Source organism: Aeromonas popoffii (assembly GCF_000820025.1).
GTDB lineage: Bacteria > Pseudomonadota > Gammaproteobacteria > Enterobacterales > Aeromonadaceae > Aeromonas > Aeromonas popoffii.
Genome location: NZ_CDBI01000092.1, coordinates 48,839 through 96,924, shown reverse-complemented (window position 1 = coordinate 96,924; position 48,086 = coordinate 48,839). Strand labels below are relative to the sequence as shown.

44 protein-coding genes and 1 other RNA gene are annotated in these 48,086 nt (G+C 59.3%); 32 read left to right on the top strand and 13 right to left on the bottom strand.

Annotated elements, in window-relative coordinates:
- The 5 genes from petA to BN1129_RS20490 all read left to right on the top strand — a co-directional run.
- A partial coding sequence (petA, locus tag BN1129_RS20510) for a ubiquinol-cytochrome c reductase iron-sulfur subunit (RefSeq protein WP_042039070.1) occupies window positions 1-449 on the top strand: 449 nt, incomplete at its 5' end.
- A gap of 2 nt (window positions 450-451) precedes the next feature.
- Window positions 452-1,669 carry a cytochrome b gene (locus BN1129_RS20505; protein ID WP_042039069.1) on the top strand — a complete coding sequence of 406 codons (1,218 nt, stop codon included), beginning with the start codon at window positions 452-454 and terminating at the stop codon, window positions 1,667-1,669.
- Window positions 1,666-2,400, top strand: coding sequence for a cytochrome c1 (locus BN1129_RS20500; RefSeq protein WP_042039068.1), 735 nt, complete (start codon window positions 1,666-1,668; stop codon window positions 2,398-2,400). Before BN1129_RS20505 ends, BN1129_RS20500 begins: the two co-directional genes overlap by 4 nt.
- Before the next feature lie 87 nt (window positions 2,401-2,487).
- Window positions 2,488-3,117, top strand: a complete 630-nt coding sequence (gene sspA / locus BN1129_RS20495) for a stringent starvation protein SspA (RefSeq protein ID WP_005314352.1) — start codon at window positions 2,488-2,490, stop codon at window positions 3,115-3,117.
- Window positions 3,114-3,539 (top strand): ClpXP protease specificity-enhancing factor, encoded by a 426-nt coding sequence (locus BN1129_RS20490; RefSeq protein ID WP_042039067.1) that lies wholly within the window; start codon window positions 3,114-3,116, stop codon window positions 3,537-3,539. The genes sspA and BN1129_RS20490 overlap by 4 nt, the downstream gene beginning before the upstream one ends.
- Before the next feature lie 48 nt (window positions 3,540-3,587).
- On the opposite strand, the gene dolP is transcribed toward BN1129_RS20490, so the two are convergent.
- The 4 genes from dolP to BN1129_RS20470 are packed head-to-tail and all read right to left on the bottom strand — an operon-like array spanning window position 3,588 to window position 6,871.
- On the bottom strand, window positions 3,588-4,166 hold the full coding sequence (gene dolP / locus BN1129_RS20485) for a division/outer membrane stress-associated lipid-binding lipoprotein (RefSeq protein WP_042039066.1): 579 nt from the start codon (window positions 4,164-4,166) through the stop codon (window positions 3,588-3,590).
- Window positions 4,167-4,170: 4 nt separating this feature from the next.
- On the bottom strand, window positions 4,171-4,761 hold the full coding sequence (locus BN1129_RS20480; protein ID WP_005305871.1) for a D-sedoheptulose-7-phosphate isomerase: 591 nt from the start codon (window positions 4,759-4,761) through the stop codon (window positions 4,171-4,173).
- 9 nt (window positions 4,762-4,770) lie between these two features.
- Window positions 4,771-5,142, bottom strand: a complete 372-nt coding sequence (locus BN1129_RS20475) for a YraN family protein (RefSeq protein ID WP_084204715.1) — start codon at window positions 5,140-5,142, stop codon at window positions 4,771-4,773.
- The gene (locus BN1129_RS20470; RefSeq protein WP_042039065.1) at window positions 5,084-6,871 is read right to left on the bottom strand and encodes a penicillin-binding protein activator; all 1,788 of its coding nucleotides are present in this window, start codon (window positions 6,869-6,871) and stop codon (window positions 5,084-5,086) included. Before BN1129_RS20470 ends, BN1129_RS20475 begins: the two co-directional genes overlap by 59 nt.
- Before the next feature lie 199 nt (window positions 6,872-7,070).
- On the opposite strand from BN1129_RS20470, the gene rsmI reads away from it, so the two are divergent.
- From rsmI to mutT, 21 genes are all read left to right on the top strand, one after another.
- The gene (gene rsmI / locus BN1129_RS20465) at window positions 7,071-7,904 is read left to right on the top strand and encodes a 16S rRNA (cytidine(1402)-2'-O)-methyltransferase (protein WP_042039064.1); all 834 of its coding nucleotides are present in this window, start codon (window positions 7,071-7,073) and stop codon (window positions 7,902-7,904) included.
- A gap of 61 nt (window positions 7,905-7,965) precedes the next feature.
- Window positions 7,966-8,351, top strand: an RNA gene (rnpB, locus tag BN1129_RS21920) — RNase P RNA component class A.
- A gap of 447 nt (window positions 8,352-8,798) precedes the next feature.
- Complete coding sequence (gene mraZ, locus BN1129_RS20460) at window positions 8,799-9,257, top strand: division/cell wall cluster transcriptional repressor MraZ (RefSeq protein ID WP_042039062.1); 459 nt, start codon at window positions 8,799-8,801, stop codon at window positions 9,255-9,257.
- On the top strand, window positions 9,258-10,196 hold the full coding sequence (rsmH, locus tag BN1129_RS20455; RefSeq protein WP_042039060.1) for a 16S rRNA (cytosine(1402)-N(4))-methyltransferase RsmH: 939 nt from the start codon (window positions 9,258-9,260) through the stop codon (window positions 10,194-10,196).
- A gap of 3 nt (window positions 10,197-10,199) precedes the next feature.
- Entirely contained in the window at window positions 10,200-10,514 is a 315-nt protein-coding gene (gene ftsL, locus BN1129_RS20450) for a cell division protein FtsL (protein WP_042039059.1), read from the top strand.
- Window positions 10,511-12,262: a penicillin-binding transpeptidase domain-containing protein gene (locus BN1129_RS20445; protein ID WP_042039057.1), complete on the top strand. Its 1,752-nt coding sequence runs from the start codon at window positions 10,511-10,513 to the stop codon at window positions 12,260-12,262. Before ftsL ends, BN1129_RS20445 begins: the two co-directional genes overlap by 4 nt.
- 89 nt (window positions 12,263-12,351) lie before the next feature.
- Entirely contained in the window at window positions 12,352-13,836 is a 1,485-nt protein-coding gene (gene murE, locus BN1129_RS20440) for a UDP-N-acetylmuramoyl-L-alanyl-D-glutamate--2,6-diaminopimelate ligase (protein WP_042039055.1), read from the top strand.
- The gene (locus BN1129_RS20435) at window positions 13,833-15,188 is read left to right on the top strand and encodes a UDP-N-acetylmuramoyl-tripeptide--D-alanyl-D-alanine ligase (RefSeq protein ID WP_042039054.1); all 1,356 of its coding nucleotides are present in this window, start codon (window positions 13,833-13,835) and stop codon (window positions 15,186-15,188) included. Before murE ends, BN1129_RS20435 begins: the two co-directional genes overlap by 4 nt.
- Window positions 15,182-16,264, top strand: a complete 1,083-nt coding sequence (mraY, locus tag BN1129_RS20430) for a phospho-N-acetylmuramoyl-pentapeptide-transferase (protein WP_042039051.1) — start codon at window positions 15,182-15,184, stop codon at window positions 16,262-16,264. The genes BN1129_RS20435 and mraY overlap by 7 nt, the downstream gene beginning before the upstream one ends.
- Window positions 16,265-16,267: 3 nt before the next feature.
- Window positions 16,268-17,551 (top strand): UDP-N-acetylmuramoyl-L-alanine--D-glutamate ligase, encoded by a 1,284-nt coding sequence (murD, locus tag BN1129_RS20425; RefSeq protein WP_042039049.1) that lies wholly within the window; start codon window positions 16,268-16,270, stop codon window positions 17,549-17,551.
- Window positions 17,548-18,732, top strand: a complete 1,185-nt coding sequence (gene ftsW, locus BN1129_RS20420; RefSeq protein WP_042039047.1) for a cell division protein FtsW — start codon at window positions 17,548-17,550, stop codon at window positions 18,730-18,732. Before murD ends, ftsW begins: the two co-directional genes overlap by 4 nt.
- Window positions 18,729-19,814, top strand: a complete 1,086-nt coding sequence (gene murG, locus BN1129_RS20415; protein WP_042039046.1) for an undecaprenyldiphospho-muramoylpentapeptide beta-N-acetylglucosaminyltransferase — start codon at window positions 18,729-18,731, stop codon at window positions 19,812-19,814. The genes ftsW and murG overlap by 4 nt, the downstream gene beginning before the upstream one ends.
- Entirely contained in the window at window positions 19,811-21,265 is a 1,455-nt protein-coding gene (gene murC / locus BN1129_RS20410) for a UDP-N-acetylmuramate--L-alanine ligase (protein ID WP_042039045.1), read from the top strand. Before murG ends, murC begins: the two co-directional genes overlap by 4 nt.
- Before the next feature lie 97 nt (window positions 21,266-21,362).
- Window positions 21,363-22,115: a cell division protein FtsQ/DivIB gene (locus BN1129_RS20405; RefSeq protein ID WP_042039042.1), complete on the top strand. Its 753-nt coding sequence runs from the start codon at window positions 21,363-21,365 to the stop codon at window positions 22,113-22,115.
- Window positions 22,096-23,355, top strand: a complete 1,260-nt coding sequence (gene ftsA, locus BN1129_RS20400) for a cell division protein FtsA (protein ID WP_042039041.1) — start codon at window positions 22,096-22,098, stop codon at window positions 23,353-23,355. Before BN1129_RS20405 ends, ftsA begins: the two co-directional genes overlap by 20 nt.
- A gap of 39 nt (window positions 23,356-23,394) precedes the next feature.
- Window positions 23,395-24,546: a cell division protein FtsZ gene (gene ftsZ / locus BN1129_RS20395; protein WP_042039038.1), complete on the top strand. Its 1,152-nt coding sequence runs from the start codon at window positions 23,395-23,397 to the stop codon at window positions 24,544-24,546.
- Between the two features lie 100 nt (window positions 24,547-24,646).
- Window positions 24,647-25,570, top strand: a complete 924-nt coding sequence (lpxC, locus tag BN1129_RS20390) for a UDP-3-O-acyl-N-acetylglucosamine deacetylase (protein ID WP_042039037.1) — start codon at window positions 24,647-24,649, stop codon at window positions 25,568-25,570.
- Between the two features lie 140 nt (window positions 25,571-25,710).
- The gene (locus tag BN1129_RS20385; RefSeq protein WP_042039036.1) at window positions 25,711-26,616 is read left to right on the top strand and encodes a M23 family metallopeptidase; all 906 of its coding nucleotides are present in this window, start codon (window positions 25,711-25,713) and stop codon (window positions 26,614-26,616) included.
- A gap of 59 nt (window positions 26,617-26,675) precedes the next feature.
- On the top strand, window positions 26,676-29,396 hold the full coding sequence (secA, locus tag BN1129_RS20380) for a preprotein translocase subunit SecA (protein ID WP_042039035.1): 2,721 nt from the start codon (window positions 26,676-26,678) through the stop codon (window positions 29,394-29,396).
- A 74-nt stretch (window positions 29,397-29,470) separates the two neighbouring features.
- The gene (locus BN1129_RS20375; RefSeq protein WP_042039033.1) at window positions 29,471-30,655 is read left to right on the top strand and encodes a tetratricopeptide repeat protein; all 1,185 of its coding nucleotides are present in this window, start codon (window positions 29,471-29,473) and stop codon (window positions 30,653-30,655) included.
- 8 nt (window positions 30,656-30,663) lie between these two features.
- Window positions 30,664-31,071 carry an 8-oxo-dGTP diphosphatase MutT gene (mutT, locus tag BN1129_RS20370; protein ID WP_209418538.1) on the top strand — a complete coding sequence of 136 codons (408 nt, stop codon included), beginning with the start codon at window positions 30,664-30,666 and terminating at the stop codon, window positions 31,069-31,071.
- A gap of 72 nt (window positions 31,072-31,143) precedes the next feature.
- Here mutT and yacG read toward each other — a convergent pair whose 3' ends face one another.
- The 9 genes from yacG to BN1129_RS20325 all read right to left on the bottom strand — a co-directional run bounded on the left by yacG (window position 31,144) and on the right by BN1129_RS20325 (window position 38,867).
- Window positions 31,144-31,338 carry a DNA gyrase inhibitor YacG gene (gene yacG / locus BN1129_RS20365; protein WP_042039030.1) on the bottom strand — a complete coding sequence of 65 codons (195 nt, stop codon included), beginning with the start codon at window positions 31,336-31,338 and terminating at the stop codon, window positions 31,144-31,146.
- A gap of 9 nt (window positions 31,339-31,347) precedes the next feature.
- Window positions 31,348-32,070: a cell division protein ZapD gene (gene zapD / locus BN1129_RS20360; RefSeq protein ID WP_042039029.1), complete on the bottom strand. Its 723-nt coding sequence runs from the start codon at window positions 32,068-32,070 to the stop codon at window positions 31,348-31,350.
- Window positions 32,071-32,107: 37 nt separating this feature from the next.
- On the bottom strand, window positions 32,108-32,722 hold the full coding sequence (gene coaE, locus BN1129_RS20355; protein WP_042039028.1) for a dephospho-CoA kinase: 615 nt from the start codon (window positions 32,720-32,722) through the stop codon (window positions 32,108-32,110).
- 17 nt (window positions 32,723-32,739) lie between these two features.
- The gene (tapD, locus tag BN1129_RS20350; protein ID WP_042039027.1) at window positions 32,740-33,612 is read right to left on the bottom strand and encodes a type IVa prepilin peptidase/methyltransferase TapD; all 873 of its coding nucleotides are present in this window, start codon (window positions 33,610-33,612) and stop codon (window positions 32,740-32,742) included.
- Window positions 33,613-33,676: 64 nt separating this feature from the next.
- Window positions 33,677-34,918 (bottom strand): type II secretion system F family protein, encoded by a 1,242-nt coding sequence (locus BN1129_RS20345; protein ID WP_042039025.1) that lies wholly within the window; start codon window positions 34,916-34,918, stop codon window positions 33,677-33,679.
- 132 nt (window positions 34,919-35,050) lie between these two features.
- Window positions 35,051-36,757 carry a PilB family type IVa pilus assembly ATPase TapB gene (gene tapB / locus BN1129_RS20340; RefSeq protein ID WP_042039024.1) on the bottom strand — a complete coding sequence of 569 codons (1,707 nt, stop codon included), beginning with the start codon at window positions 36,755-36,757 and terminating at the stop codon, window positions 35,051-35,053.
- 6 nt (window positions 36,758-36,763) lie between these two features.
- The gene (gene tapA / locus BN1129_RS22895; protein WP_042039022.1) at window positions 36,764-37,216 is read right to left on the bottom strand and encodes a type IVa pilus major pilin TapA; all 453 of its coding nucleotides are present in this window, start codon (window positions 37,214-37,216) and stop codon (window positions 36,764-36,766) included.
- Window positions 37,217-37,533: 317 nt separating this feature from the next.
- Window positions 37,534-38,391 (bottom strand): carboxylating nicotinate-nucleotide diphosphorylase, encoded by an 858-nt coding sequence (gene nadC / locus BN1129_RS20330; protein WP_042039021.1) that lies wholly within the window; start codon window positions 38,389-38,391, stop codon window positions 37,534-37,536.
- 5 nt (window positions 38,392-38,396) lie between these two features.
- On the bottom strand, window positions 38,397-38,867 hold the full coding sequence (locus tag BN1129_RS20325) for a retropepsin-like aspartic protease family protein (protein ID WP_042039020.1): 471 nt from the start codon (window positions 38,865-38,867) through the stop codon (window positions 38,397-38,399).
- A 148-nt stretch (window positions 38,868-39,015) separates the two neighbouring features.
- Between BN1129_RS20325 and ampD the strand changes: the two genes are divergently transcribed.
- The 6 genes from ampD to BN1129_RS20295 all read left to right on the top strand — a co-directional run bounded on the left by ampD (window position 39,016) and on the right by BN1129_RS20295 (window position 48,044).
- Window positions 39,016-39,588 carry a 1,6-anhydro-N-acetylmuramyl-L-alanine amidase AmpD gene (gene ampD / locus BN1129_RS20320; protein WP_042039019.1) on the top strand — a complete coding sequence of 191 codons (573 nt, stop codon included), beginning with the start codon at window positions 39,016-39,018 and terminating at the stop codon, window positions 39,586-39,588.
- 276 nt (window positions 39,589-39,864) lie between these two features.
- Window positions 39,865-40,629 (top strand): pyruvate dehydrogenase complex transcriptional repressor PdhR, encoded by a 765-nt coding sequence (pdhR, locus tag BN1129_RS20315; RefSeq protein WP_042039018.1) that lies wholly within the window; start codon window positions 39,865-39,867, stop codon window positions 40,627-40,629.
- Window positions 40,630-40,697: 68 nt separating this feature from the next.
- A complete protein-coding gene (gene aceE / locus BN1129_RS20310; RefSeq protein WP_042039017.1) occupies window positions 40,698-43,358 on the top strand; it encodes a pyruvate dehydrogenase (acetyl-transferring), homodimeric type in 2,661 nt (886 codons plus the stop codon).
- 117 nt (window positions 43,359-43,475) lie between these two features.
- Window positions 43,476-45,368 carry a pyruvate dehydrogenase complex dihydrolipoyllysine-residue acetyltransferase gene (gene aceF, locus BN1129_RS20305; RefSeq protein ID WP_042039014.1) on the top strand — a complete coding sequence of 631 codons (1,893 nt, stop codon included), beginning with the start codon at window positions 43,476-43,478 and terminating at the stop codon, window positions 45,366-45,368.
- Between the two features lie 160 nt (window positions 45,369-45,528).
- Entirely contained in the window at window positions 45,529-46,956 is a 1,428-nt protein-coding gene (gene lpdA / locus BN1129_RS20300; protein ID WP_042039012.1) for a dihydrolipoyl dehydrogenase, read from the top strand.
- 125 nt (window positions 46,957-47,081) lie between these two features.
- Window positions 47,082-48,044, top strand: coding sequence for a GGDEF domain-containing protein (locus tag BN1129_RS20295; RefSeq protein ID WP_042039011.1), 963 nt, complete (start codon window positions 47,082-47,084; stop codon window positions 48,042-48,044).
- Window positions 48,045-48,086: the final 42 nt, after the last annotated feature.

Sequence of the window (48,086 nt, the reverse complement as noted above, 5' to 3'; positions counted from 1 at the left end):
CTCCGGTAGAAGTGGATATCAGTAAGTTGGAACCAGGTCAGCTCATTCGCGTTGAGTGGCGAGGCAAACCGGTCTGGGTGGTAAAACGTACCGAGCAGACGCTGGATGCCTTGGCTGCTCATAATGACAAGCTGCGCGACCCAGCCTCCGACGAACCCCAGCAGCCCGACTATGCCCACAACGAGCACAGGTCCATCAAGCCGGAAATCTTCGTTGCCGTCGGTATTTGCACCCATCTGGGATGCTCTCCCTCCTATCTGCCGGACAGCTTCGGTGAACAGGTTCAGGGCGTGACCTCCGGATTCTTCTGCCCGTGCCATGGCTCCAAGTTCGACATGGCTGGTCGAGTGTTCCAGGGGGTGCCTGCACCTTTGAACCTGGTCATTCCGCCGTACCAATATCTTAGCGACACCACCATCCTGGTCGGTGCCGACGGCAAGGAGGCTTGACCATGTTTGCCAAACTGATGGGCTGGATCGACGATCGCTTCCCGCTCACTGCCATGTACAACGACCATATGGCCAAGTACCCGGCGCCAAAGAACCTGAACTTCTGGTACATCTTCGGCTCGCTGGCCATGCTGGTGCTGGTCAACCAGATTATCACCGGCATCTGGCTAACCATGAACTACAACCCCTCTGCAGAAGGCGCCTTTGCCTCCGTGGAGTACATCATGCGGGATGTGGACTATGGCTGGTTATTGCGTTACATGCACTCCACCGGCGCGTCTGCGTTCTTTGTGGTGGTGTATTTGCACATGTTCCGCGGCATGATCTACGGCTCCTACCAGAAGCCGCGCGAGCTGCTGTGGATCTTCGGCATGCTGATCTTCCTCTGCCTGATGGCCGAAGCGTTCATGGGCTATTTGCTGCCCTGGGGCCAGATGTCATTCTGGGGGGCCCAGGTTATCATCTCACTGTTTGGCGCCATCCCGGTGATTGGCGACGATCTGACCCTGTGGATCCGTGGTGATTATGTCATCTCGGGGGCGACCCTTAACCGCTTCTTCGCCCTGCATGTCATCGCACTGCCGCTGGTACTTGTGATGCTGGTGGTCATGCACATTCTGGCGCTGCACGAGGTGGGCTCCAACAACCCGGACGGCATCGACATCAAGAAGCACAAGGACGAGAAAGGCTGGCCGCTGGATGCGGTGGCATTCCACCCTTACTTTACCGTGAAGGACATGATCGGGGTGGCAGGCTTCCTCTTCCTGTTCTGCGCCGTCATCTTCTTCAAGCCGGACATGTGGGGCTATTTCCTCGAAAAGCCGAACTTTGAAGTGGCCAACGGCCTGAAGACCCCGGCGCACATTGCCCCCGTGTGGTACTTCACACCCTTCTACGCCATTTTGCGTGCGGTGCCGGACAAGCTGCTGGGCGTCATCATGATGGGTCTCTCTATCCTAGTGCTGTTCCTGCTGCCCTGGCTGGATCGCTGCAAGGTGCGCTCAGTGCGTTACCGCAGCACTCTGCACAGGCTGAACATCGCCCAGTTCGTGGTCTGCTTCGTCATTCTCGGTGTTCTCGGCGTGTTGCCATCGACCCCGACCCTGACGCTGATTGCCCAGATCTGTACCTTGGGTTATTTCGGGTTCTTCGTCCTGCTGTTCTTCTACAGCAAGAACGAACGCACCAAGCCGCTGCCGGAGAGGGTGACATTTAAATGAAAAGAATAATTTTTGCAGTGCTGACCCTGCTACCGGCGCTGGTGTTTGCCAATACCGGTGCCGTGCAGTTGGACAAGGCCAACTATGACCTGAACGACAAGGCGTCCCTGCAGCGTGGTGCCACCACCTTCATGAACTACTGCTTTGGCTGCCATAGCACCCAGTACCAGCGTTACAACCGGGTTGCGGCAGACATAGGTATTCCGGAAGACCTGATGGCTGCCAACCTGATCGTCAACGGTGCCAAGATCGGTGATCTGATGGAAAACTCGGTTTCAGAGCAGGATGCGGCCAAGTGGTTTGGTGCGCCGCCCCCCGATCTGACACTGGTGGCGCGGGTGCGTGGTGCAGACTGGATCTACACCTATCTGCGCTCCTTCTACGTGGACGAGACTCGTCCGTTTGGTGTGAACAACGTGGTGTTCCCGTCGGTGGGTATGCCCCACGTACTGGAGCCGCTGCAAGGCACGCCGCGTGCCGAGTTTGCCACTCATATGGTCGATGGGGTGGAAACCCAGCAGGTTGTCAGTGTCAAATCTGACGGCAACGGTGAAATGAATAACGAAGAGTATGATCAGATGGTACTGGATCTGGTAAACTTCTTGGTCTACTCGGCTGAACCGGTACAACAGGAGCGCGAACGCATGGGCTTCTGGGTACTCGGATTCATCGTGATCTTCTTCATCTTCACTGTGCTGTTGAAGAAGGAATTCTGGCGCGACGTTCACTAAGCGACCAGATCCGGGTAATATAATGCACGGCAATGAAGACCAAGATGCTTCATTGCCGTTTCTGCTTTTTAATGACGGGAGGGTTCAATGGCTGTAGCTGCCAATAAGCGTTCGGTAATGACGCTGTTTTCCGGTGCCAACGATATGTTCAGCCATCAGGTGCGCATTGTCCTGGCGGAGAAGGGTGTTAGCGTAGATATTTGCCAGGTTGACCCAAGCAACCTGCCGGATGAGCTGGCCGAGCTGAACCCGTACAACACAGTACCGACTCTGGTCGATCGTGAGCTGGCACTGTACACCTCACGCATCATCATGGAGTATCTGGACGAGCGCTTCCCGCACCCGCCCCTGATGCCCGTTTACCCGGTAGCCCGTGGTAACAGCCGTTTGATGATGCATCGCATCGAGCTGGACTGGTACTCCCTGGCTGACAAGATCATGGCGGGTACTGACGTGGATGCGGCACGCGCCGAGCTGCGAGACAACCTGCTGGCTATTGCGCCCATCTTCGGTGAAATGCCCTATTTCATGAGCGAAGAGTTCGGTCTGGTCGATTGCTATATGGCCCCGCTGCTGTGGCGTCTGCCGAGTCTCGGCATTGACTTCGCCGGCCGTGGAGCCAAGGAGCTGAAGGCTTACATGGTGCGTCTGTTCGAGCGTGAATCCTTCCAGGCTTCCCTGACTGAAGCCGAGCGCGAGATCCGTGCTGGCGTATGAGCATGGAACCGACAATGACACCCAGTCGCCCGTATCTGTTACGGGCGTTCTTTGACTGGTTACTGGATAACGAGCTGACCCCGCATCTGGTGGTCAACGTCAATATCCCTCATGTGATGGTGCCGATGCAGTTTGTCCAGGATGGACAAATTGTGTTGAACATAGCGCCGCGTGCGGTGGGGCAGTTCCACATGGATAATGAAGCCATCAGCTTCAGCGCCCGTTTTGGTGGTGTCTCCCAGCAGGTTTATATCCCGATGGCGGCCGTGCTGGCCATTCATGCCCGGGAAAATGGCGTGGGTACCCTGTTCCCGCCCGAGCCGGGTTACGACCTTTGGCTGGAGCAGGCCGAAGCACCGGCGGAGCCTGAGCCGGAACCACCGCGTCCGACTGGTCGTCCGACGCTGAAAGTCATCAAATAAAAACGCAGCCAGTTGGCTGCGTTTTTTTTATAGCGGTTTGCTCGTCGCTCAGTTCTGGGCGAACTCGAAAGCCTTGATAACGCGCTTCACGCCGCTGACGTGGCGGGCTATCTCAACGGCTCGATCCCCTTCCTGACGAGTGACCAGGCCAATCAGGAACACCTCGCCATTCTCGGTGACCACCTTGACCTTGGCGCTGTCGAAGTTCTTGGCTCCCAGCATGTCTGCACGGACTTTGGAGGTGATCCAGGAGTCATTGCTGCGAACCCCTATGCTGACCGGCTGGCCGAGGCGCAGTTCGTTGTAGACGTGGCGTACCCCGTCGATACGGGCCACTATCTTGCCTGCTTCGAGTTTGTAAGCGTCAGAAGGTGTCTGACCGACCAGCAGCACACGGCCGTTGTTGCTGTAGACGCTGATCTTGCTGGCCGCGCTCAGCGGCTTGTTGTCGGCCAGCAGGTTGGCCGCTTTCAGCTCTATGGCCTGATCGCTCCACTGGGCCCCCAGGGTGCGGCGATCGCCGGAAGCCTTGGCAGTACCGGCGGCACCGCCCACCACCACGGCCGCGCAGCCTTGCAGCAGCAGGGTGCCGGCCAGCAGGCCGAGCAGGAGAGTTTGCTTCTTCATGGTTTCAATCTTCCTGTTGCGGGAAAAGAGTCTGGTCGATGAGGTCACACAGGCAGTGCAGGGTCAACAGGTTTACTTCCAGAATGCGGGGGCGACGGGCGGATGGCACCCGGATCTCCACATCGTTGGGGCCGAGCAAGCCGGCGATCTCGCCGCCGTCACCGCCACCCAGCACGACTATCGTCATGTCGCGGGAGAGCGCGGCTTCGGCTGCCTTGATCAGGCTGCGGCTGTTACCCGTGGTGGTGATGACCACCAGGATGTCGCCGGGCTGACCCAGAGCCCGGATCTGCTTGGCATAGACTTCCTCGAAGCCATGGTCGGTGGCGATGGCGCTGATGGTGGCCATGTCGGGGGTCAGTGCCATGCCGGGCAGGGAGGGGCGCTCTGTCTCGTAGCAGTTGACCAGCTCCGAGATGAACAGCTGGGCCAGCGCCGCAGAAGGACCATTACCGCACGCCATCACCTTGTGGCCATTGAGCAGACAGATGGTCAGCATCTGGGCCGCAGTATGGATAGCGTCCGGCAGCGCCTCGGCGGCGGCAATCTTGGTCTGGATGCTTTCGGTGTAGTTCTCTTTGATGCGGTCAGTCATAGGGTCCTCTTAAAATGCGTTCTGGATCCAGTCTGGCTGGTCTCCCTCGAACGCAATCACATCGAATCGGCAGGCCTGGCTGGCCTCGTTGATGGCATGTTGCTTGAAATAGTGGCGCGCTGCCAGCACGATCTTGTGCTGCTTGCGCCGGGTGACTGAGCCGGCTGCTCCGCCATGGCTGGTGTTGGCGCGGTAGCGGACCTCAACAAACACCAGGGTTTCCCCCTGGCGCATGATGAGATCGATTTCGCCCCCTCGACAGCGGTAGTTGCGGGTCACGGGTTGCAGACCTCGGGCCTGCAACCAGCGTTCCGCTACCTGCTCAAAGTGCGATCCCTTGCTCGTCGGTGACGGGAACAGGTTCTGCCACTGCTGGCTCATCCGTGCCAATAGACCCTTCATCGGAGGCTCCCTCTAGCTGGGGCATGGCACTGTCACTGACCAGCTTGCCGTTCTGGTAGGTGGCCCAGTCCAGTACCCGCACTATGTTGCCACTGGCGTCCACGCTCAGCTGGCCACTCATGCCAGGTTGCTGCATGGCATTGACCTTGCGCATCTGCTGCAGGTTTTCCGCCAGGCTGACGGCATCGTAACCGAGCGCGAAGAGGCGTAGCAGGTCACCCTGGGTCTGTGGCCAGAGCAGGGCAATTTGCTCCCGTTGCTTCTCGTAGCCACCCAGCAGCAGTGGCATGTCGGAGATATGCATGCTATTGAGCTCGGAGGCAACCTCTGTGGTGGCGCTGTCGTAGCCACGTGAGCTGCTGTAGATGGGCAGACTGCCCATGGGATTGACCGAGATGTCCACATAGGGCTTGATCATCCGGGTCTCCAGGCTGTTGGCGACGACATAGACCACATCTATGCTGCGCGGGGCTGCGGCTGAGAGTTGCACCACTTCCCCGGCCCGGGCGGTCGAGCGGCCGCTCAGGGCATTTTTGACCATCCCCTGCACCTCGTTGCGGGCACCGAAGGTGGCCACGACCGGCGGGTCCTGGCTCACGGCGGCCCATGCCTGCTCAAACGCCTTGATGCTGCTGTAGCCGATCCGCCCCTGGGCGGCGATCAGCAACGGCTTGCGATAACCCTGACCGTAGAGATATTGCGCGGCCTGGGCCGCATCGGCGGCAGCCGAGAGGGAAAAGTAGAAGGTGTTGTCGTTGACGATCGGCTGGTCCAGCTCGTTGAGCGCCAGCACGGGGACGGTCGGATTGGACTTGAGCAGCTCCTCGACCCGGTCCTTGAGCAGCGGGCCTATGATCATGTCGGCCCCTTCCTGAATGGCCTGCTTGTAGAGCTCGCCCATCGTCTTGGACTGGGTGTCGTAGAAGTTCAGGGTGAATTGGCCCTGATTCTCCTTGTAAGACATCAACATGCCGTTGCGAATGGCGGCGCCTTGAGGCTCCAGGTTACCGGAGAGCGGCAGGAACACGGCGATCTGTTGCAGTGTATTGAGGTTGCTGGTTGCCAGATCACCCAGACCCGCCGGCATGTCTTTCTGGGCCGGGTGGTGCGGGAAGGCTTGCTTCCAGCCCGCCAGCTGGCGGGCCATCTGATTGGGCTGGGCACCAAACTCGTTCACCAGTGCTGCCAGTCGCAGCCAGCCAGTGGTCACATCGGGGGCGGGGGCTTCTTCCAGCGCCTGCAGGGTGGACGGGGTCATGCTTTTCAGCAGTGACCAGATCTGCTGATGGTTGGTCGCCAGCTCATTCTGGGCCAGATAGGGCTCCAGCAGGATCAGCGACTTGGCGGCTCCAAACTTGTTGTTGATGTCCAGTTGCAGTACTACCCGCTGGCGATACCAATTCTTCTGGGTATCGGCATCCAGCGCCACCTCCGGCTTGCCCTCCAGCAGGATCAGCGCCTGGTTGGCGTTGCCCTGGGCGAGCAACAGATGTGCCTGCAACAGTTGCAACTGCGCATTCTGCTCCGCGCTCTGGGCCTGCTTCTGCAGTTGCTGGTACAGGGCCGAGGCCGGTTTGGCCTGGCCGAGTGCCAGATAGCTGCGCGCCGCCATCACCTGCCAGGTGAAGGCGTCGGCCGGTTTGGCTTGGTCCACCTGCTCCAGATACCACTGGGCATTCTTGGTCAGATTGGAGAACGCAGACGGCATGCCTGGTTGCACGGAAGGTTGGTTGGGCTCCGACGCACAGGCGGCGAGCAGTACTGCCGCGAGTAGGATGCCGAAGAGTCGTGATACACTTAGCTGCTTTGTAACCCGGTTCAAGTTCATTCCCCGACCAGTGTTGAAGTTCTCCATAGTGTAAACGGGCCAATATGGCGACACAATTGTCGGGACACTCGGAGATCCCATGAGTGACATCCCAACCCTGTATATAGTCCCCACTCCGATCGGTAATCTGGCGGACATCACCCAGCGTGCATTGGACATTTTACGCAGTGTCGATCTGGTGGCTGCCGAGGATACGCGTCATACCGGTATCCTGCTCAGCCATTACCAAATCTCGGTGCCGACCTTCGCGCTGCACGATCACAACGAGCAGCAGAAAGCCGATGTGCTGATCGGCAGGATCAGGGAGGGCAAGAACGTCGCCCTGGTCTCGGATGCGGGCACCCCGCTCATCAGCGACCCCGGTTACCACTTGGTCACCCGCTGTCGTGAGGCCGGGGTCAAGGTGGTGCCGCTGCCCGGTCCCTGTGCCGCCATCACGGCGTTGAGCGCCGCTGGCCTGCCGACCGACCGTTTCGCCTTCGAAGGGTTCTTGCCCGCGAAGGCCAAGGGGCGTGATGATAGGTTACAGGCGGTAATCGAAGACACCCGCTCGCTGGTGTTCTATGAATCCCCGCGCCGGGTGCAGGATACGGTGGAAGCGATCGCTCGCATTCTGGGGGAGCGTAAGGTGGTGGTATGCCGCGAGCTGACCAAGACCTTTGAGTCCATCCATGGTCTGCCAGCCTCCGAGATGCTGACTTGGCTCGGTCAGGACGATAACCGCTGCCGTGGTGAGATCGTGCTGGTGGTCGCCGGTGCCAGCAAGGTGGATGAAGAGCTGCCCGCCGAGGCTATCCGCACACTGGGGCTGCTGGTCGCCGAATTGCCGCTGAAAAAAGCGGCAGCCCTGACTGCAGAGATCCATGGCGTCAAGAAGAATGCCCTCTACAAATACGGTCTCGATCACTATTAATCCGGGGAAAGGCCAATTGCAGGTTTACCCGGGCCGGCGGACAAGGCTATAATCCGCGCCCGGAGTCGGCTGGGCAATCGCTGCTTCGTCGTTGTGTCCTTCGGGACAGACGGGCGAAGGGGAGGAAAGTCCGGGCTTCATAGGGCAGGGTGCCAGGTAACGCCTGGGGGGCGCGAGCCCACGACCAGTGCAACAGAGAGCAAACCGCCGATGGCCCGCAAGGGATCAGGTAAGGGTGAAAGGGTGCGGTAAGAGCGCACCGCGCGACTGGCAACAGTTCGTGGCACGGTAAACTCCACCCGAAGCAAGACCAAATAGGCCCCTATTGGCGCGGCCCGCGTTGGGGGCGGGTAGGTTGCTTGAGCCAGTGAGCGATTGCTGGCCTAGAGGAATGATTGCTACCGGGGCAACCCGGAACAGAACCCGGCTTACAGGCCGACTCCGAACTCTTCCTGAAGAGCCTTGCGATTTATCGCGAGGCTCTTTTTTTATTATCTGGAAAAATATTGTCACCGTTTGGGCTGTGATGTTTTCTGTTGAGTGTTTTTTTGATATTTCATATTTAAAATCAAATGCTTATTATTTTTTATGCATGGTTGAAGTGCTGATCGAGTACCAAGAAAAGAGGGGTGCCTCCAATGTGTCTTTTTTGTCCGCTTTGTTTATTTTTTAGTTGATTTCAATTAATCAGATTGCCGTTAACTCAAATAACTCGTGGAAAATCAACTCATTTAATCAGCGCTGCCCAAACACTGCGTCAATATGTTCCCTATGCCCGATATCCTCGCTTGAAAAGCCCTCAGCACGTCCTTAAACTTCAAGGTGGGGAAAAGTGGATCAAAGTGGTTTTTATCGGGCGATTTGCCCCCTTAACTCATTTTCAGGGACTGCAATTTGTTGCGTGGTGCTCACGCCATCAGCCTGGACAGCAAAGGGCGATTGGCAATTCCGACCAAGTACCGTGATTGGCTGCGCGACGAAAGCGAGGGCCAGCTGGTCTGCACCATAGATATTGCTCATCCCTGCTTGCTGCTTTACCCCCTGAACGAATGGGAAGAGATAGAGCGCAAGCTCAAGATGCTCTCCAGCATGAACCCCGTAGAGCGCCGCTTGCAGCGGTTGTTGCTCGGCCATGCGACCGAATGCGAGCTGGATGGCAATGGCCGTCTGCTGCTGAGCCAGCCACTGCGTAACCACGCCGGGCTGGACAAGAAGATCATGCTGGTGGGCCAGCTCAACAAGTTTGAGCTGTGGGATGAAGCCCGCTGGCAACAACAGGTCAATGATGACATTCAGGGTCTGCCCGAGGACGACTGGGCAAGCTCGCCACGACTACAGGATTTTTCTTTATAAATGACCCAAGCCGCTGAACACATCACAGTGCTGTTGCACGAAGCCGTTGAAGGGCTGGCCATCAAGCCGGACGGCATCTACGTCGACGGTACTTTTGGCCGGGGTGGTCACTCTCGTCTCATTCTCCAGCACCTTGGCCCGAACGGCCGGCTGATCGCCATTGACCGGGATCCCCAGGCCATTGCCGAGGCTGCCAAGATCCAGGATCCCCGTTTCGAAATCGTGCACGGCCCCTTCTCCGGCATTACCACCTATCTGGCCGAGCGCGATCTGCTGGGCAAGGTAGACGGCTTTCTGCTGGATTTGGGTGTTTCCTCCCCCCAGCTGGACGATGCCGAACGTGGTTTCAGTTTTATGAAAGACGGCCCGCTCGACATGCGGATGGACCCCACCTCCGGCCAGAGTGCCGCACAGTGGCTGGCTCGCGCCGATGTGGATGACATTGCCTGGGTATTGAAGACCTTCGGCGAGGAGCGTTTTGCCAAGAAAATAGCCCGCGCCATCGTCCACGATCGGGTCACCGAGCCCTATGTGCGAACCCGCCAGTTGGCGGAGATGATTGCCAGGGTCAATCCGAGCAAGGAGAAGGGCAAACACGCCGCCACCCGCAGCTTCCAGGCCATCCGTATCTATATCAACAGTGAGCTGGACGAGATCGAGACCGCGCTGGACGGTGCCCTGCAGGCGCTCGCACCCGAGGGGCGTCTTTCCGTCATCAGTTTCCACTCGCTGGAAGACAGGCTGGTGAAGCACTTCATCCGCAAGCACGAGAAAGGCCCCGAGGTGCCGCGCGGCATTCCATTGACCGAGGCCCAGCTGGCCGGTGGCCGCAAATTGAAGGCGGTCGGCAAGGCGCTCAAACCTTCCGAGCATGAAGTCACCGAAAACAGCCGATCGCGCAGCTCTGTGCTGCGGGTCGCCCAGCGACTGGCGGAGTAAGTCATGAGCGAGGTGCGTGTTCATCTGGCCAGGGAGATCCTCGGCGATCTCTGGCGGCACAAGCTGCAGGTCGTGCTGGCCGTTGCCGTGCTGATCACCGCCTTTGCTGTGATCCTAGTGACCAACATGACTCGTGGCATGACCGCCCAGCAGAACGATCTGATGGCGGAAGAGGATCGGCTCAACATCGAATGGCGCCACCTCCTGCTGGAGCAGGGGACGTTGGCCGAGCACTCTCGCGTAGCGAGCCTGGCCATGGATAAATTGCATATGGCTCGCCCGCTGGTGACCACCGAGAAGGTAATCACACAACCATGAAACGCAAGGCATCTGCCAAGGCCCCACCCAAGACGAAAGCACCGTCACTCTATCCGTGGCGCTTTCGCACGTTGGTGTTCTTCATCGGCATTGCGTTTGCTGGCTTGATCCTGCGGCTGGCCTGGATCCAGGTGATAGACCCGGATCGGCTGCGCCAGGAAGGGGACATGCGTTCATTGCGGACCACCGCCACCCAGGCGGTGCGCGGCATGATCACCGATCGCAATGGCGAACAGCTTGCCGTATCTGTGCCGGTGGAGGCCGTCTGGGCCGACCCCAAGACGGTGCACGAATCTGGCGCTATTCATAACGAACGCGCCTGGCTGGCGCTTTCCGCTGTGCTCAAGCTCGACATCAATACCCTCAAACACCGCATCTCCAACCCGAGCAAGCGCTTCGTCTACCTGCAGCGGCAAGTGACGCCAGCGGTGGCGGAGTACATCAAGGGCCTCAAGCTGGGTGGCATCTATCTGCGCCCAGAGGCGCGCCGTTTCTATCCCACCGGTGAGATCAGTGCCCATCTGGTGGGGGTGACCAACATAGATGGCAGCGGGATAGAAGGGATAGAGCGCAGCTACAACGAGTGGCTGACCGCGACCCCGGGTGAGATGCGGGTGCGCAAGGACAGGCAGGGCCGGGTCATCGAACGGCTTGGCCTTGTCAAGGAGGGCAAGAACGCGAACGATCTGCAGCTGAGTATCGACCAGCGGGTACAGGCATTGGCCTACCGTGCTCTCAAGCGTGCCACTGACGAGAACAAGGCAACCTCCGGTTCCATGGTGATGCTGGATATCAAGACCGGCGAAGTGCTCGCCATGGTCAACACCCCCTCCTACAACCCGAATAACCGCGGTCAGTACCAGAGTTTCCGGGTGCGCAACCGGGTCGTGACCGATACCTATGAGCCGGGTTCGACCATCAAACCCTTGATTTTGTTGAGTGCCCTGCAGGCAGGCGTCACCAGCTGGAAAGACACCATCCCGGGCGGACCGCTGTATATCGGGGCCAAGCAGATTCGTGATGTGAGCATCCACAAGGCGACCAACCTGTACGACATACTGCGCTACTCCTCCAACATTGGCATGTCGCGCATCGCGCTGCGTATGCCGGCGCAGGAGATGATCAATACCCTCAGCATGGTCGGTTTCGGCATGGATACCGGCAGCGGACTGATGGGTGAGAGCAGCGGCATGCTGCCCCAGCGTCGTCGCTGGTCCGATATCGAGCGGGCCACCCTTTCGTTCGGTTACGGCCTGCGGGTCACTCCGTTGCAGTTGGCTTCCGCCTACGCCACCCTGGCCAACAAGGGCAAGCGGGTGCCGCTCTCCATCGTCAAGGTGACGGAGCCGCCCAAGGGCGAGCAGGTCATCGACCACAACAACGCCACCGCCATGTTGCAGGCGCTGGAGTACGTGGTGAGCAATGCCATTCCGAGAGCGCAGATCCCCGGTTACCGGGTCGGCGGCAAGAGTGGTACCGCCAAGGTCGCCGTCGCTGGCGGCTACGGCAAGGATTACATGGCCTGGTTTGCCGGTTTTGCCCCGGCCAGCAACCCCCGTTTCGTCATGGTGGTGGTGATCAACGAGCCCAAGGGCGATGCCTACTACGGTGGTGCTGTTGCGACGCCGCCCTTTGCCGAAGCCATGGGCGGGGTGTTGCAGCTCTTCAATATTCGTCCCGATGCGTTACCGCCTGCAGTACCTGCCAAACTCGCCCGTACGGAGGCCCCCCTTGCACCGCGCACTTGACCTGGCCCTCCATCCCATCTGTTCTGGGGCGTATTCCATGCTGTTTCGCGGTGTGAGCGTCTGCATTCCTGCCCATACGGAGGCTTCCCATGTTGCACCGCGCACTTGATGCATTACTGCGCCCCTTCGGCATCCGTGCCCCGGCGCTTGCCCTGACCGATATCCAGCTGGACAGTCGGCGGGTCGGGCCCGGTTGTCTTTTCGTGGCCATTCGTGGTCATCAGGTGGATGGCAGACGGTTTATCGAACAGGCGGTGGCTCAGGGGGCGACCGCTGTTGTATTTGAGGAGGATGGTGAATTTATCGCGCCTCAGCTGGCCGTGCCTTGCATCGGTATTCCCAGTCTGCCAGCCAGACTCTCCGAACTGGCCGGTTACTTCTACCAACAGCCTGCCAACAGGCTGGAACTGGTGGGCATCACGGGCACCAATGGCAAAAGCACCACGGCGCTGCTGGTTGCCAACTGGCGTACTCTGCTCGGTGGCAAGGCTGGCGTGATGGGCACCATAGGCAATGGCTTGTTTGGCAAGCTGATCGAAGCGGAAAATACCACCGGCAGTGCCGTGCAGGTGCAGGCCAATCTGGCTGAGCTGCAGTTGCAGGGGGCGGATCTGGTGGCGATGGAGGTTTCAAGCCACGGTCTGGTGCAGCATCGTGTGGCGGCTTTGCCTTTCGCGGCGGCCGTGTTCACCAACCTGAGCCGGGATCATCTCGACTATCACGGCACCATGGAAGCGTATGGCGCAGCCAAGGAGCTGTTGCTGCAACGGGTCGATGCACCGAATGCGGTGATCAACCGGGATGACGAGCTTGGCGCCAAGTGGCTCGAAAAATACCCGACTGCAGTAGCCTTCAGTGTTGATGGTCCGATTGAAAATCATGTTGGCCGTCAGTTAACGGCGCAGCAACTCGATTTTCACCAGCAAGGTTTTCGCGCACAGATTAACTCCAGTTGGGGGAATGGTGTATTATCCGCCCCCTTGCTCGGCCGCTTCAACGTCAGCAATGTGCTGGCGGCAATGGGCGTCATGCTGGTGCTCGGTTACGACTTCAACGAGTTGCTGGCGACCGCCCCCCAATTGCAGCCGGTGACCGGCCGCATGGAGTGTTTCGGTGGCGGCAATGCGCCGCTCGCCGTGGTCGATTACGCCCATACCCCGGATGCGCTGGAGAAGGCATTGCAGGCCCTGCGAGTGCACTGCAAAGGTCAGCTCTGGTGTCTGGTGGGTTGTGGTGGCGACCGGGATCGCGGCAAGCGCCCCATGATGGCGGCCATGGCTGAACGGTATGCGGATCGCGTGATCCTGACCGACGACAATCCCCGTACCGAGGAGCCGGCCCGGATCATGGCCGACATGGTGGCGGGTCTTCGCGATCCTGCTGCGGTGCAGGTGGAGCACGACCGGGTCAAGGCGATTGCGCTGGCCATCGGTCAGGCGAGCAAACAGGACATCATCCTGGTGGCCGGTAAGGGTCATGAGGATTATCAGATCATTGGAACCGACAAGCGGCACTACAGCGACCGGGAAACCGTCGTGGTCGCCTTGCACACATTATTGGAGTCATTCACATGATGACCCTCAGGCTTGCCGAGCTGGCGCAGGTACTCGATGCCCGTCTGATCGGTGGCGACGGCGAGATCACGGCTGTGAGTACCGACACCCGCACCCTGGGAAAGGGCGCCCTGTTTGTTGCGCTGCGTGGTGAGCGCTTCGATGCCCACGATTTTTGCGATCAGGCCGTTGCCGAAGGGGCCTCTGCCCTGCTGGTGGAGCGGGAATTGCCACTGACCATTCCCCAGCTGGTTGTCAGCGACAGCCTCAAGGGGCTGGGCCGCCTTGGCAAGCTGGTGCGCGAGCGCATCAATCCTAAAGTGCTGGCCATCACCGGCAGCTGCGGCAAGACCACGGTCAAGGAGATGGCTACCGCTATCCTGCGTCATGAAGGAGAGGTGTTGGCCACCGCCGGCAACTTCAACAATGAAGTGGGTGTACCGCTGACACTGCTGCGGCTCGAGCCGCAGCACAAGTTTGCGGTGATGGAGCTGGGCGCCAACCACAAGGGTGAGATTTCCTGGACCACGTCACTGGCCAAACCTGATGCCGCCATCATCAACAACGTGGCGGCCGCCCATCTGGAGGGATTTGGCTCTCTTGAAGGGATTTTCCACGCCAAGAGCGAAATTTTTGAAGGCCTGAGCGAGGGCGGTAGCGCCATTGTCAACGCTGATAACGAATTCTGGCCGAAGTGGCGGGAGCGCGGCATCCATAACGCCTTCTCCATCGAAGACCAGAGCCAGCCATACCACGCTCGAAACGTGGTGCTTAACAATGAAGGCTGCGCCGAATTTGTGCTGGTGACCCCACAGGGCGAGTTGCAACTGACCCTGGCGATCCCCGGTCGCCACAATGTGGCCAATGCGCTGGCTGCCGCTGCGGGCTGTCTGGCCCTCGGTGCATCCCTCGACTCCGTCAAGGCGGGGCTGGAGCAGATGGCGCCGGTCAAGGGACGCTTCTGCGTTCAGCGCTGGGGCGGTCTGACACTGGTAGATGATACCTATAACGCCAGCGTGGAATCCGTGCTGGCGGGCATTGATGCCCTGACCGCCATGAGCGGCTTCAAGGTACTGGTGTTTGGTGACATGCGGGAACTGGGTGATGAGTCTGCCGAGCAACATGCCCGGGTGGGCCGTCATGCCCGCGAGTGCGGTCTGGATGCCGTGCTGACAGTAGGAGAACATAGTCGCCAGACCGCAGATGCCGCGGTTGGCCGACATTTCGATAACAAGGCGTCGTTGTTTGAAGTGCTTGCGCAAATGATAAATACACATCAAGAAATTTCGATTCTGGTCAAGGGCGCCCGCGGCTCCCGCATGGAAGATATCGTCAAGATGGTCGTTGACCGTCAGGAGTCAGCCACATGCTAGTCTGGCTGGCGGAACTGCTCACCCCGCATTTCACCTTCTTCAACGTCTTCTCCTACCTGACGTTTCGCGCCATCCTGTCGATCATCACCGGCCTGGTGGTGGCGCTCTGGATGGGGCCACACCTCATCCGCCGTCTGCAGATCATGAAGTTCGGCCAGGTGATCCGCAACGACGGTCCCGAGTCCCACCTGAGCAAGAAAGGCACCCCGACCATGGGCGGCCTGATGATCATTGCGGCCATCTTCATCTCCGTGCTGCTCTGGAGCCGTCTCGACAACCCCTATGTCTGGCTGGTGCTGTTCGTGCTCGGTGCCTACGGTGCCATCGGCTTTGCCGACGACTACCTCAAGGTGGTGCGCAAGAATACCGACGGTCTGATCGCCCGTTGGAAGTACTTCTGGCAGTCGGCGGTCGCGCTGGGCGTGGCTGTGTTTCTCTACGCCACGGCCACCCACGATGGTCAGACCCAGCTGGTGGTGCCCTTCCTCAAGGATGTGATGCCGCAGCTCGGTCTGATGTTCATTGTGCTGACCTATTTTGTCATCGTCGGTACCTCCAACGCGGTCAACCTGACCGACGGACTGGACGGCTTGGCCATCATGCCGACCGTGATGGTGGCTGGGGGGTTCGCGCTGATCGCCTGGGCCACCGGCAACGTCAACTTCGCCAACTACTTGCACATTCCCTACGTGCCCTATACCTCCGAGCTGGTGATCGTCTGTACCGCCATTGTCGGGGCGGGTCTGGGTTTTCTCTGGTTTAACACCTACCCGGCCCAGGTCTTCATGGGGGACGTAGGTTCCCTGGCTCTTGGCGGCGCGCTCGGCACCATAGCCGTGCTGGTGCGCCAGGAGTTTCTGCTGGTGATCATGGGGGGCGTCTTCGTGATGGAGACTGTCTCCGTGATCCTGCAGGTGGGCTCCTACAAGCTGCGTGGCGTGCGGATCTTCCGCATGGCTCCGATCCATCACCATTATGAGAAGAAGGGCTGGCCGGAGCCGCGCGTCATCGTGCGCTTCTGGATCATCACCCTCATGCTGGTGCTGCTCGGTCTCGCCACCCTGAAGGTGAGGTAAGCCATGGTCATCATCATAGGACTCGGCAAAACCGGACTCTCCTGCGTCGATTACTTCCTCGGCCGTGGTGTCACGCCTTTGGTGATGGATACCCGCGCCAACCCGCCGGGCAAGGATCAACTGCCCGCAGAGGTAGCACTGATCCAGGGACTTGACGGCGATCTGCTCAGGCAGGCGCACATGATAGTCGCGAGCCCGGGCATCGCCCTGGCGACCCCCGAGCTGAAAGCCGCGGCCGAGTTCGGGGTGAGCATCGTCGGCGATATCGAGTTGTTCGTGCGCGAGGTCCAGGTGCCAGTCATCGCCATCACGGGTTCCAACGGCAAGAGCACTGTCACCACGCTAGTGGGCGAGATGATTGCCGAGGCGGGCCTCAAGGTCGGCGTAGGTGGCAACATAGGGATCCCGGCGCTGGAGCTGCTCAAGCAGCCGATGGATCTCTGTGTGCTGGAGCTCTCCAGCTTCCAGCTGGAGACAACTCACAGCCTGCGTGCCGCCGCTTCCGTGGTGCTCAACCTCTCCGAGGACCACATGGATCGCTATCAGGGCATGGCCGACTACCGCGCCGCCAAGATGGAGATCCATCAGCATTCCCAGCACATCCTGATCAACCGCGACGATGCCCAGACCCTGCCCGATGTGGGTCAGGTGTGGCAGAGCTTCGGCCTCGACTGCAACGGCTATGGCCGCTGCCTGCTGGAGGGACGCCCTTGGTTGACCCTGCACGGGGAGCCACTGCTCGCGGTGGACGACATGAAGATCGTCGGTGCCCACAATCAGGCGAATGCCCTGGCCGCCATGGCTCTGTGCGATGCGGTCGGCATTCCCCGCGAACCACAACTGGCCGTGCTGCGCCGCTTCGAAGGCCTGCCCCACCGCGCCCGCTTCGTGCGGGAGGTGAACGGGGTGCGCTGGATCAATGATTCCAAGGCCACCAATGTGGGGGCGACCCTGGCCGCCGTGGCCGGTGTGCGTGAATCGGTGAAGGGCCGCCTGCTGCTGCTGGCCGGTGGTCAGGGCAAGGGCCAGGACTTTGGTCCCGTGCAGGCGCTGCTCGGCAGCCAGATCGATCACATGTACTGCTTCGGTCAGGATGCCGAGGTGCTGCTGGCTCTGGGCGAGCAGACCGAGCAGGTCGCCTCCCTCGAGGCCGCCGTTGCCAAGGCTGCCGCCGATGCCAGACCTGGTGACTGGGTGCTGCTTGCGCCTGCTTGCGCCAGCCTGGATCAATTCACGTCTTTTGAAGCGCGCGGTGATCGTTTCACCGAGCTGGTACGAACCTTATGAACGCCCTTAGCGCCGTCGCAGGTGTGCTGAAACGCTGGTTGTTACCTGCGCGCCCGGCAGGCCTCTACGATCGGCAACTGGTGGTGCTGGCACTGGCATTGATGGCGGTGGGTCTGGTGATAGTGGCCTCGGCTTCGATCCCGGAGGGGATCGCCATCAACAACGATCCCTTCATGTTCGTGAAGCGCCACGGCCTCTTCCTGGTGATGGCGCTCGGCATCTCCTGGTTCGTGCTGCAAGTGCCCATGGCCCGCTGGCAACACTACAACGGCCCCATGCTGGTGCTTGCCATCATCATGCTGGTGCTGGTGCTGCTGGTGGGGCGCAGCGTCAACGGTTCCATCCGTTGGCTGCCGCTCGGCCCCTTCAACCTGCAGCCGGCCGAGTTCGGCAAGCTGGCCCTGTTTGTCTATTTGGCGGGCTACCTGGTGCGCCGCCAGAACGAGGTGCGCGAGCGCTTCATCGGCTTCATGAAGCCGATGGCTGTGTTGTTCGTGGTGGCCATACTGCTGCTGGCTCAGCCCGACCTGGGATCCGTGGTGGTGATGTTTGTCACTTCGCTGGGTATGTTGTTCTTGGCGGGGGCGCGGCTGGTGCAGTTCATCGGCCTCATCCTGGTGGGGGTGGGAGCCGTGGTGACCCTGATCATCGTCGAGCCTTACCGGATGCGACGGGTAACCTCCTTCCTCGACCCTTGGGCCGATCCGTTCGGCAGCGGCTACCAGCTGACCCAGTCACTGATGGCGTTCGGTCGTGGCAGCTGGTTTGGCGAGGGACTTGGCAACTCCATTCAGAAGATGGAGTACCTGCCGGAGGCGCATACCGACTTCGTGTTTGCGATCCTGGGCGAAGAGCTGGGCTATGTGGGCGTGCTGGGCGCGCTCTTCCTCATTTTCGCGCTGGCGTTCAAGGCACTCAAGCTGGGGCACCAGGCACTGGTGGCCGAGCGCTTGTATGAAGGCTACCTGGCCATCGGTATTGGCATCTGGTTCAGCTTCCAGACCTTCGTCAACGTCGGTGCTGCCAGCGGCATGATGCCCACCAAGGGGCTGACCCTGCCGCTGGTCAGTTACGGTGGTTCCAGTCTCATCATCATGATGGTGGCGGTGAGTATGTTGATTCGTATCGATTTCGAGCTGCGTCAGGCCAGTGCTCAGGCGCGCGTGCGGGAGGTTTCGTGAGCAAGACTCTGTTGGTGATGGCGGGCGGAACCGGGGGCCATGTATTCCCCGGCTTGGCCGTGGCAGATCGCCTCAAGGCCCAGGGCTGGACCATCCACTGGCTCGGCACCGCCGACCGGATGGAGGCCGAACTGGTGCCTGCCCACGGTTATCCCATCTCCTTCATCGACATTCAGGGGGTGCGTGGCAATGGCATCAAGCGTCTGCTTGCAGCCCCCTATCGCATCGTCAAATCCGTGCTGCAGGCGCGCCGAGTGCTCAAGACCATACGGCCTGACGTAGTGCTCGGCATGGGGGGCTTTGCCTCCGGCCCGGGTGGCGTGGCAGCCTGGCTGTCCGGCATCCCCTTGCTGCTGCACGAGCAGAATGCGGCGGCCGGCCTGACCAACAAGCTGCTGGCTCGCCTTGCCCAGCGGGTGCTGATGGCGTTCCCGGGGGCGTTTGCGCCTAGCCGTCGTACCGCTGTAGTGGGCAATCCGGTACGCCCTGAGGTGGTTGCCTTGCCGGATCCGCAGCTACGCAGCGGCGCAGAGCCACTGCACCTGCTGATCGTCGGTGGCAGCCTGGGGGCCCGAGTGCTCAACGAACAGGTTCCGCCAGCCGTTGCCGCTGCCGGTGTCCCCATCGCGGTGCGCCATCAGTGCGGCAAGGGCAACCGGGAGGCTGTCGCGCAGGAGTATGCCAATCAGGGCGTTGAGGCCGAGGTGAGCGAATTCATCAAAGACATGGCTGATGCCTATGCCTGGGCCGATCTGGTGGTATGCCGCGCGGGGGCCCTGACCGTCTCCGAAGTGGCTGCAGCCGGAGTGGCCGCCATTTTTGTGCCACTGCCCCATGCGGTGGATGATCACCAGACCCGCAACGCCCTGACCCTGGTCGATGGCGGCGGTGCTGAATTCCTGCCCCAATCCGAGCTGACCACGGCCTCGCTGGCCGCACGCCTCAGCTGGCTTGCCGGACGCAGAGAAACCCTATTGAACATGGCCCAAGCTGCCCGTCGCGTCGCGATTACCGATGCCGCCGAGCGGGTAGCCGATGAGTGTAAACGACTCGCCACTGGGCAGACTGAGAGAACATTATGACCAAGGTTGAACTGGCAAAACTGCGTACTGTGATCCCCGAAATGCGTCGCGTGCGTCGCATCCACTTTATCGGCATAGGTGGCGCCGGTATGGGCGGGATCGCCGAGGTGCTTGCCAACGAAGGGTATCAGGTAACAGGCTCGGATCTGGCCCGCAATGCGGTGACCGAGCGGCTGGCGTCGCTGGGGGCTCATATCTTCGTCGGCCACAGCGCCGAGCATGTGAGCGAGGCGAGTGTGGTGGTGGTCTCTACCGCCATCAAGCAGGACAACCCGGAGCTGCTGGCCGCCCGCGAGCTGCGTATCCCGGTGGTGCGCCGCGCCGAGATGCTGGCCGAGCTGATGCGTTTCCGCCATGGCATCGCCATCGCCGGCACCCACGGCAAGACCACCACCACCAGTCTGGTGGCGAGCATCTATGCCGAGGCTGAGCGTGATCCAACCTTCGTCATCGGCGGCCTGCTCAACAGCGCCGGCACCAATGCCCGCCTGGGCAGCAGCCGTTATCTGATCGCCGAAGCGGACGAGAGTGACGCCTCTTTCCTGCATCTGCAGCCGATGGTATCCATAGTGACCAACATCGAAGCGGATCACATGGATACCTACGGCGGTGACTTCTCCCGGTTGAAAGCCACCTTCATCGACTTTTTGCACAACCTGCCCTTCTACGGTCTGGCCGTGGTGTGTGTGGATGATCCCGTGATCCGTGGCCTGCTACCCGAGATCGCCCGCCCGACCATTACCTATGGTCTCTGCGATGATGCTGACGTACAGGTGCTGGACTTTGTGCAGACCAGCAATCGCAGCCGTTTCCGGGTCCGTCGAGCAGGCGCTGGTGAGCTGGAAGTGACCCTGAACCTGCCGGGTATCCACAATGCGCTCAATGCCGCCGCAGCGATTGCGGTCGCTACCGAAGACGGGATCGGCGATGATGCCATCATCCGTGCGCTGGCCAAGTTTGAAGGCGTGGGTCGCCGCTTCCAGCAATATGGTGAATTCGAGACTGGCCGCGGCAAGGCCATGCTGGTGGACGATTACGGTCATCACCCGAGCGAAGTGAAGGTCACCATCAATGCCGCTCGCGCCGGTTGGCCCGAGAAGCGCCTGGTCATGGTATTCCAGCCGCACCGTTATACCCGCACCCGCGACCTCTACGAGGACTTCGCCGATGTGCTCTCCAAGGTAGACGTGCTGGTGATGCTGGAGGTCTATGCCGCCGGTGAAGAGCCCATACCGGGGGCTGATGGCCGCGCCCTGTGCCGTTCCATCCGCTCCCGTGGCAACCTGGAGCCCATCTTTGTCGCGACTCCGGACGACGTACCCTCAGTGCTGGCAGGACTGGTCGGAGAGGGGGACCTGGTGTTGACCCAGGGGGCGGGGAACGTCGGTGCGCTGGCACGCCGTCTCGGCGAGATGAAATTGAGCATTGAGAGCATGAAATCCGGCGCCTGAGGGCCCAATCAGTATTTTGACCGCCAAGCCGGGGCCTATATAATGGCGGACCGGTCTGTAAAGGGCCGGCATGGCGCGTTAAACGGGGAAAGATCGGGTGGAGGCAAGGGCACAAGGGCGCACCAAGGGTGGCTTCATCGCAGGGGTGGCATTTTTCATCCTGGTCATGTGGGGCTTCTACCAGACAGCGCTGGATGTTAAAGGTTGGCTGACGGATGCCAATCGGTTGCCCATGAGCGAGTTGTTGCTGCAGGGGCAGCACCAGTATTTGCAGACCGACGAGTTGCGTAACGCCGTGCTGGATGGTGCCGAGCTGCGTAACTTCTTCGAGTTGGATGTAAACGAATTACAGGCGCGATTGAATGCCTTGCCTTGGGTGGCCCAGGTCTCTGTACGCAAGAAGTGGCCAAACAAGATCAAGGTCTATCTCACCGAGCAGGCGGTAGCGGCACGCTGGAATGGCAACCGCTTCGTCAATACCAAGGGTGAGGTGTTCAGTGCGCCGGACAGGGTGAAGACCCCCCTGATGCAGCTATCCGGGCCGGAAGATCAGGCCGTTAAGGTACTGGAAGCCAGCCGTCAGTACGAGGCGCAGCTGGCAGCCAAGGGATACAAGCTGCTGGGAGTGAATCTGACTCCCCGCCATGCCTGGGAACTGACCCTGGATGGCAACATTCAGCTGTTTTTGGGGCGCTCGGATATAGCGCTTCGATTGCAGCGGTTTATCGATGCTTTTCCGATCATCGAACCCCGTGAGCAGGTTGCTTATGTGGATCTTCGATACGACACCGGAATGGCAGTTGGCTGGAAGAAGAACGAAGAGAAAGTGAATGACCAAAACCGCAGATAGAAATCTGATTGTCGGACTGGATATCGGCACAACCAAGGTGGCGGTTCTGGTTGGCGAAGTGCTGCCAGACGGTGAGCTCAATGTCATCGGCATGGGCAGTCACGCCTCTCGTGGCATGGATAAGGGCGGGGTCAACGATCTTGATTCCGTGGTCAAGTCCCTGCGTCGTGCGGTGGAAGAGGCCGAGATGATGGCCGACTGCCAGATCAGCTCCGTGTATCTGGGGCTGTCCGGCAAGCACATCGATTGCCGCAACGAAACCGGTATGGTGCCCATCTCCGATGAGGAGGTGACCCAGGAGGACGTGGATAACGTCATCCACACCGCCAAGTCGGTGCGTTTGTCCGATGAGCTGCGGGTGCTGCATGTGCTGCCCCAGGAGTTTGCCATCGACTATCAGGAAGGCATCAAGAACCCGGTCGGTCTGTCCGGGGTCCGTATGGCAGCTAAGGTGCACCTGATCACCTGCCACAACGACATGGCCCGCAACATCGAGAAATGTGTGGAGAAGGTCGGTCTGCGGGTGGATCAGCTGATTTTCTCCGCGCTGGCTTCCAGCTATGCCGTGCTGACCGAAGACGAGAAGGAGCTGGGGGTCTGCGTGGTGGACATAGGTGGCGGTACCATGGACATGTCGCTGTTTACCGGCGGTGCCCTGCGCCATACCAAGGTGATCCCCTACGCTGGCAGCACTGTGACCAGCGACATCGCCTACGCCTTCGGCACGCCGCCGCTGGACGCAGAAGCGATCAAGGTGCGCTACGGCTGCGCCCTCGGCCGTCTGGTCAGCAAGGAAGACAATATTGAAGTACCCAGTGTCGGCGGTCGTCCGGCGCGTAGCCTGCAACGGCAGACACTGGCCGAAGTGATTGAACCCCGTTACACCGAGTTGCTCTCCATGGTGAATGATGAGCTGGTGCGGGTACAAAGCGAATTGAAAGCGCAGGGGGTCAAGCATCAGTTGGCCGCCGGTGTGGTTTTGACTGGCGGCGCTGCCCAGATCGAAGGCATTGTGGAGTGTGCAGAGCAGATCTTCCAGAGCCAGGTCCGGGTAGGGGAGCCCATGAATATACGGGGATTGAGTGATTATGTGCAGGCGCCTGTGTACTCGACCGCGGTCGGGCTATTGCAGTACGGCCGCACCCATCAATCTTCAGGCAGTAACAAGGAATATGCCGCCAAAGCAAGCGTCGGTGGGCTGGTCAAACGGGTCAGCAACTGGTTGCGTGGCGAGTTTTAAGAATTTTGCTGAGTCAGGCAAATAAAGCGGAGAGACAACATGTTTGAATTTATGGATAGCCACACTGACGAAGCCGTCATTAAAGTGATCGGTGTAGGTGGCGGCGGCGGTAACGCGGTCGAGCACATGGTTCGTCAAAACATCGAAGGTGTCGAGTTCATTACCGTCAACACCGACGCCCAGGCTCTGCGTAACTCCAGTGCCAACACCACTCTGCAGATCGGCGGTGGCATCACCAAGGGTCTGGGCGCCGGAGCCAATCCGGAAGTGGGTCGTGATGCGGCCATGGAAGACAGGGAAGCGTTGCGTGAGCTGCTGACCGGTGCTGACATGGTGTTCATCGCCGCCGGCATGGGTGGTGGTACCGGGACAGGCGCAGCGCCGATCGTGGCCGAAGTAGCCCGCGAGATGGGCATACTGACAGTTGCTGTCGTAACCAAGCCGTTCTCCTTCGAAGGGAAGAAGCGGATGGGCTTCGCCGCCCACGGCATCGAAGAGCTTTCCAAGAATGTCGATTCCCTGATCACCATCCCCAACGACAAGTTGCTGAAGGTGCTGGGTCGCGGTATTTCCCTGCTGGACGCCTTCAAGGCTGCCAACGATGTACTGCTGGGCGCGGTACAGGGCATTGCCGAGTTGATTACCCGTCCGGGCTTGATCAACGTCGACTTCGCGGACGTGCGTACCGTGATGCGTGAAATGGGTACCGCCATGATGGGTACCGGTTCCGCCACCGGCGATGACCGTGCCGAAGAAGCGGCTGAGAAAGCCATCTCCAGCCCGCTGCTGGAAGACGTGGATCTGGCCGGTGCCCGTGGCATCCTGGTCAACATCACCGCAGGCATGGACATGACCATTGAAGAGTTCGAAACCGTGGGTAACGCGGTCAAGGCCTTCGCATCCGAGAACGCCACCGTTGTGGTGGGTACCGTTATCGATCCGGAAATGCACGACGAACTGCGTGTGACCGTGGTTGCCACCGGTATCGGTGCCGAGCGCAAGCCCGACATCACGCTGGTGAAGAACAACATGGTACAAGAGCGTCCGGCCCGTCAGCCCCTGATCAGCGAAGCCCTGCAGTCTCGCGTGATGGAAGAGGCCCCGGCCAAGGTGGTCAACGCCGAGCCGCAAGCTCGTCGCGAACCGGATTATCTCGATATTCCTGCGTTCCTGCGCAAGCAAGCTGACTAAGCCCCTAATGGCACTAGTTTGTTTGTTGTTTAAGGAATGTGCTAAGATGGCCTGCCACGACCATCTGGTCCGGAATATGAGCTGTTAAGCGGATACGCCCATGATTAGACAAAGAACCTTGAAAACGAGTGTCCAGGCCACTGGTGTGGGCCTGCATTCGGGCCGGAAAGTCACAATGACGTTCCGTCCGGCGCCTGTTAACACAGGGATCGTTTACTTGCGTACCGATCTTGATCCTGTGGTGGCGCTGCCAGCCAATGCCGATCAGGTGCGCGATACCGTGCTTTGTACCGCGTTGGTCAACGAAGCCGGTGTCCGTGTCTCTACCATTGAGCACCTCTCTGCCGCGCTGGCCGGAATGGGGATCGACAACCTCTATGTCGAGGTTGACGCACCCGAGATCCCGGTGATGGACGGCAGTGCGCACCCCTTTATCTACCTGCTGCAAGAAGTCGGTATCCGTGAGCAAAATGCGGCCAAGCAGTTTGTGCGGATCAAGCAGAGCATCCGGGTTGAAGACGGCGACAAGTGGGCGGAATTCCACCCTTATCGCAATGGCTTCAAGATGGATCTCGAGATCGATTTCCAGCATCCGGTATTTGAAGGACGCAACCAGCGTTGCGTGCTGGATTTCTCCGGTGCTTCTTTCGTGAAAGAGATCAGTCGTGCCCGTACTTTCGGTTTCATGCGTGACATCGAGTACCTGCGTTCCCAGAACCTGGCGCTGGGCGGAAGCCTGGAAAACGCCGTGGTGCTGGATGACTATCGGGTACTGAACGAAGATGGTCTGCGCTATGAAGACGAATTCGTCAAACACAAGATGTTGGATGCGATCGGTGACCTGTACATGTGTAACCGCAGCATCATTGGCGAATTCCGTGCCTACAAGACGGGTCATGCCCTGAACAACATGCTGCTGCGTGCCTTGCTGGCCAAGCAGGAGGCCTGGGAACTGGTGACCTTCGAGGGTGAGGGCGATAAAGCGCCCATCGCTTACTACGATAACGGTCTGGTTCTGGCCTGATAGCTGTGCAACGGAACGTCGGTCCTCTCTCCGCACCGACGTTCCGTCATTTATTGACTCCATCCTTTAATACCGATTATCTCCCGGTTTTATTCCCCGTGCTGGCTCCTGGCCTCACCTGACCGAGCAGACAGATTTCTATGAGCATTACCCTGATCCTCAACGGCAAGCAGCGACGCAAGTTGCACTTACCCAAACAACGTCTGGCCTGGGTCGGCGGTATCCTCTTCACTGTATTGGCCCTGAGCGGTGGTTGGCTCTGGCAGAGCTGGCACCAGAAAATGGAGGCGCTGACAGTCGCGCTGGCCATGGCCGAACAGCAAAAAAACACGCAAGGGGCCGATGAAGCCCGCGAACAGCTTGCCATGCTGGCCGCCCAGGTGGGCACCATGCAGGGGCAGCTGGGTCGTCTCAATGCGCTCGGCGAGCGGCTGACCGAGCAGGCAGACCTCGATCCCGAGGAGTTCAATTTCAAGGAGCTGCCCCCCATGGGCGGCCCTTCCTATGATGCGGATCTGGAAGTCAACCTCAATGAGTTGCAGGATTCCATGAAGCATCTCAGCCAGCAGCTCGGCAGTCGTGAAGAGCAGCTGTCGGTACTTGAATCTTTCATCATGAATCACCATATAACCGATGCCGGTTTTATTTCCGGATCGCCGGTCAAGCAGGAGCGGGTTTGGGTCTCCTCTGGCTTCGGTGGTCGGGTCGATCCGTTCAACGGTCGCGCCAAGATGCATAAAGGGGTGGATTTCCGTGGCAAGCCCGGTACTCCTATCCTGGCCACAGGCCAGGGCGTCGTCAGCTGGGCAGGCCGCCATCCGGAATTTGGCAACATGGTGGAGATCAACCATGGCAATGGTCTGGTGACCCGCTATGCCCACAACTCCAAGTTGCTGGTCGAAGTGGGCACCCTGGTCGATCAGGGCCAGAAGATTGCCTTGATGGGACGCACCGGTCGCGCGACCGGGGTCCATTTGCATTACGAAGTGTTGAAAGACGGTCGTCAGGTCAACCCCGCACGCTTTCTTAATGCCAGACGGGGTTAGGTTTTTTTCTCCAGGTTCCAGTGACGGAACATGTATATAACCAGAAATAGTTGGTACCCATGATTAGCACACTGCTCACCAAGATTATCGGCAGCCGGAACGACAGAACGCTCAAGGCTTTGCGCAAAATTGTAAAACAGATCAATGCGATGGAGCCTCAGTACGAGGCCCTGTCCGATAGCGAGTTGCAGGCCAAGACAGCTGAATATCGTCAGCGTCTGGAGCAGGGTGAGACGCTGGAGCAGCTGCTGCCGGAAGCGTTCGCCACCGTGCGTGAAGCCTCCCGCCGGGTGTTTGGCATGCGTCACTTCGACGTGCAGCTGATCGGTGGCATGGTGCTTGACTCCAACCGCATCGCCGAGATGAAAACCGGTGAAGGCAAGACGCTGACGGCGACATTGCCGGCGTATCTGAACGCCCTGAGCGGTCGCGGTGTGCACGTGGTGACGGTCAACGACTACCTGGCCAGGCGCGATGCCGAGGCGAACCGCCCCCTGTTCACCTTCCTCGGCATGACGGTCGATTGCAACGTGCCAGGCATGGATGCGTCCCAGAAGCGTGACGCCTACGCCGCCGACATCACCTATGGTACCAACAACGAATTCGGTTTCGATTACCTGCGCGACAACATGGCGTTTTCGCCGGAGCAGCGCGTGCAGCGTCCGCTCAACTACGCGCTGGTGGATGAGGTGGATTCCGTGCTCATCGATGAAGCTCGTACCCCGCTCATCATCTCTGGTCCGGCCGAAGACAGCTCAGCCCTCTATATCCAGGTTAACAAGCTGATCCCTGAGCTGATCAAGCAGGACAAGGAAGACACCGAGGAGTACACGGGTGAAGGTCACTACACGGTGGACGAGAAGAACCGTCAGGCCCTGTTGACCGAAAATGGCCAGATCTTCGTGGAAGAGCTGCTCAAGCGAGAGGGTTTGCTGGCAGAAGAGGACTCCCTGTTCTCCGCCACCAACATCAGCCTGCTGCACCATGTCAATGCCGGTCTGCGTGCTCACACCCTGTTTGAGCGCAACGTCGACTACATAGTGCAAAAAGGCGAGATCGTCATCGTCGACGAACACACGGGTCGCACCATGCCGGGCCGTCGCTGGTCCGATGGCCTGCATCAGGCCGTCGAGGCGAAGGAAGGGGTCAAGATCCAGAACGAGAACCAGACGCTGGCCTCCATCACCTTCCAGAACTACTTCCGTCTCTATGACAAGCTGGCGGGGATGACGGGTACTGCGGATACCGAAGCCTTTGAATTCCAGCAGATCTATGGTCTGGATACCGTCGTTATCCCGACCAACAAGCCGATGGTGCGCAAAGACATGGGCGATCTGGTCTATCTGACCGCCCAGGAGAAATACGCTGCCATCGTCGAAGATATTCGCGGTTGCGTCTCCCGTGGTCAGCCGGTGCTGGTGGGTACTGTCTCCATCGAAAACTCCGAGCTGCTCTCCGGTATCCTGACCAAGGAGGAGATCCCGCACAAGGTGCTGAACGCCAAGTTCCACGCCATGGAAGCGGAGATAGTCGCTCAGGCTGGTCAACTCGGTGCCGTCACCATCGCCACCAACATGGCCGGTCGTGGTACCGATATCGTGTTGGGTGGCAACTGGCAGGCAGAGATTGCCCAGCTGGAGAATCCGAGCGACGAGCAGATCAGCGACATCAAGGCTGCCTGGCAGATCCGCCACGATGCCGTGCTGGCTGCCGGTGGTTTGCACATCATAGGTACCGAGCGCCACGAATCCCGTCGCATCGACAACCAGCTGCGCGGTCGTTCCGGTCGTCAGGGTGACCCCGGTTCCTCGCGCTTCTATCTCTCCATGGAAGATACCCTGATGCGGATCTTCGCCTCCGATCGTGTCACCGGCATGATGAAGAAGCTGGGCATGGAAGAGGGCGAAGCCATCGAGCATCCCTGGGTGACCAAGGCCATCGAAAACGCCCAGCGCAAGGTGGAAGGTCGCAACTTCGACATCCGCAAGAGCCTGCTCGAGTTTGATGACGTGGCCAATGACCAGCGCAAGGTGGTCTATGAGCAGCGCAACGAGCTGCTGGACACCAACGACATCTCCGAGACCATTCACGTCATCCGTGACGACGTCTACGGCGCCGTGATCGACGAGTACATTCCGCCCCAGTCGCTGGAAGAGATGTGGGATGTACCGGGTCTGGAAGCGCGTCTGAAGGCCGACTTCGCGCTGGATCTGCCGCTGCAGCAGTGGCTGGCGGAAGATGACAAATTGTATGAAGAGAAGCTGCGCGAGCGCATTCTGGACGAAGCCAACAAGCTTTATGCCCACAAGCAGGAGATGGTTGGTATCGATGTGCTGCGCAACTTCGAGAAAGCCGTGATGCTGCAAACCCTGGATGGCCTGTGGAAGGAGCATCTGGCGGCCATGGATCACCTGCGTCAGGGTATTCATCTGCGCGGTTACGCCCAGAAGAACCCCAAGCAGGAGTACAAGCGCGAATCCTTCGATCTGTTCACCCAGATGCTGGAAACCCTCAAGCGCGACGTGGTCAGCATACTGAGCCGGGTACAGGTGCAGGGACGTGATGTGGAGGCGCTGGAAGAACAGCAACGCCAACAGGCGGAAGCCGCTCCCCACACTTACACCCATGCTGCCGCAGAGAGCCAGCTGGCCGATGAAGAGGCAGATGCCAAAGAGGGTCACACCACCTTCGTGCGGGATGAGCAGAAGGTCGGTCGCAACGATCCCTGCCCCTGCGGCTCCGGCAAGAAATACAAGCACTGCCATGGTCAGTTGACCTGATCTGTCAGTGACGCTTCAATGCACCGCCTCCGGGCGGTGCATTCATTTAAGGGCGGCAAAAGGAGAGGGACTGGATGAGCAAGATGCCGACAGGATGGGATGCCGGTGCCCATGAGCGCTGGCTCGGAGGCCAGCGACAGGCGGCGATCCAGCAGTTGCTGGTGCGACTGAACGGTGCCGCAGTAAAACCTGTGGCATGGCAGCTGCAGTTTGCCTATTACCTCTTCCTGTGTGATGACCCTGCCTCTGCCGCGCAAGTGCTGGAGATGACTCACCAGATGGCACCCGAGAATGACGAGGTGCTGCGCAATCTCGGCATCAGTTTGTCGCGCTCGGGACAATACGAACGTGCGGTCGAGAGGCTGCAGACCCTGCTGGTACGAGCGCCGGCGGATTTCCATGCGCTGGACGCGCTCTGCGCCTCGCTGGCCAAGCTGGGGCGTCATGCTGAGGCGGCAGTGGCAGGCACCAGAGCGCTGACCCTGAAAGATCGTGTGGCCCGATATCAGCCCGGCGACTGGTCGTTACCCGACGATGAGCCGTCAACCTGGCTGGCGAGCCGTGAAAGCAAGCAGGATGTCATCGCTTTCTCCCTGTGGGGCAAGGCTCCTCGCTATCTTCGAGGAGCTATCGACAACGTACTGGCGGCCACCTATCTCTACCCTGGGTGGCGTGTGCGCTTCTATGTGGATGAGAGTGTGCCGTCGGCAATGGTGACTTGTCTGCAGGAACTGGGGGCCGAGGTGCTGGTGCAAGCGCCCGGTCAATCCCTGCGTCAGCGTCTGTGCTGGCGCTTCCTGGTGGTCAATGACCCGCAGGTGGGACGCTTCCTGGTGCGGGATGTAGATTCAGTGCTGAGCGTGCGAGAGCGTGTCGCCGTCGATGACTGGCTTGTATCGGGGCGCTGGTTTCATATCATGCGGGATTGGTGGAGTCACACCGATCTGGTGTTGGCGGGCATGTGGGGAGGGATCGCTGGCGTTCTGCCGCCGTTGGCCCCCTTGTTCAATGCCTATCAACCCGAGGCGATGGAAACGCCGAACATCGATCAATGGTTTCTACGCGACACGCTTTGGGGCTATCTGGCCCAGAGCTGTCTGGTTCATGATCGCTGCTTCACCCCGCCAGGGGCGCTCCCCTGGCCGCGTCCCGCTCCCGATGGGGGTGAGCATGTGGGGCAGGATATCTTTACGGCACAAGGGGAACGCCAGGCCCGCCGGTTGGCCCCCTGGATGACCAAGTTGCCGTGTTTACGTTGAGGACAATGATGGAACAGAAAAAACGGCTCTGGGTGGCGGTTGGCGTCATCGAGAATGAACGGGGCGAGATCTTCATCGCCAAGCGCTCTTCAGACCGCCATCAGGGCGATCGCTGGGAGTTCCCGGGTGGCAAAGTGGAGGCGGGGGAAGACCTGCTCACCGCACTGGACAGGGAGCTGTGGGAAGAGATTGGCATCCGGGTACTGGATTGTGCCCCCTTCATGGAGCTGCATCACGACTACCCAGAGAAGCAGGTGTTGCTGGATATCTGGAAGGTGACCCGTTTCAGCGGTGAGCCGTTCGGCAAGGAGGGTCAGGCGTGTCTGTGGGTGCCGCTGGCATCACTGCATCAATACCGGTTCCCGGATGCCAACGGTCCTATCGTCGCGCGGTTGCAGGCCTGTTTGACCGTCTGATGCGGTGTAGCTGGGTCGCGCGGATATGACAGAGATGAAAAAAGGGCCTTGCGGGCCCTTTTTGTGCGCGGCTCATTGCCACTGCTCACCCTCTTCCGGGTAAGGCAGCAGGTCCGGATTGATGGGGCCCGGGATACGCTTCTCCTCGTTGGCCCACTCGCCCAGATCGATCAGCTGGCAGCGCTTGCAACAGAAGGGGCGAAACGGGCTCTGTGGACCCCACTCCAGCTCGGTTTTACAGGTCGGGCATTTTATCTTGGTGACCATTCTTGCTCCTTAGCAGCAGGCGAGCTGGAAGGGGACATCGCCAATCTGCTGTTCTGCGGTTGGCAGAAAGCGCAGGGCGAAACGGTTCTTGTGGCCGCTCAGCGTCGGATAGCACTGCTGGGCGCCGGGCAGGCGGATCCGGATCAGCTCGGCACTCTCGGCGGTATCCTGGAAGAAACCGTTGGTGGCGATCTGATCGCTGAAGTTGCCTGATTCGCGCCACAGCCGCAGCAGCAGGGAAATGGCATTCATCAGCAGGTTGATGTCGCTGAGCCACAGCTGCATTTGCTGATGGCGAGCGGCAGCCGGGGTGCCGAGCCAGTGGTGCAGCTGCGGCACATCGAAGGCGCAAAGACCGCCAGGGATGGAAAAGCGCTGACGGATGGCGCCGAGCTGCCGATCTTCTTTCAGTCTGGCGCCCGGACGTGGGGCACTGAGCAGGTTGCGAGAGAGCTGGACGCTCTCCTGCTGCATCTGCTTGATCTGTTCCAGGTCGACATCTGGCAGGCTGGCCCAGTGGCTCAGACGCTGGCCTAGACGTTCCAGATCCTTGATAAGATCGGCGCGCAGATCACCACGCTCCAGCAGCTCTTGCAGATCGAACAGCCCCTTGAAGAAGGCGATGTGTGCCCAGGACTGGTCACTCTCCAGATTGTCGCGGATCTGGGAAAACAGGGACTCCAGACGAAGATAGGTCCGGCTTTTTTCATTGAGGGGAAAATCGTAAATCATGCCTAATCCTGGCCAGCCATAAACCGGCCTAGTGTACTCACACTTGACGGGGTTGTTGAGAGGCAAATGCGAGATATGTTTCGTGCAGCGCCAAAATCCGCGTTTTAATCGCCATTTGGCTGCCATTGTGGTTATCGATGACATCATCCGCCGCTGCGAGCCGCTCCGACCGGCTTGCCTGAGCTGCGATGATCGCTCGGGCCTGCTCGGCCGATACCCCATCCCGGCGGCAGGTGCGCTCAATCTGGGTTGCTTCATCCACGTCGATCACCAGTACCCGGTTGGCCAAGCCAGCGAGTTTGTTCTCCACCAGCAGGGGCACCACCAGCAGGCAGTAGGGCGAGCGAGCGGCGGCGCACTGGCGCAGCATCTCCTGACGGATCAGGGGGTGAAGCAGGGCATTGAGCCAGGCCTTGGCGTTCGTGTCGCTGAACACCCGCTCCCGCAGGCTGCGTCGATCGAGCTGGCCATCAGGGGCGATGACATCCGGACCAAAGTAGGTCGCGATGGCGGCAAGGGCCGGGGCGCCGGGTTCCACGACGTCGCGGGCGATGACGTCCGCATCCACTACGTCTATGCCCAGTGCGGCAAATTGGTTGGCTATGGTGGTTTTACCGCTACCAATGCCACCTGTGACTGCGACTACATACATGGGGCAGATCACCTTTTTTAGAGGAAAGTCGTGAGATACCAGCGGGTGATGCTATCGCCCCACAGCAGCGCAATCCAGCCCGCGATAGCGAGATAGGGGCCAAAGGGAATGGGTTTGCTCTGATGGTGGTTGCGCAACAGGATCAGGCCTATGCCCATGAAGGCACCGACCAGGGAGGAGAGCAGCAGCACTATGGGCAGCGCTTGCCAGCCCAGCCAGGCGCCCAGCGCGGCCAGCAGCTTGAAGTCACCATAGCCCATGCCCTCCTTGCCAGTGAGTAGCTTGAAGGCCCAATAGAGGCTCCATAGCACCAGATAACCGGTCATGGCGCCGATCACCGCATCGCCAAGCGATACAAAACCGCCCAGCAAGTTGAACAGCAGCCCGCCCCACAGCAGGGGCAAGGTGAGCTGGTCCGGCAGCAGCATCTTGTCGAGATCGATAAAGGTGAGGGCCACCAGCACCCAGGTCAGTAGCAGGGCTGCCAGCGTGCCCCAGCCGGGGGGAACCGTCATGGCAACGGCAACTGAGAGCAGGGCGGTCAGCAGCTCGACCAGCGGATAGCGGGGCGATATGGGAGCCTGGCAGCCTCGGCAGCGACCCTTGAGCCAGAGCCAGCTCAGCAAGGGGATGTTTTCCAGTGCCGTGATGGGGTGATGGCAGTGGGGGCAGCAGGAGCGTGGCACCATCAGGTTGTAGGGCGGCTCGTCGACCCCCGCGTCATCAGGGGTGAAGTAGCTGTGGTATTCGGCCTGCCACTCCCGTTCCAGCATGATGGGCAAGCGATGGATCACCACGTTGAGAAAACTGCCGATCATCAGGGAAAAGAGAAATACCAGCGAGAAATAGAGCCAGGGCAAGCTGTGTGCCAGCTCGAGGAGAAGTGTCATAACCAACCGTCTGTCATGAAATGGGGGGAAGGGCATGCGTTTTATCAGCGCATACCCTCGTGAATTAGCCTACTACGTCACCCAGCTTGAAGATGGGCAGGTACATGGCCACAACCATGCCGCCAACCAGCACCCCCAGCACCACCATGATGAGGGGCTCGAGCAGGCTGGTGAGGCCGTCGACCAGATCGTCCACCTCCTGCTCAAAGATGGTTGCAACCTTGGAGAGCATATCATCGATGGCACCGGACTCCTCGCCGATCATCACCATTTGGATCACCATGTCGGGGAAGAGATCCACAGTACGCATGGCCACGTTGATCTGCATGCCGGCGACCACCTCGTTGCGAATGGCCATGACGGCGGTGCGATAGACATAGTTGCCGGAGGCACCTGCGGCCGAGATCAGTGCATCCACCAGCGGGATCCCGGCGGAGAAGGTGGTGGAGAGGGTTCGGGCGAAACGGGCCATGGCCGCCTTGTGCAGTATCATGCCGACCACAGGTATGGTGAGGATGAACTTGTCGGTGTTGTCTTTGACCTTCTGGGAGGCGCGCCATGCCCGTACATAGAGGAAAATGGCGAGTGCAGTGCCGCCAAAGATGACAAGCCACCAATGCTGCATGAAGCGGGAGATGCCGATGACAAATTGGGTGAAGATGGGCAGTTCGGCGCCGAAGCTCTTGAAAATGTCCTCAAACTGCGGAATGACGAACAGCAGCAGTATGGAGGTGACAACGATGGCAACCAGTATGACCATGGCCGGGTAAAACATCGCCTTCTTGATCTTGGACTTGAGCGCCTCCGACTTTTCCCGATAGGTGGCGATCCGGTCATAGATGGTCTCCAGCGCACCGGATTGTTCCCCCGCCTCCACCAGATCACAATAGAGCGCATCAAAGTGGCGGGGATGGCGGCGCAGTGCCTCGGACATGGGGGTGCCGGTTTCCACGTCGGCGGCGATCTGTCCCATGAGTTCACGCATCGCGGCTTTTTCGTGGCTGCGGGCGATTATCTGCAGGCTCTGTACCAAGGGGACGCCAGCGGAAAGCATGGTAGTGATTTGACGGGAGACGATGGCAATATCCATCGGCCTTACCTTGGCACCACCCTTGGAGAATAATCCCTGGCTCTTCTTGCTCACCCTGGTGACGTTGACACCCTGCTTGCGCAGCTCAGCTTTGACCGTGTTGATACTGTCGGCCTGCAGCTCACCGGAGACCTTCTGACCCTTGCGGTTCACTCCGCTCCAGCGGAAGGAGAAGACTTTCTTGGGGGCATTCTGTTTCTGCGTTAGCGTTGCCATCACTGCGTCCTGCAATTGGGCTCTGGTATCCCGCTCAACACCTTGCTATGCGGGTTGCCTTGGCTTGATGGAAATCCTCAGGAGTGCCGGCTGGGCGATACCTGGATGAATCAGCTTGATCGATATGCACTGTCAGTTGGTGGTCACCCGATTGATTTCTGCCAGGCTGGTCACTCCCAGACGAGCTTTCTCAAGGCCGGATACACGCAGAGTGCGCATCCCCTCTTTTTGTGCAATGGCTGCAATTTGCAGCGAGTTGGCACCTTGCATGATCAATTTTGCAATGTTTTCAGACATTAGCATGATTTCGTAGATACCGACCCGCCCCTTGTAACCGCCCGAGCAATCCTTGCAGCCCACGGGTTTGAACAGGCGCAGCCCGGCGGCCAGCTGCTGCTGGGTGAATCCCAGATCCAGCAGCTCGGCTTCTGGTACTGCTTCGGGTGTCTTGCAGTGCTCGCACAGCTTGCGGGCGAGTCGCTGGGCCATGATCAGGGTCACCGAGGAGGCAATGTTGAAGGCGGGCACCCCCATGTTCATCATCCGGGTTAGTGTCTCGGCGGCCGAGTTGGTGTGCAGGGTGGAGAGTACCAGGTGGCCTGTCTGGGCGGCCTTGATGGCGATTTCGGCTGTTTCCAGATCCCGGATCTCCCCCACCATGACCACGTCGGGATCCTGGCGAAGAAACGAGCGCAGGGCGCTGGCGAAGGTCAGCCCTGCCTTTGGGTTGACTTGCACCTGATTGACGCCGGGCAGGTTGATCTCCACCGGATCTTCGGCGGTGGAGATGTTCACCTCTGTGGTGTTGAGAATATTAAGACCGGTGTAGAGGGAGACAGTTTTGCCCGAGCCGGTGGGGCCGGTGACCAGTATCATGCCCTGCGGTTTGGAAAGGGCGTGCAGATATTGTGCTTTCTGCCGGTCGTCAAAGCCGAGCTGCTCTATGTTGAGCCGCGCCGCCGAGGAGTCCAGCAGCCGGATGACAATCTTCTCACCCCACATGGTGGGTAGGGTGTTGACCCGCATATCCATCGACTTGTTGCGGGACAGCTTCAGCTTGATGCGGCCATCCTGCGGCAGCCGCCGCTCGGCAATGTCGAGCCGTGCCATGACCTTGAGGCGGGCGGAGAAGCGGTTGGCCAGATTGACCGGTGGCGTCGCGATTTCGTGCAAGATACCGTCGATCCGGAAGCGGATGCGGTATTTGGTCTCATAGGGTTCGAAGTGCAGATCGGATGCGCCACGCTTGATGGCATCCATCATGATTTTGTTAATGTATTTGACGATGGGGGCATCGTCGTCAGCGGCATTGACGCTCTCATCCAGCCGGGAGTTTTCGTCCGAGACTTCCAGCTCGGAGATCTCGGATTCATCGATGTCCTCCATGCCGAGGGCTTCCTGCTCGCTCTCCAGCAGTTTGCCGATGGCGGCCGTCAGTTTGTTCTCCTCGACCAGCAGCGCCTCGGTATGCAGCCCGAAGCTGAAGCCAAAATCCTCCAGCGCCGATACATTGGTCGGATCCGACATGGCGATATAGAGGGTATGGCCCTGGGTGTAGATGGGCAGCACATGGTGTTTCTCAATCAGCTTCTGATTGAGGTATTTCTGCGGTATCTCGGCCAGGTCGAAGGCGGCAAGATCCAGCAGAGGTACCCCATACTCCAGCTCACAGAAATCCGCGAGCGTCTTGCTGTCGAGGATCTCGCTCTCTATCAGAAAGGTCACAAAGGGTTTGCGCTGGGCCTTGGCTTGGCTCAGATAGCGCTGGGAGTCCTCTTCACTGATCAGGGAAGAGGCGGCCAGGCTTAACGCCAGGCCGCTATTGGGGCTAGAGGTCATTAGTGTTTAACAGATGCCAGCTGCTACGCATGTGCCAACAGACCCGCTGGGGTTAGCTGCCCAGTTCACTTTACCGGAAGCTACTGTTGGAACGAGAATGTAGGTTTCCCCTCTCAATCCGCTTACGGGGGCGGCAGAGGTACCAACAGCCGTAGCCGTGATTGCGTTATTTGCGCTATCAACACTAATGCTTGCAACATTTCCATTCGCTGTAGCTACGTTAGCTGGAACCCCATTTGTTCCCGCATCGCAGGAACTCAGTGTTCCATCGGCTGCACCAGTTGTTTGGGCACAGATTTCAATTGCTGTTTTAAAAGCACCAGTGGCTGATACGACTTCAGTAAAACGAGCCCTTGTTGTGTAACTCTGATATGCCGGCAGCGCGATGGCGGCCAGAATGGCCACGATCGCGACCACGATCATCAGTTCGATAAGGGTAAAGCCTGATTGCTTCTTCATGTCAAATGTCCTTTTGTCCTTGGTTCCTGGGCAGTGGTGGTGGAAAACTATCCACCCGTCAATATCTTATCCGAGCTGTCCGGCTTGGCAACAGAGGTGTGGCCTTTGTTAACAACCTTTTTGTCATTTAATAAAAATTTGATATAAATCATAGACAAAAATTCTGTGCGAACTCTTTTTAACTGGCGGGATAGGATCCATCATCACTCCTTTGCTGAGGGAGTCAGCATAAAGAAAAGGCGCCCATGGCGCCTTTTGCAAGTCCTTCATCTTGTTATATGTCACGGTGCAATCCTGCGACTGTGACACTTCCCCGGCTAGATAAAGCGCATCGAGAGATCCAGTGCTCGCACATGCTTGGTCAGCGCCCCTACCGAGATAAAATCGACGCCGGTGGCGGCAAACTCCGCGAGTGTATCCAGCGTGACGTTGCCAGAGACCTCCAGCTTGGCACGGCCCCGATTGAGGGCCACGGCTTCGCGCATCATGGGCACATCGAAGTTGTCCAGCATCACTATGTCTGCGCTGGCCATCAGCGCCTGTTCCAGCTCGGCCAGGGATTCAACCTCCACCTCGACCGGTTTGCCCGGATTGAGGCGGCGCGCTTCGCTGATGGCTTCGCTTATGCCGCCGCAGGCAAGGATATGGTTCTCCTTGATGAGGTAGGCGTCGAACAGGCCGATTCTGTGGTTCTTGCCGCCGCCGCAGGTCACGGCATATTTCTGGGCGGTGCGCAGCCCCGGCAGAGTCTTGCGAGTATCGAGCAGGCGGCAGTAGGTGCCTGCCAGCTCGGCCACGTAGCGGGCGGTGAGGGTGGCGACACCCGAGAGGGTCTGCACGAAGTTCAGTGCGTTGCGCTCGCCGGTCAGCAGCACACGAGCCGGACCATGCAGGCGGAACAGCTCCTGATTGGGGGTGAGCCGTTCGCCATCCTGTACTAACCACTCCACTTTTACCTCGCCACCGAGCTGGACGAACACCTCATCCACCCAAGGTTGGCCACAGAATACGCCAGCTTCGCGGGTGATGACCCGGGCGCTGGCCAGGCGATCCGCCGGGATCAGCTGGGCCGTGATATCGGCGCTGGCATCCGGTTGGTCCAGCGTGGTGAGGGCTTGACCCAAGTCTTCGAGTAGTGCGGCGCGCACGGCGCAGCGGATGTCCTGTTGTAACATGCCTGTTATTCCTGCAAGGGTCTGAGAAGCAATTGTCTGTCTTTCTGACGCAATTCCAGCCGGCCCAGGGCATTCATGCCCACCAGGATCACGTCCCCGTCGGCCGCCGGATTGATATAGATAGGCAAATCGTACAAGGTCAGCGGACCCATCACCAGAGTTTCAATCTGGCCGGTCTGCACCTGGATCGTACCCGCAGCCGTGTTGACCAGGCTGTTGCCATTGGGGCTCAGGCCGATGCGCTCGGCCACCTGACGTGGCACAGTGACCCGGGTTGCCCCCGTGTCCAGCAGCAGTTGCACCGGTTGGCCGTTGATGGCACCCTCCAGTCGATAGTGGCCGCTGGCATTGGCCTTGAGCAGCAGGTCGCCGCTGGCGGTGACTGTGGGTTGCGAGCGGGCGTGAAAGTAGAGGGTCAGCAGCCCCATCAGAGAGAGCCAGGCCAGCAACCAGAAGCGGCGCGCTATCGGGTGCATATCCTTTCCAGAGTTGAGCAGAAGATGGTTCAGCCTATCACAGTTGCCTTGGTGGATTGAGAGGATTGCGAGGAGCCTGAGAGACGGATCGCTTTGTTGCCCATCCGGCGCCATCACATGTGTCATTCCATTGCAGATTGAGTAGATGATGACCCAGCCTAAAACAGTTTTTTCCATTGATTCAGACGGTTGGTGTGAGCAGGCCCGCAAGGTGCCGTCACCGCACCACAACGAGCGGACCAGTTTGGACGATATCTCCCTGCTGGTGGTACACGGCATCAGCCTGCCACCGGGGGCGTTCGGCGGTCCCTGGATCGACGATCTCTTCATGGGACGGCTGGACCCTGAGGGGCACCCTTACTTCGCTGGCATTCATCAGCTGCGGGTCTCGGCCCACTGCCTGATCCGGCGGGATGGCGAGCTGGTGCAATACGTGCCATTTGGCGCACGTGCCTGGCATGCCGGGATATCGAGTTGGGAGGGAAGGGAGGCCTGTAACGATTTTTCCATCGGCATTGAGCTGGAAGGGACCGATGAGCTGCCCTACAGCGATGCACAATATGAGGTGCTGGCGGGGCTCAGCCGAACCATATCCAGCCATTATCCTGCCATTACAGCGCAACGAATTGTCGGCCATTGCGATATAGCGCCAGGGCGCAAGACAGATCCGGGTGGAAGTTTCGAATGGAGTCGGTATCGAAAAATGATCAATTTTAAGTAAATATTCTAAAAATAAGTTAGTGTTTTTAAAATCAATGGCTTGCCTTTATGGCAGGCCATTTTATTGTGCTGTTGAACAAATGTTACCTGTGAGCCAGCTCAAAAATATTGGTCAGACCAATTTCTATGCGCCACATCATAAATCCCTCCATTTACCCCTTAGGTGGCAAGGTTGAACCTTGATTCAGATCATCTTTTGGGTGGACTTTTCCCAAGTCCTCTGCTAATTTTCGCCCCATTCATGAAATTGGTAATACCAATTTAACAAAGTAGCCTCATGCCCTATCTCAAGATAACTCAACCCAAGCTGGCCGACGCCATCGTCGCCGAGCTGGAAAGCATGATTTTGGAAGGCAGTTTGCAGCCGGGCCAGAAGTTGCCGCCCGAGCGGGAACTCGCCATCCAGTTTCAGGTGTCGCGCCCCTCCCTGCGCGAAGCCATCCAGCGCCTGGAAGCCAGAGGACTCTTGTATCGCCGTCAGGGCGGTGGCACTTACGTACAAAATGCCTTGAGCAAGGGGATTGCAGATCCCCTGTTCGAGCTGCTCAGCACCCACCCCGAAGCCCAGTATGACCTGCTGGAGTTTCGTCACGCACTGGAAGGCATCTGTGCCTACTATGCTGCGTTGCGGGGGACGGAAGCCGATGCCGAGCGTATTCGTCAGGCGCAGTCCGCCATTGAGGAAGCTGGCCAGCAAGGTTCGCTGGTCACCGAATCCGCCGCCGTGACCCAGTTCTATCTGGCGGTGGCCGAGGCGTCCCACAACGTGGTGCTGCTGCACCTGCTGCGGGCCATGGGCCCCATGCTTGAGCAGAACATTTTACGCAATAACGAAATTTTGAATCGCCGTCCGGGAGTGGTAGCCAAGATCCGTCGCCATCGTGCGCATCTGATCGAGGCTATCCTGTCGGGGGCTCCGGAGCGGGCCAGGGCTGCTTGTCATGAGCACCTGGCCTTTATCGAGGACACCTTGTTGGATATGCAGAGGGAAGACAGCCGGATCCAGCGATCCATGCGTCGGATCCGTCAGCAGGAAAACTAATCCCACAAGGCTTTATTGTCGAATTCTTGCGCATCTTAACCGCCGTGCAATAACAATAGGAACCAGCCATGTCTGATATCCTGAAGAACGATGTGGACCCGATAGAAACGCTGGAGTGGCTTGCCTCTCTGGAATCCCTGCTGCGTGAAGAGGGTCCGCAACGCGCTCAGTTCATTCTTGAACAGCTTGCCGAGAAAGCCCGCGTAAGCGGTGTGGATGTAGCTGCCAAGGCGAATCGCGACTACATCAACACCATCCCGTCCAGTGACGAACCGGCTTACCCGGGCGATCTGGAGATGGAACGTCGCATCCGCGCCATCATCCGCTGGAATGCCATGATGATAGTGCTGCGCGCCTCCAAGAAAGACCTGGACCTCGGCGGTCACATGTCTTCCTTCGCTTCCTCCGCGACCATCTACGAAGTCTGCTACAACCATTTCTTCCGCGCTCGCAGCGAGAAGGACGGTGGTGATCTGGTTTACTTCCAGGGTCACATCTCCCCGGGCATCTACGCACGTGCGTTCGCTGAAGGTCGTCTGACCGCAGATCAGCTGGACAACTTCCGTCAGGAAGTGGACGGCAAGGGTATCCCTTCCTATCCGCACCCGAAGCTGATGCCGGACTTCTGGCAGTTCCCGACCGTCTCCATGGGTCTGGGCCCCATCGCCGCCATCTATCAGGCTCGCTTCCTGAAGTACCTGACCGACCGTGGCATCAAAGATTGCTCCGAGCAGACCGTTTACGCCTTCCTGGGTGACGGCGAGATGGACGAGCCGGAAGCCAAGGGCGCCCTGACTGTTGCCGTGCGTGAAAAGCTCGACAACCTGGTGTTCGTGGTCAACTGCAACCTGCAGCGTCTTGACGGTCCTGTTGTCGGTAACGGCAAGGTCATCAACGAGCTGGAAGGCCTGTTCGCAGGCGCCGGCTGGGATGTCACCAAGGTTATCTGGGGTCGCAAGTGGGATGAGCTGCTGAAGAAAGACACCTCCGGCAAGCTGATCCAGCTGATGAACGAAACCGTGGATGGCGACTATCAGACCATGAAGTCCCGTGATGGCGGCTACGTGCGTGAGCACTTCTTCAACCGTTACCCGGAAACCGCCGCGCTGGTCAAAGACATGACCGACGAGGAGATCTTCGCCCTGAACCGCGGTGGTCACGACCCCCGTAAACTGTTTGCCGCTTTCTCCAAAGCCGCAGCGACCAAGGGCAAGCCGACTGTCATCCTGGCCAAGACCATCAAGGGTTATGGCATGGGCGAAGCGGCCGAAGGCAAAAACATTGCTCACCAGGTCAAGAAGATGGATCTGGGCTCTGTGCGTCACCTGCGCGATCGTTTCAACCTGCCGGTCACCGACGAGCAGCTCGAAGCGCTGCCGTACCTGAAGATCGAAGAGGGTACCGAAGAGCACAAGTACCTGCACGCTCGTCGCGCAGCGCTCAAAGGCTATGTACCGACCCGTCTGCGTGAGACCACCACTCAGCTGGACATCCCGGCGCTGGAGACCTTTGGTCCCCTGCTGGGCGAGCAGGCTCGCGAGATCTCCACCACCATGGCGTTCGTGCGTTCCCTGAATGTGCTGCTGAAAGACAAGTCCATCGGCAAGCGCATCGTCCCTATCCTGGCTGACGAAGCCCGTACCTTCGGTATGGAAGGTCTGTTCCGCCAGATCGGTATCTACAGCCCGCACGGTCAGCAGTACACCCCGCAAGACCGCGACATCGTCTCCTACTACAAGGAAGACAAGCAGGGTCAGGTTCTGCAAGACGGTATCAACGAGCTGGGCGCCATGTCCTCCTGGCTGGCTGCTGCGACCTCTTACAGCACCAACGACTGCCCGATGATCCCGTTCTACATCTACTACTCCATGTTCGGCTTCCAGCGAGTCGGCGACATGGCGTGGGCAGCCGGTGACCAGCAAGCCCGTGGCTTCCTGCTGGGCGCGACCTCGGGTCGTACCACCCTCAACGGCGAAGGTCTGCAGCACGAAGATGGTCACAGCCACATCCTGGCGAACACCATCCCGAACTGCATCTCCTATGACCCGTCATACGCCTATGAAGTGGCGGTGATTGTACAGGACGGCCTGCGCCGTATGTACGGTGAGAACCCGGAGAACGTGTTCTACTACATCACCACCCTGAACGAGAACTATGCGATGCCGGCCATGCCGGAAGGCGCTGAAGAGGGTATCCGCAAGGGTATCTACAAGCTGGAAACCGTTGCCGGCACCAAGGGCAAGGTACAGCTGCTGGGTTGTGGTTCCATCCTGGGTCATGTGCGCACCGCTGCCCAGATCCTGGCCAGCGAATACGGCGTGGGTTCCGACGTGTTCAGCGTCACCTCCTTCAACGAACTGGCCCGTGACGGTCAGGATGTGGATCGCTGGAACATGCTGCACCCGACCGCCGAGGCTCGCGTACCGTACATCGCTACCGTACTGGGCTCCGACGCCACCATCGCCGCGACCGACTACATGAAGTCCTTCGCCGATCAGGTCCGTGCCTTCGTACCGACCGAGCATTACCGTGTACTGGGTACCGACGGTTATGGCCGTTCCGACAGCCGTGCCAACCTGCGTCGTCACTTCGAAGTGAACGAATTCTACGTGGTGGTTGCTGCCCTTACCGAACTGGCCAAGCGCGGTGAAATCGACAAGCAGGTTGTGGCCGATGCCATCACCAAGTACGGCATCGATGCCGACAAGGTCAACCCGCTGTACGCGTAAGAGGATCAAGTGCCGTGTCGGGACAAGCTGCCCGGCATGGCCTTGCAAAGGTCAACGCGAGATACGCGTGAGGGCGGTCAGTCAGTCACGCGGATACACGCAAGAGGATAAAGCACTATGTCCAAACAGATTATGGTTCCGGATATCGGCGCCGATGAAGTTGAAGTCACCGAGATCATGGTGGCCGTGGGTGACAAGGTCGAGCTCGACCAGTCCCTGATCGCCGTAGAAGGTGATAAAGCCTCCATGGAAGTCCCGGCACCGGCTGCCGGTATCGTCAAAGAGATCCTGATCAAGGTGGGCGACAAGGTTGCCACCGGTTCCCAGATCATGATCTTCGAAGCGGAAGGCGCAGCTGCGCCGGCGCCAGCTCAAGCCGCCGCTCCGGTTGCTGCTGCACCGGCTGCCCCTGTTGCTGCTGCAGCCAAAGACGTGCACGTCCCCGACATAGGTGACGATGAAGTCGAAGTGACCGAGATCATGGTTGCCGTGGGCGACATGGTTGAAGCTGACCAGTCCATCATCGCGGTGGAAGGTGACAAGGCTTCTATGGAAGTCCCTGCGCCGTTCGCGGGCCGCGTGATCGAGATCAAGGTTGCCGCTGGCGCCAAGGTCTCTACCGGTTCCCTGGTGATGGTATTTGAAGTGGCTGGCGCCGCGCCTGCCGCCGTTGCCGCGCCGGTTCAGGCTGCCGCTCCCGTGGCTGCTGCCCCGGTGGCCGCCGCTGCCAAAGAGGTCAATGTACCTGACATTGGCGGTGACGAAGTCGAAGTGACCGAGATCATGGTTGCCGTGGGTGACAAGGTCGACGCCGACCAGTCCCTGATCGCGGTGGAAGGCGACAAGGCCTCCATGGAAGTGCCTGCACCGTTCGCCGGTATCATCAAAGAGATCAAGGTGAAGGCGGGTGACAAGGTCTCCACCGGTTCCCTGATCATGGTATTCGAAGTAGCTGGTGCAGCTCCGGCCGCCGCAGCTGCCCCGGTTGCTCAGGCTGCCGCCCCGGTCGCTGCTGCCCCTGTTGCCGCTGCTCCGGCTCCGGTTGCCCAGGCTGCTGCCGCTTCCGACTTCGTTGCCAACGACGCCTACGTACATGCCGCCCCGGCCGTACGTCGCCTGGCCCGTGAGTTCGGTATCAACCTGGCCAAGGTGAAAGCCTCCGGTCGCAAGGGTCGCATCGTCAAAGAAGACGTGCAGGCCTATGTGAAGGATGCGGTCAAGCGCGCCGAGTCCGCCCCGGCAGCCGGTACCGGCACTGGCAACGGCATGAGTGTCCTGCCGTGGCCCAAGGTTGACTTCAGCAAGTTCGGCCCGGTCGAAGAGCTGGAACTGACCCGGATCCAGAAGATCTCCGGTCCTGCCCTGCATCGCAACTGGGCCATGATCCCGCACGTCACCCAGTTCGACGAAGCCGATACCACAGATCTGGAAGCGTTCCGCAAAGAGCAGAACCTGCTGGCCGAGAAGCAGAAGCTGGACGTGAAGATCACCCCGCTGGTGTTCATCCTGAAAGCCGCCGCCAAGGCCCTGGAAGCCCATCCGCGCTTCTGCAGCGCCCTGTCCGAAGACGGCAGCAAGCTGATCATGAAGAAGTACATCCACATCGGTGTGGCGGTAGACACCCCGGGGGGCCTGGTGGTGCCTGTGGTGCGTGACGTCAACAAGAAGGGCATCTACGAGCTGTCTCGCGATCTGGCCGAGATCTCCAAGAAGGCCCGTGCCGGCAAGCTGACCGCTGCCGACATGCAGGGCGGTTGCTTCACCATCTCCAGCCTGGGTGGCATCGGCGGTACCAGCTTTACCCCGATCGTCAACGCGCCGGAAGTGGCCATCCTGGGCGTATCCAAGTCCGAGATGAAGCCGAAGTGGAATGGCAAGGAGTTCGTACCGCGCCTGATGCTGCCGCTGGCCCTGAGCTATGACCACCGTGTCATCGATGGTGCTGATGGAGCCCGCTTCATCACCACCATGAGTGGTGTGCTGTCCGACATTCGTCGACTGGTCCTGTAAGTGAGAGGGCGGGCCCAGAGCCTGCCCTTTTTACTTCTCATTTCATTAACAGGATTGTAAACTTGCCCCGTTTTTTCACGGTTGCAGCCGCCTTGTTTGGCATTGAGTCGGCATAAGACTGCGCCGTCCGGGGATATATAAGAACGACAAAGAGGTCATGATGAGTAAAGAAATCAAAACTCAGGTCGTAGTACTGGGTGCTGGCCCTGCCGGTTATTCTGCTGCTTTCCGTGCTGCCGATCTGGGTCTGGATACCATTATCGTCGAGCGTTACTCCACCCTGGGTGGCGTCTGCCTGAACGTGGGTTGTATCCCGTCCAAGGCGCTGCTGCACGTCGCCAAAGTCATTGAAGAAGCCAAGGCGCTGTCCGAACACGGCATCATCTTCGGTGCCCCGCAGACCGACATCGACAAGGTCCGCCTGTGGAAAGAGAAGGTCATCAACCAGCTGACCGGCGGTCTGGCTGGCATGGCCAAGATGCGTAAGGTGCAGGTTGTTAACGGCTTCGGTAAATTTACCGGCCCGAATACTCTGGAAGTGGAAGGTGCCGACGGCAAGACGACCGTGACCTTCGACAACGCCATCATTGCAGCTGGCTCCCGTCCGGTAAAACTGCCTTTCATCCCCCATGATGATCCGCGCGTATGGGATTCAACCGATGCGCTGGAACTGACTTCCGTACCGGGCAAGCTGCTGGTTATCGGTGGTGGCATCATAGGTCTGGAGATGGGTACCGTGTACTCCTCTCTGGGTTCCGAGATCGATGTGGTGGAATTTGCCGACCAGCTGGTACCGGCTGCCGACAAAGACATCGTCAAGATCTACACCAAGCGCGTGGCCAAGAAATTCAACATCATGCTGGAGACCAAAGTCACCGCAGTTGAAGCCCGTGCAGACGGTCTGTATGTCTCCTACGAAGGCAAGCACGCCCCGGCCGAGCCGGTACGTTACGACAACGTGCTGGTTGCCGTAGGCCGTGTGCCGAACGGCAAGCTGATGGATGCCGAGAAGGCCGGCGTTGCCGTGACCGAGCGCGGTTTCATCGAGGTGGACAAGCAGCTGCGTACCAACGTGGCTCACATCCACGCCATCGGTGACATCGTTGGCCAGCCGATGCTGGCCCACAAGGGTGTTCACGAAGGTCACGTTGCCGCCGAAGTGATCGCCGGCAAGAAGCACTACTTCGACCCGAAAGTGATCCCGTCCATCGCCTACACCGAGCCAGAGATGGCCTGGGTTGGTGTGACCGAGAAGGAAGCCAAGCAACAAGGGCTGAACTTCGAAGTGGCCACCTTCCCGTGGGCTGCTTCCGGTCGCGCCATTGCGTCTGATTGCTCCGACGGTATGACCAAGCTGATCTTCGACAAGGCGAGCGGCCGCGTCATCGGTGGTGCCATCGTCGGTACCAACGGCGGTGAACTGCTGGGTGAAATCGGTCTGGCCATCGAAATGGGTGCCGACGCCGAAGATATCGCGCTGACCATCCATGCTCACCCGACTCTGCACGAGTCCGTGGGTCTGGCTGCCGAAGTGTTCGAAGGTTCGATCACCGACCTGCCGAACGCCAAGGCCAAGAAGAAAAAGTAATTTTCTTCTTCCACTTGTATAAAAAGCCGCTCGTAAGAGCGGCTTTTTGTTTTCTCCGCATCACACAAACTTTTCTAAAGCCGAATATGCTAAAGACAGGTTTTAGCGCTGAGGGGAGAAAACTGATGCTAAAGGCTCCTATTCCACCCGATGAGGCATTGCGACTTGACGCCCTGCGTCGGCTCTCTTTGCTTGATACCGAAGCCGAGGAGCGGTTTGACCGGCTGACCCGCATGGCCCGACGGGTGTTTGATGTACCTATCGCGCTGGTGAGCTTGGTAGATGAAGAACGCCAGTGGTTTAAATCCTGTATCGGGTTGGCGGTCAGTGAGACCGCGCGGGATATCTCATTCTGTGGTCACGCGATCATGGGCAATGAAACCTTTATCGTACCGAATGCCTCGCTCGATCCTCGTTTTGCCGACAATCCGCTGGTGGTGGGTGGGCCTGGCATTCGCTTTTATGCCGGACAGCCATTGCGGATCGCCAATGGCTGCAAATTGGGGACGCTCTGCATCATAGACACTGTGCCGCGGGTCTTGAGTGACGAAGATGTGGGTCTGCTCAAGGATCTGGCGGCGATGGTGGTGCAGGAGCTCGAAGCGGTGCAACTGGCCACCATTGATGAGCTGACCGGGATCTCCAATCGGCGCGGGTTTGTGATGCTGGCAGAGAAAAGCCTCTTGCTGGCAAGCCGTGTGCAAATGCCACTGTCGTTGCTCTATCTGGATCTCAATGGCTTCAAGGGGATCAATGATCGGTGGGGACATGCGGAAGGGGATCGCGCCTTGATTGTCTTTGCCAGTTTGCTCAAGCAGGCTTTTCGGGGCGCCGATGTGTTTGCCCGTATGGGAGGAGATGAGTTCGCCGTCCTGCTGCCCAATGTGGTCGAGGCCCAGGCGCAACTGGCCTATGAACGTTTCAACGCCATCTTGACCGAGCATAATCGGCACAGCGGTTGCGGTTATGAGTTGGCCTGCAGCACCGGGATAGTCAGCTATGACGGGCGTGGCTGTGTTTCGCTGACTGCGCTGCTCACCCGCGCGGATGAGCTGATGTATCAGCGCAAGCGGGATGGCAAGCACTGACGGTTACGCAGTACGAGAAACCACCAGAAACAACAGAGAGCG

Bases quoted from the DNA above. Each gene is read 5' to 3' on its own strand.
- BN1129_RS20505 (WP_042039069.1), top strand. From the start codon at position 452: ATGTTTGCCAAACTGATGGGCTGGATCGACGATCGCTTCCCGCTCACT.
- BN1129_RS20500 (WP_042039068.1), top strand. From the start codon at position 1,666: ATGAAAAGAATAATTTTTGCAGTGCTGACCCTGCTACCGGCGCTGGTG.
- sspA (WP_005314352.1), top strand. From the start codon at position 2,488: ATGGCTGTAGCTGCCAATAAGCGTTCGGTAATGACGCTGTTTTCCGGT.
- BN1129_RS20490 (WP_042039067.1), top strand. From the start codon at position 3,114: ATGAGCATGGAACCGACAATGACACCCAGTCGCCCGTATCTGTTACGG.
- dolP (WP_042039066.1), bottom strand. From the start codon at position 4,166: ATGAAGAAGCAAACTCTCCTGCTCGGCCTGCTGGCCGGCACCCTGCTG.
- BN1129_RS20480 (WP_005305871.1), bottom strand. From the start codon at position 4,761: ATGACTGACCGCATCAAAGAGAACTACACCGAAAGCATCCAGACCAAG.
- BN1129_RS20475 (WP_084204715.1), bottom strand. From the start codon at position 5,142: ATGAGCCAGCAGTGGCAGAACCTGTTCCCGTCACCGACGAGCAAGGGA.
- BN1129_RS20470 (WP_042039065.1), bottom strand. From the start codon at position 6,871: ATGCCGTCTGCGTTCTCCAATCTGACCAAGAATGCCCAGTGGTATCTG.
- rsmI (WP_042039064.1), top strand. From the start codon at position 7,071: ATGAGTGACATCCCAACCCTGTATATAGTCCCCACTCCGATCGGTAAT.
- rsmH (WP_042039060.1), top strand. From the start codon at position 9,258: ATGACCCAAGCCGCTGAACACATCACAGTGCTGTTGCACGAAGCCGTT.
- ftsL (WP_042039059.1), top strand. From the start codon at position 10,200: ATGAGCGAGGTGCGTGTTCATCTGGCCAGGGAGATCCTCGGCGATCTC.
- BN1129_RS20445 (WP_042039057.1), top strand. From the start codon at position 10,511: ATGAAACGCAAGGCATCTGCCAAGGCCCCACCCAAGACGAAAGCACCG.
- murE (WP_042039055.1), top strand. From the start codon at position 12,352: ATGTTGCACCGCGCACTTGATGCATTACTGCGCCCCTTCGGCATCCGT.
- BN1129_RS20435 (WP_042039054.1), top strand. From the start codon at position 13,833: ATGATGACCCTCAGGCTTGCCGAGCTGGCGCAGGTACTCGATGCCCGT.
- mraY (WP_042039051.1), top strand. From the start codon at position 15,182: ATGCTAGTCTGGCTGGCGGAACTGCTCACCCCGCATTTCACCTTCTTC.
- murD (WP_042039049.1), top strand. From the start codon at position 16,268: ATGGTCATCATCATAGGACTCGGCAAAACCGGACTCTCCTGCGTCGAT.
- ftsW (WP_042039047.1), top strand. From the start codon at position 17,548: ATGAACGCCCTTAGCGCCGTCGCAGGTGTGCTGAAACGCTGGTTGTTA.
- murC (WP_042039045.1), top strand. From the start codon at position 19,811: ATGACCAAGGTTGAACTGGCAAAACTGCGTACTGTGATCCCCGAAATG.
- ftsA (WP_042039041.1), top strand. From the start codon at position 22,096: ATGACCAAAACCGCAGATAGAAATCTGATTGTCGGACTGGATATCGGC.
- ftsZ (WP_042039038.1), top strand. From the start codon at position 23,395: ATGTTTGAATTTATGGATAGCCACACTGACGAAGCCGTCATTAAAGTG.
- lpxC (WP_042039037.1), top strand. From the start codon at position 24,647: ATGATTAGACAAAGAACCTTGAAAACGAGTGTCCAGGCCACTGGTGTG.
- BN1129_RS20385 (WP_042039036.1), top strand. From the start codon at position 25,711: ATGAGCATTACCCTGATCCTCAACGGCAAGCAGCGACGCAAGTTGCAC.
- secA (WP_042039035.1), top strand. From the start codon at position 26,676: ATGATTAGCACACTGCTCACCAAGATTATCGGCAGCCGGAACGACAGA.
- BN1129_RS20375 (WP_042039033.1), top strand. From the start codon at position 29,471: ATGAGCAAGATGCCGACAGGATGGGATGCCGGTGCCCATGAGCGCTGG.
- mutT (WP_209418538.1), top strand. From the start codon at position 30,664: ATGGAACAGAAAAAACGGCTCTGGGTGGCGGTTGGCGTCATCGAGAAT.
- yacG (WP_042039030.1), bottom strand. From the start codon at position 31,338: ATGGTCACCAAGATAAAATGCCCGACCTGTAAAACCGAGCTGGAGTGG.
- zapD (WP_042039029.1), bottom strand. From the start codon at position 32,070: ATGATTTACGATTTTCCCCTCAATGAAAAAAGCCGGACCTATCTTCGT.
- coaE (WP_042039028.1), bottom strand. From the start codon at position 32,722: ATGTATGTAGTCGCAGTCACAGGTGGCATTGGTAGCGGTAAAACCACC.
- tapD (WP_042039027.1), bottom strand. From the start codon at position 33,612: ATGACACTTCTCCTCGAGCTGGCACACAGCTTGCCCTGGCTCTATTTC.
- BN1129_RS20345 (WP_042039025.1), bottom strand. From the start codon at position 34,918: ATGGCAACGCTAACGCAGAAACAGAATGCCCCCAAGAAAGTCTTCTCC.
- tapB (WP_042039024.1), bottom strand. From the start codon at position 36,757: ATGACCTCTAGCCCCAATAGCGGCCTGGCGTTAAGCCTGGCCGCCTCT.
- tapA (WP_042039022.1), bottom strand. From the start codon at position 37,216: ATGAAGAAGCAATCAGGCTTTACCCTTATCGAACTGATGATCGTGGTC.
- nadC (WP_042039021.1), bottom strand. From the start codon at position 38,391: ATGTTACAACAGGACATCCGCTGCGCCGTGCGCGCCGCACTACTCGAA.
- BN1129_RS20325 (WP_042039020.1), bottom strand. From the start codon at position 38,867: ATGCACCCGATAGCGCGCCGCTTCTGGTTGCTGGCCTGGCTCTCTCTG.
- ampD (WP_042039019.1), top strand. From the start codon at position 39,016: ATGACCCAGCCTAAAACAGTTTTTTCCATTGATTCAGACGGTTGGTGT.
- pdhR (WP_042039018.1), top strand. From the start codon at position 39,865: ATGCCCTATCTCAAGATAACTCAACCCAAGCTGGCCGACGCCATCGTC.
- aceE (WP_042039017.1), top strand. From the start codon at position 40,698: ATGTCTGATATCCTGAAGAACGATGTGGACCCGATAGAAACGCTGGAG.
- aceF (WP_042039014.1), top strand. From the start codon at position 43,476: ATGTCCAAACAGATTATGGTTCCGGATATCGGCGCCGATGAAGTTGAA.
- lpdA (WP_042039012.1), top strand. From the start codon at position 45,529: ATGAGTAAAGAAATCAAAACTCAGGTCGTAGTACTGGGTGCTGGCCCT.
- BN1129_RS20295 (WP_042039011.1), top strand. From the start codon at position 47,082: ATGCTAAAGGCTCCTATTCCACCCGATGAGGCATTGCGACTTGACGCC.